The following is a 43,963-nucleotide window of genomic DNA, read 5'->3' as shown; positions in this document are numbered from 1 at the left end:
GACGATTCACTCTGGATCATACTGGATAATCAACCCCCTTGTGTTTTTTATGAAAAGAGAAAGCTAAAGGAGCCTGGAGAAAATGGCACAATCGTGCAAAAATAGGATGGAAGCAATCATTAGCGAAGCATATATTAAATTTTTGCGGGAAATTCTTGGTAGGGGGCCAAAAGAGACGAAGACGTACATCATTCATGATATGGTGATTATTCGTCTAAAAGAAGTGCTGACCCAGGAAGAGAAAACGCTTGTGCAAATAGAGAGAGGAAGGCCGCTTGTGAAAGAAATGCGGCGAATTTTGCGTGAGTCACACAGTGAAAAAACCGAAGCGATTATATCTGGCATTACAGGATGTAGAGTTCTCTCCAGCCATAGTGATATAAGCACCAAGTTAGGGGAACAAGTAGAAGTATTTATTCTTGACTGCGATTTGGAAAAGGAATTGAAAATGAAAACGATCGTATAAGCGACCGGGAGGCCCGGGCATTCAGGTGAATGAAGAATACGTATGTAAGATGGCGCAGGAAGGTCATAGCTGGAGAAATTCCGTATGGCGTCATAAGGACGGAACGGTTGCAGAATGGTAGAAGTAAGAACAAGGTCAGGTAGGGGATAGTGCCTGGCTGTTTTTTTCTTTATAAAAATGAAACCTGACCAATTGATATTTCGTATGGAATAATCAGTGGTAAAGCTAGTAATCTTGTATTCGTTTATCAGGCAGACATTTGGAGAAGAATGAATAAAAACCAAACAATGTGGAGGTGTCCCCTCGGGGAAGTAGATGGAAAGTATCATCAATTTAATTTTGGTCGCAGTTTTAATTGTCGCTACGGCGTTTTTTGTCGCTGCTGAATTTGCGATGATTAAGGTGCGGCCGACCCGGATTGACCAATTGGCGATGGAAGGAAACAAATCAGCTATCGCCGTACAGCGTATTATTGATAACTTGGACGGTTATTTATCGGCGTGTCAGCTAGGCATTACCATTACAGCACTGGGACTTGGCTGGTTGGGGGAGCCGACCGTTCACCATCTGCTGCACCCGCTGTTCCTTGAGTATAATGTGCCGGAACAGCTGGCCAATACACTTTCCTTTATTCTTGCATTTTCTTTCATTACGTTTCTGCATGTGGTACTTGGAGAACTGGCACCAAAAACGTTGGCGATTCAAAAAGCGGAAGCTATTAGTCTGGGGTTGTCCCGTCCTCTAATCTGGTTTTATAAGGTAATGTATCCGTTCATCTGGCTGCTTAATGGATCAGCCGGATTATTTATCCGAATGTTTGGTATGAAGCCAGCTAATGAACACGAACATGCCCATTCAGAAGAGGAGCTTCGACTTATTCTGGCGCAGAGTCTGGAGAGCGGGGAGATTAATACGGCAGAATTTACGTATATGAACAATATTTTTAAGTTTGACGAGCGGGTAGCGCGTGAGATTATGATCCCGCGTACGGAGATAACGTGTTTGTACGTGGAAGATGGTCTAGAGGAGCATCTTCAAACGATTCGCCGGGAAGGTCTGACCCGTTATCCCGTGGTCGAGAAAGACAAGGACCATGTTCTGGGCGTTGTTCATACAAAAGAGTTGTTCATGAGATATTTAGATAATCCGCAATTAGATATTACAGCTGTCATGCGCCCGGTTTTATTCGTGAATGAAGCAACACCATTAGAGACGCTTCTGAAAAAGATGCAAAAACAGCGCAATTCACTGGCCATTCTCGTTGACGAATACGGAGGGACGTCCGGGCTGGTGACAATGGAGGATATTCTTGAAGAAATCGTAGGCGAAATCCGTGACGAGTTCGATGTGAATGAGCGTCCTCCGATAGAAGAGGTTGGCAAAAATCATTATATTGTAGACAATAAAGTGTTGCTGACAGAAGTAGAAGAGTTAACCGGGGCAAAAGCTGACCCGGAATTTGACACTGTCGGCGGGTGGCTGTCCGCGCACGTTGCCAACGTTGAAGAAGGACAGAAGCTAAAAATTGGAGCGTGGCAGTTTACTGTTATGGAAACGGACGGCCTTCAAATTAAACGCGTTGAAATTAAGCGTGTGGCTGTCCCTGAACAGGAAAATGGCAGCAGTATGGAGTAGGTAGAGAGCAAATATATTTTGAAAAAGCATATAAGGAAAGGGAGAGGTCATGTTTAAACGAATTGGTTTGTTTTTGTTAGTTAACGGACTGGTTATTGTCACCATCGGCATTGTTACTAGTTTGCTGGGTGTCCGGGGGTACATTACTTCTAACGGAATCGATTTCAGTACCTTGCTGAAATTTAGTGCTGTTGTAGGCTTCTCGGGAGCGTTAATATCGCTTGGCTTATCAAGAATAATGGCCAAATGGGCAATGGGTGTGCGTGTAATTGATCCGAATGGGCCGATGCACCCTGCTGAGAAGGCATTGCTTGATGAAGTGTATAGTCTATCACGCAAAGCAGGGCTGAAGGTAATGCCGGAAGTAGGAATATACGATTCACCAGAGGTTAATGCTTTTGCAACTGGACCATCCAAAAATCGCTCCTTGGTGGCCGTATCCAGCGGCTTGCTTGAGCGGATGGATGGTAATGCGGTATCTGGTGTGCTGGCGCATGAAGTGGCGCATATTGCCAACGGCGACATGGTTACGATGACGCTGCTACAAGGTGTTATTAATACATTTGTCGTATTCTTGTCCCGTATTTGTGCGTATATTGCTTCCCGTTTTGTTAAGGAAGAAGTGGCACCGCTCGTTCATTTTATTGCAGTTATTATATTTGATATTTTGTTCTCGATACTGGGCAGCATGGTGACTATGGCCTTCTCCCGTTATCGTGAATACCGTGCGGATGCAGGCGGTGCGCAATTGGCAGGTAAGGACAAGATGATTCATGCCCTGCAATCGTTGCAGCATACAGTACAGTTAGTAGACACAGAGCAGAAGTCGGTAGCTGCCTTTAAAATTAGTGGGAAAAAAAGCGGTCTCCTCGGCTTGTTTTCCAGCCATCCGGATTTAGATGATCGGATTGCGCGGTTACAGGCCGGAAGAGAATGATAGAAATAGCAATTACATGACCAGCCTATTTAATAGGCTGGTTTTTATCGTTTCCCCCAGATAATCTGACCGAATATTCTACAAAAAGTGCAACTGCTATGGCTTAGTAGCGTATACAATAAATAATATAAAGTGAAATTTCATGCAGTGGGGGAATGCTGCCCAGTAAGGCGGGGTAAACCGTAACGTTCCACTGAATGGTTGAGATACATAAAAGAAAGGAAGATAAAAGATGTTTAAAAAATTGATGGCAAAGATAGGTATTGGTTCAGCCAAGGTCGACTTGGTGCTGCATGGAAATGAATATACCCTGGGAGATACAGTAGAGGGTGAGTTGGTGCTTCAGGGTGGAGCGGTAGAACAATACATCAACAAAGTTGATGTGCAGTTTATGCTGGCGCTACGCACAAAGAAAAGTGAACACCGGCAGGCAATGGCCACCATTCCTTTCGACTGCCGTTTTACGCTTGGTGCGGGTGAAAGAAAAGCATTTCCATTTATGTATCGGTTACCGCAGGATTTGCTTATTTCCAGTCATGCTGTAGCCTACTATTTCACGACGAATTTGGATATCGCGGCAGGAGTGGATAGCCAGGATAAAGATTATATTCGTGTTAATCCGCCAGTACGTTTTACAAACATTATTACAGCGTTTGAAGAATTGGGCATGCGGGAAAAACACGACTCTCGTGCATTTGATGGATATGCGCAAACGTTCGAGTTTTTCCCGGCGCCATTCCTGCAGGACAGTGTAAGGGAAGTAGAATTCATTGCCGCCATTGAAGAAGAACAAGTTCGCCTGTTACTTGTGTTAGATATGCCATCCTTTAGCAGGGAAATGGAAGTGAAAAGAGAAGTTATTTTATCCGATGAATTGTTAGTTGATGTTGGACGCTTACGAGCCTACTTACAGCAAATGCTGGAGGAAATGATCGGAAATCCGAATGCCTACCTTGAGCAGCGTCATATGATGGGAGCTGAGAATGGCCACCAGCACCGTCATAGCGGCTTCGGCGGAGCGATGGGGGGATTTGCGGCCGGTATACTGGGGGGACTTGTATTGTCGGAGTTGATGGATGGAATGATGGGGAATACAGAAGAAACTGAGAGTGCATTTAACGGCGGTGAAGAAGATGGGGGTGGATTTGGTGATTTCTTTGGTGATATGTTTGGCGGCGGAGACGAATAATTCCTAAAAGCAAAATTGCTTGACGGAGGTGGCCCTTCGGGGAACGGATGGACGGTGTCATAAGTTGGTTGCTTGTCGCTTTGCTTTTTGTTGCCACCGTGGGACTGATTATTCGTCTGTTTAGTATAAAATCTGCAAGCAGACATGCCTGTTCGGAGGAAGAGCTTCGCCTTATGCTGGCGCAAAGCCTGGATAATGGCGAGATTAATCCTACGAAATATGCGTATGTGAACAATATTTTTAAATTTGGTGCCCGGGTGGCACGAGAGATTATGGTACCGCGTACAGAGATGGTATGTTTGTATGCGGACAGAAGTCTTGAAGAAAGCTTGCTTACAATCCGGACAGAAGGCTTTACACGTTACCCGGTTGCGGGCGAAGACAAAGATCGTATTCTCGGCGTAGTGCATGCGAAGGAGTTATTTATTAAATACCTTGAAGACAGCAACCTCATGCTTACGGATGTGATGCGTCCAGCCTTGTTCATGAATGAAGCGGCTCCACTGGAGAAGCTATTGGAAGAGATGCGGGAGAGACGAACATCGATGGCCATTCTGATCGATGAGTACGGCGGAACGGCGGGCGTGGTTACGATGGAGGATATTCTAGAAGAAATTGTGGGCGAAATTCATGATGAATTCGATTCACATGAGCGTTCACCTGTGGAAGAAATCGGACCCTATCATTATTTGTTGGACAATAAGGTGTTGCTTTCGGAAGTGGCGGAGTTGACGGGAGTTGTGCCCGAGGAAGGCTTCGATACGATAGGAGGATGGGCCGCCGCTCGTATACGTGAAGTCCGGGAAGGCATGTATATTGAATATGCTCAATGGCGATTCACGATTAAGAAGATGGAAGGGCTACAGATCAGGTGGCTTGAAGCGAAAAGGATCGGAATGACAGAAGATAGGACAGAAGGGGCATAATAAAGCCTCCTGCGTATGACGCAGGGGGCTTTTACTATTACTTCACGATTTAAGTAACACGTAAGGTTCGATAAAAAAATTCAAACAATTGCCTGCCGTCCACTCCTGAAGCGTTTGGTACGATCATTCGCTGAACGCGAAGTCCGTAGACATAGAGCAGGAAAGAAGAAGCGACTGTATGTGCGTCTAGATGCTCGGGAATGACATGATACTGTTGTCCGATTTGTATCCATTTTACAGCCAACTCTAATGAATATTGATGATTTCGTTGCAATATTTCTTGAATGCGCGGATCATCCCGCCTGCTTAACAAATAAACGAAGATAATATTGGAAACATCTTTTTCGTCGGTAATTTGTGGGATAATGCCTTCGGTGATGACCTGCAGGGGTCCTATCAGCTCCCCTGGTTTCGCCTGATTCACGGCTGCATGAAATTTTTCGTTTACACTTTGCATCCTGGCTTCCAGGATGAGGCTGAAAAGCTCATCCTTGCTCTTAACATAGTGATAAATGGCTCCTTTGGAAAGTCCGGTACGATTCATAATCTCTTGAAGCGTTGCTTTATTGCATCCAAGTTCCAGAATCGTTTGCTCGGTAACTGTGAGAAGAAGCTGGAAGCTCGGATTTGTGTTTGTAGATTGTGTCATAGCTATCCTTCCCCTATTACTGTACTTACTTCATCCTACAATCCGACCGGCGGTTTGTCAAAGTCATTTACAAACCGTCGGTCGGTATGTTAAGATTTAAGCAGATAATAACAAGAAAGCGAAGGCGAAAAGTATGAAAACATTAGGATTGATTTTGCTTGATTTTATTCCGCTGGCTGTAGCGCTGCTTGTGAATCCTCGTTGGCTTGGCTGTACTGCGGCTTTGGTTATTGCAATGCTTTTACTGATAATGCAGATACGGCGTAAGAGGGTTAAGACATTGGCCGTTATCAATACGCTTTATTTTTTAACTGCTGCGGTTGTTATCCTTCTGGTTCCGGGCACACCTGTATTGGAATACGGTCAGGTCACCATTTATCTTATTCTAACCATTTCTACAGCACTGTCTCTGCTTTCCTCGCAGCCTTTTACATTACAATACGCCAAGGAGACTACTCCGGAAGCTGTGTGGAACCATCCGCTGTTTCTCACAATTAATCGTGTTCTTACTGGTGTATGGGCGCTGCTTTTTTCGCTATCGACTCTGTTTGCGGTTCTCACTGCCCTGAGAGTATTGCCCCTGGAAATCGGTATGATAACAGCGAATATATGGTCGATTATCGGTGTAGTTGCTAACATGATTCTACCAAGGTATATGCAACAGAGGTACGCTGTGAAAATGCAGCAGCCGGAAGCACCAGAATTGACATGGGAACCTTTCGTTGCTCCGCTAGCGCCTGTGGGGCAAACTGAGTATGATGTAATTATCGTCGGTTCAGGCATTGGTGGACTAACGGCGGCAGTTGAATTAGCAGGAAAAGGAGCGAAGGTACTCGTATTGGAGCAACATTACCTAATTGGCGGTGCATGTACTACGTATACCCGCAGGGGAGGATTCAAGTTCGAAGCAGGTGTGGAGTCAATTAGTGGACTGGGAGAGGCTGGCCCGTTACGTCATCTGTTGCAGCGGCACGGATTGGAAGAAGAAATAACATGGTTGAGAAATACGTATGAATTTCGGGAAGGGGATGAGCGTTTTATCATTCCGCATGATTATACCGGTTGGCGTGATCGACTGGCTGAGCGTTTTCCAGAGGAGAAGGAAGGCATTTATGCTTTATTTGCGGAATTGAAAGCCTGCTTTGAAGAGATGTACACCGTTTTTATGCCGGATCGGCTCGTTCCACATATTCCACAAACAGTAGAGGAAATGAACGCATACGCCGAACAGAATCCGCACTACTTGCGCTGGAAGGACAGGGAGTGGCGTGAGCTGCTCGATGCGTTTGTTCAAAATCAAGCAGTACGTCAGCAAGTATCAATACTGACAGGATATGTTGGTGATAAGGGAGAGAGAACATCCGCGAATAGTATGATCGCATTGATGGGGTATTTCATCGTAGGAGGCTATCGACCTGCAGGCGGCTCAGGAAAGCTGGCGATGAAGCTTGCAGAGAAGCTGAAGCAGTATGGGGGAGACATACGGATTTCCACGGATGTAACAGCGATTACAGTGAAAGAAAATCGGGTTACTGGTGTTCAAACGGATAAAGGGGTCTATAAAGCTCCTGTAGTGATTTCGAATGCTGACCCGCGTGTAACGTATGAGCAGCTTGTCGGTTTGTCGCGTTTGCCTCAGGCTTATAGGGAGAAGGTAAGAAAGCTCGAACCTTCGATGTCTTTATTCGTATGGAACGCGGCGGTAGATACGGTGTTCTGTACTGATAGACTGATTCACTATACATTTCCAAAGCCAATGCGCCTGTCAAGCCTGGATATTGCTTTTGAGGGAGCAGGTGTTCAATCCGCCTCATCGCTGGATCCCTCACTGGCGCCTCAAGGAAAAAGCACGATAACGATTAATCTTGTTACGAAAGCGGAGGCCGGTGTGTATGCGGCAATGACGGAGGATGAATATCAGGCGCTAAAAAACGAGATTGATGCGATATGTCGCCAAATTCTTGAGCAAATTGATAAAAAGGCGGCATCCCATATTTTATTTTCGGAAGTTGCTACCCCAAAAACAATGGAAAGGTATATGCGCACATATGAAGGTTCTGTTTATAGCATAAAACGTCAAATGATGGACAGTGAATTCCCTTACGTAAAATCTCCGATTGAAGGACTATATCTGGTTGGAGCAGGGGTTGGATATGGGCCTGGCATCGAAGCGGTGGTTATTAGCGGCGGAGATGCAGCGGAGCGGCTTGGCCCATACTTTGAAGCCCGGAGTGCAGGGCAGAATACGGCATAAGGGTAACTATTTTAGAAACCGGTCTCGAATTGCGATCGTTGGCATTATGCATTGTTCGCAACAAAAATTATATCACAGATTATGCTTAGCATCGTCTATGTGGGAGAGGGCAAGGGGGCTATCCTTCTCCCGCATAGGCTCTGTTATTGCTATGTATGAATCAGGCAGCTACATCCCGTTTCTTGAAAACAAACCATGAGATAAAGGTAAACCCAAGAAAGTAACCGGCTAGTACGATAAGTGAAAACGTGAGTGTCATTCCAGGAATCAGTGGAGTTCCTTCAAGATACACAGAAAGATTCGTGTTTGCAAAAAGATAATATTTCACCCAGCTGAATTTGCTTAAAAATTGAATCAATGGTTGGCTGATAAACATGATAAATAATGATAGCCCGATGGCCAAAGCACTGCTTCGAAAAACAACAGACATCATAAAAGCGAATGTAACAACCATAATCATTTCAACTGAGGAAAGGCCATACGTTTGTAGAATGTTAACAAGCATGTTTCCTTCCTGAACGGTACCATTCTGCGCTACATAAAGATAGGGCTGTCCCATTTCTTGAAATCCGAACAAGAGGCCATTCGTTATAAAAGATACGGAAAGTAAAATAATAATCATAAGTAGGGCGTAACCCATTGTTGCTATATATTTTGATAATAAAATTTTTGTTCGGTTTTGCGGCCGAATTAACAAGAGTTTAATCGTACCCCAATTGTATTCACTAGCTACAATTCCTCCGGCAATGACAACGGCAGAAAGAGTGACGAATGACATAAGGGAAGATGTTGCCTTTACCCCATTCCATACACTGGGACCGAAATTATGATCCAGGCGATATTGATAGATTTTCATTTCTTTTTCCATCTGTGTTCTTTGAAATTGTGGTATGTTTTGTTCTTTTTGCAACACCTCCTGTATTTCCTTACTTTTTGAAGCAAGCCCGTTTCTCCATTGTTCATTGTTGTCGGATGAACTATCGTATCGTAGAAGTAGGCCTACACCAATTGTTAAAAGAATAAGAACAGCAATTAATATCCAGGAACTGATACGTCGATACATCTTCATGTTTTCGTTTCGAACGAGGCGAATTAGGCTAGACAATTTTTTCACCCTCAGTCATTTCCAGAAATTTGTCTTCTAACGTTTTTGTTATATGTTTGACTTCATAAATACGTACACAATTATCAGCAAGAAGAGTGATGATGTCCGGTATTCTTTCTCTCTCAATTGTTATTTGGAATCCGGTTTCTGTCATGCTAATGTGAGCGTCAGCCATATATTTTTTCACCTGCTCGATTGCTATTTGCGATTGAGCAACCGTAAACATCACCGTTATTTCTTCTTCGTTATTTTGAACAAGTTCTGTGATTCGTTTGACATCTATGAGTTTTCCGTTTTGGATAATGGCAATTCGATCACACATAAGTTCCATCTCGGACAGTAAGTGGCTCGATACGATAACAGAGACACCTTCATTTTGTGCCAGACTACGTAAATAATCCCGCAGCTCACGAATACCTGAGGGATCTAGTCCGTTTGTCGGCTCGTCCAAAATAAGAACGGAAGGCTTATGAAGCAAAGCTTGGGCTACTCCAAGGCGCTGTCGCATGCCCAGGGAGTATGTTTTTACTTTATCGTGAATCCGGCTTTCCAAGCCTACCAGCTTTATGACTTCTTTAATTCTTTCTTTTTTTATACCGCCTGGAACCATGTTGGCAAAGTGAACAAGATTTTGATAACCTGTAAGAAATTTGTACATCTCTGGATTTTCTACAATGGCTCCTACATGCTGAATCGCTTGTTCGAACTCGTGCGCAATGCTCTTACCTTCTATGATAACTTCGCCCTTTGTGATGGACATAAGCCCGACTATCATCCGAATTGTTGTTGTTTTGCCTGCTCCATTCGGACCTAAAAAACCGAATACTTCCCCTTTTTTAATATCAAATGTTAATGAATCTACCAGTTTTTTTCTCCCTATCTTTTTGGTCAGGTTTCGAATTTGAATGATTGTTTGTTCGGAAACCATATAATTTCCTCCTGTTCTAAATTTTACCTTGTTATTGTATCAATCCTCTTTCATTTATCCCTCCGTCATAAGACGGACACGATATCCATTTCTAGTATGAAAAACCATAGATATTCTCAAGGGTGTTGATAGTGCCACACAAACGTATACTCGTTGCCATTTGCTTTGACTTTGATTTCAGCTATGTAAGTTGCACTTGATATTTCAACAGGGGCGTATGGTTGGAAGTAGAGGATTCAGAAAAAGAAGAGGTTGGATGTGTCCCGTGCCCCGACAGAAGAAAGGCCAGTGGGACTGTTTCCAACCTCTGATTTTCTCTATCTGTTCCGTGCCTCTTACCAGGGAGTACTAGCGGAGCTGACATCAGAGGCAAAGTGATTAAGAATGTAGTATTAGCACGTTCATACAATAAATATTATAATGTAAGGGATCTGATATGAATAATCCTGTTGAAGTTCATCAATTATCATGAAAAATGGGGAACGTTTGATGATGCTAGTCATGGAAGCGAGTAGAAGCATTCAGTATGTATTCAGATCTACTGATTTGTAATTGCACGTTTTAAAATTTTTAAATCGAGTGCCAAATCATCGACTTGTTTTTGAACATCACCTATAGGGGATTGTAGTTCACTAGCGCATGCCGTCTGTTCCTTTACAAGTTGAAGGGTATTTTTAATTTCCTGTTGGCCATGTTCGAGCGTGTCCAATCGTTTTTCAATTTCCTGTTGGCCGTGTTCCAACGTGTTCAATCGTTTTTCAATTTCTTGTTGACCATGTTCCAACGTGTTCAATCGTTTTTCAATTTCCCGTTGGCCATGTTCGAGCGTACCTAATCGTTTTTCAATTTCCTGTTGGCCGTGTTCGAGCGTGCCTAGTCGTTTTTCAATCCCGCTCAAGCGCTCATTTATTGGTTGCAAAGCTATTTGAAATAAGTCTAAGAGATTTTTCTCGTCCATCATTTTGCCCCCCTTTCATTATTCGACTGCTTGTATTGTATCACACTCTTTAAGCGCTCGGTAATACTATATAGCATTCACGTGACGCAGTAACAAAAGTTCAGGTGGCTGGAAGGAGGGAATTCGAAAAAAGAAGAGGTTGGATGCGTTCCGTGATCCGACAGAAGAAAGGCCAGCGTGTCTTTTTTATTATACTAAAAATATAGGTTTTGATATTGATAGAAAAAAGGGGCAAAATGCCCCTTTTTTATCGGTTTAAAAACTATTTTATTCTATAATGTGAAGAATGTCTTCCACAGGTTTGCGTGGCAGACGAGGTGGTGTCTCGGACGGATGGCCCAGCGCGATAACCATGTTGATTTGTTTTTCGGGCGAGATTTGAAGATACTCACGCATACGATGCTGGGCAAGCAGTACAGGGCCTGTCATAGCGCATGTCGCCAATCCTTTAGCATGTGCAGCCAGCATGAGGTTCTGTGATGCTAGGCAGCTGCTTTTAATCCCTTCTTCGTCCCAGAAAGAAGGCTCACTAATCATAATTGGATCAAAGATTTTTTCCCGGAATTTCGATGTGTATGGAGGCGCCAGGCATACGATGAGCGCTGGCGCACCCGTGAATGCTGTCGCGTATGGACCGAAAGAGCGTGTCAGAAGACGAGCTTCTTTTTCTAAACCCCGCTCTTTTGCACCATCAGCAATTTTGTGCAATTCTTCCCATGTCATTTCAGAGATTTTGTTAATCTTCTCTTTATTCAAAATCACGATAAATTCCCATGTTTGTGAGTTTGTATCGCTGGGTGCATAGCGGGCACAATCGATGATTTCCTTTATATCTTCCATATCGACTGGCTGGTCCGTGAATTTTCGTACGCTTCGGCGTCCCAGAATAATTTCCTTAAAATCGGGATAATGCATATACAATGTCACCTGCTTTTCGAATACTATACAATCAGCATCATTATAACACAAAGTATTAGCACCACGTACTAAAATATTGAAAGCTTCAGATTGGATAGTTCCTTGATTTGTAGTATCATCCAAGTGAGAAGAAAAGCCAGCAAGCTATTTTTATGCGAATATCAAGCTTATGAAGTTTTCCATGTAAGATACTGCGTAAGTACCTGAATCGCTACCTCGATTGCCTCTTCATTCGGTTCAATTTTAGCATGGTGAAGTCCATACGGTGTATTGACTCCAAGCCAGAATAGAAAGCCTGGAATTTCCGATAAGAAATAACCAAAATCTTCGCCTGTCATCGCTGTCTTGCACTCAATGAGGGTGACAGTATTATGTTCCTGTACCCAATTCATAAACTCGCGGGTCAGGTCTTCATTATTATATACCTGACAGTAATTGGAACCGTAATCAATAGTCGCGTTGCATTCAAAACCGGCCTCTGTACCCCGGACTAATGCTTCGATGCGTGATTTGATTTTTTGCATTGATTCCATGGATAGCGTACGGATGGTTCCTTCTAGTCGTGCTTTTTCAGCGATAATGTTCTGTTTGGTACCACCTTCAATTTTACCGATAGTGATTACTGCTGAATCAAGTGGATCGATATTGCGCGAGACGATGCTTTGTAGCTGTGTCGCTAGATGAGCTGCCGCGATAACCATATCGTTTGCCGTATGGGGGAAAGCGGCATGGCCTCCTTTGCCGATGAGATCAATAAACAACTCCGATGTATTGGCAAAGAGAATGCCCGGCTTCAGTGCGACCGTGCCAACTGGATATTCCGGTGCAATATGCAAGGCAAATATCGCATCCGGACGCCATTCCTGGAATTCTTCGCTTGCAAGCAACGGCTGTGCACCGCCCGGTCCTTCTTCCGCAGGCTGAAAAATGAAAATCAAGTCATCTTTTACTTGATTATGGGCGAAGTAGGTTAGCACGCCAAGACCGATTGCCATATGCATGTCATGACCGCAGGCATGCATAAAACCAGGATGGGTTGAGCGGAACTCATAGGAAGTTTCTTCTGATATAGGAAGTCCATCCATGTCAGCACGGTATCCTAGGCGCTTGCTCGGATTTGAGCCTTTTATTTTCACCAGTATACCGGTTCGCCATGTTTTGATTTTTATCCGTTCCTGTGGCAATGTTGCTAGATAATCTAGCAGAAAGCGTTGTGTCTTGAATTCAGCGAATCCGGGTTCAGGAATTTTATGAAGCTCCCGCCGGATTTCAACAAATGGCTTTGCGTTTATACGCATGAATCTTCACCTCTCATCTATATAAGAAAAAATTGCGGGCATTGTTGCTCATTAATTGACAAAACATACGGGTATTTATTAAGAAAAAACGGCGCTGAAGACGGCCGATGTTTGTCCTGGCCGAGCGCCGGTTTTGTGCTGTCATTACAGCTGACGAAGTTCTTGCTTGATTTCCGTTTTGGACTTTGTTTTCTCGTCGATTGTTTTGATAACGCGAGCAGGCGTTCCCGCCACTACGCTGTTCGACGGAACATCTTCAATGACTACTGCGCCGGCAGCGACAACAGAGCCTTTGCCCACGCGCACGCCTTCTAGGATGACCGCATTCGCACCAACCACTACATCATCTTCGATGATAACTGGCTGTGCAGAAGGCGGTTCGATAACACCTGCGATAACCGAGCCTGCACCGATATGGCAGTTTTTTCCGATTGTGCCGCGACCGCCTACGACTACATTCATGTCGATCATTGTACCTTCGCCGATAACTGCTCCAATATTAATGGATGCACCCATCATAATTACGGCGTTGTTACCGATTTCGACCTGGTCGCGGATAATAGCACCTGGCTCGATGCGTGCCTGGATGTTTTTCATGTCCAGCAGCGGAATAGCAGAGTTGCGACGGTCATTCTCTACCACATAATCTTCGACTTTTGATTTATTTTCTTCAAGGGCAGCCTGAATTTCTTTCCAATCACCGAACAGTACCCCTACATTTCCTGTAATAAACGATTTGGTATTGGCTCCAAAATCGATGCCCTCAATATCTCCCTTAATATGTACTTTAACCGGTGTCTTTTTCTCGCTTTTTTGGATAAATTCGATAATTTCTTGTGCGTTCATTTCTTTCATGAATCCTTTATCTCCTTTCCTACCTGTTTCCATGCATCCAAAATGCAATGGGAGTGTCATCTCCTCATTGCATTCCATTATAACATCTTGTTTTAGGGAGTTAAACGGGTAAAGGAAAAAAGCTCTGCGTCTGGATGTAGTCATAGTATGCCAAGGGTGTTGATTATCCAGTATAATCCAGAGGAGATCGCCACCACACTGTGCCCCAAACGGGCGTCGGTTCGTCTCCCTCACGGAAGCGGCCGTGTCTCTTCCTCGTGAGAAAGACGAGGGAACACGCCGACGCGTGCACCTTCTTTCTTCCACCTTATGGATAATCAACAGGCGTGATAGTATGCTTTTGATTATTTCTCCCATACTATAAAAAACATCATTATGAGGTGAAGAAGATGCATCAACCGTTTGATATTACACTTACACATAGGCTCGCTGACCAATTAGTGGAATGCGCTACAAGTATGAAAGAAAAGGCACAATCTCCCGGTCAGGTACAACAGCATGTTGTTCGTTTGACTTCCATTATAGATAGCCTACACTCACTCGCAAAAGAAGCGGAAGAAGCCGGTATGAATCCGATTAATGATCATGGAGATATAAGGTAGCGAAAAGCATTTTGTTGTGGTATTGCAATAAATTATCCGTCTTTGCTTATAAGATAAGATGGGAAATTTTACAAAAGGGCTGCTAGGGCTTCACTTTTTTCTATTATTACAGTTAAAATAAAAAGTTGTACATATGTCTACGATTCTGATGCTTTTACAGAGGTTTTCAGGAAAAAGGAGGAGACTATGAAGCCATTTACATCTTTAGGGACAAGTATCGTTTTGCGTCTGGAATTAGACGTACACAAAGTAAATTTTGTTGATATAGCGACAGCGGTAGGTAAAGCGAACGGTGATATCGTAGCAATGGACGTTGTACAGTCATCCCATGAAGCTACGGTACGTGATTATACAATCAATACAAAAAGCAGACCACAAATTGATGAGGTAATCAACAACATCGAGGCGTTAGAGGGTGCAGAAATTATTACGGTATCAGACCGCACCTTCCTGAGTCATATCGGAGGAAAAATCGAAGTGCGCGCCAAGCGCCCGATTCAAAACCGGGAAGATTTGTCCCGTGTCTACACACCGGGTGTAGCTAACGTATGTGAAGCGATTGCGAAGGACCAGTCTAAAGCATACAAGCTGACCATTAAACGAAATACAGTTGCTATCGTAAGCGATGGTACGGCAGTGCTCGGTCTCGGTGATATCGGTCCGTATGCGGCGATGCCAGTTATGGAAGGAAAAGCGATGTTGTTTAAGCAGTTAGCAAAGGTAGATGGGTTTCCGATATGTCTGGATACGAAGGATACGGAAGAAATTATCGAAACGATTGTGCGTATGGCACCTGCGTTTGGCGGCATTAATCTGGAAGATATCTCGGCTCCGCGTTGCTTTGAAATTGAAAAAGCGCTACGCGAGCGTTTAGATATTCCGGTATTCCATGACGATCAGCATGGTACAGCGGTCGTTATTCTGGCGGGTTTGTTGAATGCGCTGAAAATTGTCGGCAAGGATATTAAAGACAGCAAAATTGTTGTAACCGGCATGGGTGCCGCAGGTATATCCTGCACCAAAATCCTGTTGAGTGCCGGCGCCAAACAGGTCATTGGTGTAGATCGCGATGGTATACTGTCTCGTTCTGATACGTATGAAAACCCGATGTGGGAAGAAATTGCGAACATTACCAACCCTAATAATATTCAGGGTGAATTAAAGGATGCTCTAGTAGATGCTGATGTATTTATTGGCGTATCACGCGGTAATATTCTATCCAAAGAAATGGTGAAATCGATGGCAAAGGAGCCGATCGTATTCGCTATGGCTAACCCGAATCCGGAAATTGATCCGGAAGAGGCGGCTGATGTCGTGCGTGTTCTTGCTACCGGCCGTTCAGATTATCCAAACCAGATTAATAACGTGCTATGCTTCCCGGGTATTTTCCGCGGTGCGTTCGATTGTCGTGCGACGGATATTAATGAAGAGATGAAAGTCGCTGCAGCACACGCTATTGCTTCCATTATTAGTGAGGAAGAACTGAATGAACAGTACATAATTCCGAGTGTCTTCAATGATCGGGTTGTGAAGAATGTACGGGATGCTGTTGTTGATGCGGCAATCAAAACCGGTGTTGCCCGTAAAGTGCCACGTGACAAACGTAAGAAGGAAATCGTAGACTGATAAACAATTACAGAAAAACGCTTCGCTTCTTTAGAACGAGGCGTTTCTTATTTGGTTCTCTGTTTATGTATAGGATATAGAGGACAACTTTCTGTATTACAGAAGCGGCATCCGGGAACAAAAGGTATTTTTTTGAGCCATATACCCATATCGTTATACAATTTAGTGAATAATGAATGAGTAAATTCATCATGAAGAAGCTGGACGCCATATTCATAAGTGAAAGGCTTTAATGGAGAAGAGGTACGCCAAACAATTTTTCCTGTCAAAGTAATAAGATTATCCATAATTCTGGTCTGAAATTTTAACAAGAGGTTTTCGCTTACTGGAAAGCGGAGAGAAGAGGCGAAGCGCAATCCATGAATCGACACGTCCTTGACGCAAATTTCTATCCTGCCGGAAGAAACAGTCTTTTGGTTGATAGAGCTAATCGTTAATTCAGTACAAAGAGGGATTTCGAATCGTTGTCTTTCTTCCTTTCTTCGGTTGAAATGACGCACACTTATCACCGTTTCCCCATTTTTTATAAAATAAATGTCTTTGGGACTGGTAATAGTATATCTTTTTTTTAGGATAAAAGAAATGGTTTGAATGAATATACGACAAAATTCTTTTTATACAGTTTTTTAGTTTGTTTTATAAACTCAACCCGAAGGTGTCCCAAAAGTGATGGGACACCCTTCTTCGATACCGCATATACGCATGGGAAACAGTAAGAAACCTATATATTGTATCTTGTTTGAGGCTAAATAACCTTCTGGGTCAGCCTCAGGGGAGAAACTATTTTTGAATTTGCAGTATGATTTTCCCTGTGTTTTTGTTATTTTCCATATAGGTATGAGCCTCTTGTACTTGTTCTAAATCCCATACAGAATCAATGATTGGCTTCAGTCGTCCGTCTGCAAAGCGTGGCATAGCGAACTTGACAAATTCTTTCGTTAGTGCAATCTTATCTTTCACGGAACGAGAACGTAATGCTGTACCGATAACTTGTAGCCGTCGGCTCAGAAGCTGACCTAGATTAAGCTCAGGGGCTTTGCTGCCGCCCATTGTACCGATAATAATAAGTCTTCCATCCATAGCCAGGCAGGAAAGGTTTTGTTCCCAGTATGCGGCACCGATAAAATCAAGAATGATGTTTACACCTTGTCCATTAGTCGCTTCCTTGACTTTCGGTTCAAATGGGCCCTCCTTATAGTCGATAGCCAGGCTGGCCCCTAAATTCAGGCATGTTCTACGTTTCTCGTCACTTCCGGCTGTTACAATCGATGTGCCTCCCGCTTCCCGTACCAGCTGGATGGCAGCTGTGCCTACCCCGCTGGCACCTGCATGAATAAGTACAGTATGATCCTTTCTTAGGCCACCGAGCCAGAACAGGTTCAAATATGCCGTTAAGAATACCTCCGGAATTGCCGCTGCTTCTATGAATGAAAAGTGATCTGGAATCCGAATGGCCATATCAGCTGGAATGGTCACTTTCTCTGCATATCCACCGCCTGGCAGAAGGGCGCAGACGCGATCACCGGGTTTGAAGCCTGTTGTATGTTTACCCGTTCTTTCGACGATGCCTGCCATCTCAAGGCCCATGATGTTAGATGCGCCCTTGGGTGGGGGATAAAGACCGCGTTTCTGGAGAAGATCTGCACGGTTCAGGGCAGTTGTTTGAATACGAACAAGCAATTCATCATCACCCATAATAGGTTCGTCTGTTTCCCCAATATATAGGTGGTGAGTATTTTCTTCTACGAGTATAGCTTTCATGCCATTTCCTCCTTGCAAAAAGTGTATTTCAAATGACAAGCCTGCTATTACTTATGATATCGTATGAGAGAAGATAAAGGAAAGGACGGAGAAATAATGGATACATCTCTGAAGAACTCGCAAATCGTCTTGCATGAAGAATTGGAAAAGAGACTGGAAGAAGTCCGACCTTTACGCAAAGAAGAGCACGAGCATTATGCGTTATGGAAAGATACTGTTACAGGTGAGCACTATGTCCGGTATGTCCAGCATCACCTCAATTTAATGGAAGGGGGAATTGAAGAAGTATTCGATCACCTCCTCCCGGTCGATACAGATGATGTCCTTGCTATTGTTCTGGACGGGCAGGATTATACGTATCCGGAGATGTGGACGAAAACATATCTACGCGGCAGTGATAAGGATGCGTATGTGTGGTTTGATCCGTCCGGCCTGTCGAAGGATTTGGATGATGATACAAAAGGAAGGGAAATCTCGGAAATGCTTGACGCGTTTAAACAGGGGAAAAAATTCGATGATGAATCGATTCGTAAGCTGCTTAACCAGATCGATAATATGCTAGACGATAAAGAGTAAGTAAAATTTCCTTCTGGGGGAATACTATCATTAAGGCGAAGCCGTATGATTGTTATTTATGTGACTGACCAATCGAGAGAGCAAGGCAGAATTCCAGCAAAATAAAAAGGAGGGCTTTTCCATAAGGAAGCCCTCCTTTTTTGTTCGATTATACGCTTGCTTTTGCTTCCGCGGCGATTTGACGCAGAACAGTTTGCAGGATACCGCCATTGCGGTAGTACTTAATGTCAACCGCACTGTCCAGACGAACGCATACATCGAATTCGAATGTTGTGCCGTCTTGGCGAGTTGCTGTTACTTTAATTGTTTGACCTGGTTTGATATTGTCATTCAACTCAGGGATATCAAAGGTTTCATTACCTGTAATACCCAGGCTGTCAGCGCTGGTACCATCAGCGAATTGCAATGGCAGCACGCCCATGCCTACCAGATTGCTGCGGTGAATACGCTCGAAGCTCTCGGCGATAACCGCTTTGACGCCCAGAAGGAATGTTCCTTTGGCAGCCCAGTCACGGGAGCTTCCTGTACCGTACTCTTTGCCGGCAATAACGACCAGCGGAGTGCCGGATTCTTGATATTTCATGGCTGCATCGTAGATTGGCATTACTTCGCCAGTTGGTAGGTAAGTAGTTACTCCACCTTCTGTACCTGGAGCCATTTTGTTGCGGATACGAATGTTTGCAAATGTACCGCGCATCATAATTTCATGGTTACCACGACGAGAACCATAAGAGTTAAAGTCTTTGCGTTCTACGCCATGCTCAGCCAGATATACGCCAGCCGGGCTAGCAGGAGCGATGTTACCCGCAGGTGAGATGTGATCCGTTGTTACGGAATCGCCAAGCAGAGCCAGAGTCTTCGCACCCATGATTTCTTCGATTTTTCCAGCTTCGGCACCGAGACCGGAGAAGAATGGCGGATGTGCGATATAAGTGGATTTTGCATCCCACTCATACAGCTGTCCTTCTGGGAAGTCGATTTCGTTCCAGCGCGGATTAGCTGTAAATACATTTCCGTATTCTTCTTCGAACATTTCCGGCTTCACTGCTGCATTGATAGCTTCACGGATTTCTTCGTTCGTCGGCCAGATGTCTTTCAGATATACAGGTTGACCGTCTTTGCCTGTACCGATTGGTTCGGTTGTCAAATCGATATCTACTGTACCTGCTAGTGCATATGCGACAACAAGCGGAGGAGAAGCAAGGTAGTTTGCTTTCACCTGTGCATGTACACGACCTTCGAAGTTCCGGTTACCGGACAGAACAGATGTTACCGTTAAATCGTTTTCTGCGATCGCATTACCCACTTCTTCCGGCAGTGGACCGCTGTTACCGATACAAGTCGCACAGCCATAGCCCGCGATATAGAAGCCAAGCTTCTCAAGCGATGTTAATAAGTTGGCCTTTTCCAGATATTGTGCAACAACACGGGAACCTGGAGTTAAGCTGGATTTTACATACTCAGGCTTTACTAATCCTTTTTCAACGGCTTTCTTTGCCACAAGGCCCGCACCCAGCATTACGCTTGGGTTGGAAGTGTTCGTACAGCTAGTAATTGCTGCAATAACAACCGCACCAGTACCAAACTCAGATGTTTTGCCGTTTTTATGTGTAACGGAAACTTTTTTGCCGATTTGCGCATCATCAAGACCGAAACCGCCTTTATCGATCGGGGTGCGCAGCGCATCGTTGAATGCTTCCTTCATAGCAGTCAGTTCGATACGGTCTTGCGGACGTTTTGGACCTGCGAGAGTAGGAACGATAGAGCCGAGGTCGAGTTCCAGTGTTTCAGAGAACACAGGGTCCGGAGTATCGTCTGTACGGAAGATACCTTGTTCTTGGTAGTATGCTTTAACAAGTGCCACTTGCTCTTCGCTACGGCCTGTTGCACGCAGGAAGGTCAGAGTTTCTTCATCAACCGGGAAGAAGCCGATTGTTGCACCGTATTCAGGGGCCATGTTAGCAACAGTTGCGCGGTCCGCCAGGCTGATATTGCTCAGGCCAGGGCCATAGAATTCGACAAATTTGCCAACTACGCCTTTCTTACGGAGAATGTTGGTTACTGTTAGTGCAAGGTCAGTCGCTGTTGCGCCTTCTGGCAGTGTACCTGTCAGTTTAAAGCCGACAACTTCAGGTGTTACGAAATACAAAGGTTGACCAAGCATACCTGCTTCCGCTTCGATACCGCCAACACCCCAGCCGACAACGCCCAAGCCGTTAATCATGGTAGTGTGAGAGTCGGTACCAACAAGGGAATCCGGGAATACTTCAAGCTGACCGTCTACTTCTTTTGTAGCCGCAACAGATGCCAGGTACTCCAGGTTTACCTGGTGAACGATACCAGTTGCCGGAGGAACGGCACGGAAGTTATTGAACGCTGTCTGTGCCCAACGCAGGAAACGATAACGTTCTGCATTGCGCTCGAATTCGAGGTCCATATTATTTTGCAGGGCGTTCGGGTTACCGAAGTCATCTACCATAACAGAGTGGTCGATAACGAGGTCAACCGGAACGAGCGGGTTGATGCGCTCAGGATTACCGCCCATTTCTTTCATTGCCAGACGCATAGCAGCAAGGTCAACAACCGCCGGTACGCCGGTGAAGTCTTGTAATACGATACGGGCAGGTGTAAACGGAATTTCTTGATTCGGATCACGCTCTTCCGTCCAAGTGGCAATTTTTTTCACATGGTCTTCCGTAATTGCTACGCCATCGAATTGACGTACTGCCGCTTCAAGCAGAACTTTAATGGAGAAAGGAAGTTTAGAAATCGGACCAAGTCCTTTATCTTCCAAAGCTTTAAGGGAATAGTAGGCATAGTTTTTGTCGCCCACTTGCAAAGATGAACGTACAGAGAAGTTATCTTTCTTTGCCAAGTTGAAGACCTCCTTCGTGTTTCATTAACGGTTTCATCAAGTGAAACTGCGTTTCTGTTTTCGATAACATTATATCGCTTTTTTTGTATAACGTACATACATTTTTACAATTTTTTTCGAATGAGTGATGATAGTTTACGAAATAAATGGTAATACGTTATAATGTCACATATTGCAACACAGTTTCGCTAAATGAAACTTATCGTAAATAGGAAGGTGAACAGAAGAATGGAGTCTTCCGATAATAAAATGACCGTTCGGGCAGTCGATCGTGCCATGGATATTCTGTTGTGTTTTATTGATGAAAAAGAGCTAACGCTTACTGAAATTTCCCATAAAGTAGGATTGAACAAAAGCACCGTGTATCGGCTGCTGGGATCGCTGGAGAACAAGGGGTTTCTTGCTCGTAATCCGGATACAGAAAAATATCAGCTCGGGTTTCGGGTCTGGCAGCTATCGGCAAATCTTCCTCAAGGGGGCGATCCGGGAACGATTCTATTGCCGGAGATGGTCCGGCTCAGGGATCTGGTAGGAGAGACGATTAGCTTATACGTCCGCAATGAGAACGAACGCATCCGCATACAAGCAGTAGAGAGCAATGAAACCATTCGCAGGGTAGCTCCGATTGGAGCGCATCTGCCACTTTCAGTAGGTGCTTCGAGTAAAGTGCTAGTAGCATATGCGCCACCGGAAATTCAAAAAGAAATTCTGTCCGATCCATCCTGGCCTTCTTTTGTTGATAAACAGATGTATATGGAACAACTAGAAGAAATTCGCAGACATGGGTATGCAACCAGCTCGGAGGAACGTGAGCAGGGAGCTGCAGCGGTGGCTGTTCCGTTATTTAATCGCAGGGGACATTTGGTAGCCGCTTTATCAGTGTCGGGACCGTCTAATCGGCTCACGCTGGAGAGGATGAAGGATAATCTTCCCTATGTCATGGTAGCAGCGAAACGTATGGGAAGCATGTTAAAATAAAAAAGGACACAGGAAAGGAGGCTGTTTATGGAAAAGACATATGAACTTTCCCTAACACCTTTGCAGATAGAAGTATTGCTGGATTCGGTTCGCGGGTTTGTGGATAATAAGAAATTGCTTCATGTGCCGGTAGCTGGCGGAGAAATTGTTGGTTTGCCGCTTACGGAAGAAGCTTTAGCATGGTTGCTTAACGTGTGTGGTCAGGTAGATGAAAAGCAGAGCATTGTGGTGCAGCTTGCGTCTGTGGATGATGAGCGAACCAAAGTAAATGTTCGCTGTCCGGCAGGCGGCGAGATATGTACATATGAAGTTTTGTTGGCGGAATTTGATGAACAATAGGATAGGACAACAAGAATTATTTTACGCGTAAAGAAGGTAACGTATCATGTGGCTTTTAGCGGCATTAATCACGGCGGGATGTTTTGGACTCAATAATACGATTTTTAAGTGGGGCACCTCCCGGGGACTGTCGAAAATTAACATTCAATTTTTCTTTTATTTTGCGGCTTTCTTGATTATTATGAGCGCAGGAATAATGTCTCATTCGCTTCATCCCAATTTTACCTCTATTGTGCTTGGAGGCATCATCGGTGTATTAAATGCGAACGGCAATATCCAGATGTCGCGTGCTTTTGAAAAAGGGCCAGCCAGTTTAACATCTCCGCTGATTGCGGCAAATGCGATTTTTCCTGTCTTGGCTGCTGGTGTCATTTTCCATGAGCAGATTCCTTTTCTACACTGGCTTGGAATTTTATGCATGATGGGTTCTGCTGTAGTCATACAATATACACCGGGAACGAAGAGCAATACGGAATATTTGCCTTGGCTTGGCCGTGTGGTGTTTGCGTTCTTCTCCTTTGGTTTACTCGGTGTACTCATGAAGCAGTCTTCCTACTTACAGATTAGCTCGATGGATATGCTCGCGGCAATGTATGGAGGAGGTAGCCTGTATCTGGCTATCTGGATGGGTCGGGAACGGGTCCGATTGCAGGAAGCTAAAATTGGCGCGCTGGTAGGTATCCTGAGCACGGTTGGCTTCAGTTGTTACTTCTATGCGCTTAAGACCGGTGTGGCCAGTATTGTTTTCCCGGTTGTCAGCTTGAATTGTTTGGTTGTCGTATTGGCCGGGTGTTATTTATTTAAAGAGAGACTAAAGCTGTACCAAATATGTGGCATATGCACAGCCTTGCTCGGTTTGGTTCTGACAAAGATATAGCATGATCGATGAGTCAAAAGTCACCCTTGTTAGGCAGGGGTGACTTTTTTAAACAAACTATATATAAAATGCATAGTATAAGAGTAACTAATCATCAAAAAAAATCAGGTTTTACTGCCAAAGAAAGAATTTTTTTTATGTTTTTAGTAATGAATCTGATGTCCTGTGCTACAATTTAAAGGGGGGCAATTATCCCGGTCCAATGGGCAGCAAGCTCCCCGCTGATGGAAGTTTTAATTGATAAAGAAAAGACCAGGAAAGTAGGGTTCACTTGTGAAAAAGATGCACATCGGCTCTGTAAAGCCAGGAGATAAAATAGCAAGGACAATTCTTTCGGAAACAGGTCATATTCTTTTAGGTATAGGTCTTGAATTGAACCAGCGTTATATCGATCGTCTAAAAAGTATGGGAATTGATACTGTTTATATTGAGGATAAAAATACGGATGATATTGTACCGGAGGATGTTATTAATGATATAACGCGGCGCAAAGCGGTAGAGACCGTATATAAGACAATGACCGGCCTTATGGACCAGCCAAAGGTAAAAGGGAGGATGGCTGTGCCGGATATGGGAAAAGAGTTTCGAAATGTATTCGGCGATATTATCGGGGATTTAAGCGGTAGAAAAGAGGTGCTTGTCAACCTGGTTAACCTTCATTCGCTTGATGGGTATTTGTTCCATCACTCGGTTAACGTAGCTGTACTTGCGGGAATTATAGGCTTGGCTAAGGGGTATAATCGCAATCAATTGCTCGAGCTGGGAGTGGGCGCGTTGTTGTTCGATATCGGCATGACCATGATGCCTAAGGATCTGTGGAACAAGAAGGGAGCCCTTAATCCAGAGGAGCGTGCGAGGATTGAGAACCATACGCAAGATGGTTTTAATCTTCTGCGCTATCAATATGATATCTCGTTGTTGTCTGCGCATTGTGCGTTGCAGCATCACGAACGGTATAACGGGACAGGGTACCCTCGCAAATTGGAGAATAAGCAAATTCATGAATATGCTCAGATTGTCAGTATAGCCGATGTATATGACGCCCTCACATCGCATCGCTCCTATCGCCAGCATTATACGCCGAATGAAGCGACGGAATATTTATTTGCCTCCGGAAATGCATTATTTGATCTGGACCTGGTACGTCTTTTCGTTAAGTATGTTGCTGTATATCCAGTGGCGTCTACCGTTGTGCTAAATACCGGACAAGTTGGGGTCGTTTCCCATGTTGATCCGAAGGCTGTTCACAGGCCGATAGTACGCATCATTCAGGAGCGTGACGGCACCGCCCTAAGTTCTCCGTATGAGATAGATTTACAAAATCATAATAATATTGTTATTACAAAAACGATTTAATCCTTGTAAATTAACTATTGACTCTTTTTCTGCATTGTTTAATAATGAGAAAAATGAAAACTATATTTGTTTCTTATCAAGAGCAGGCTGAGGGACTGGCCCGATGACGCCCGGCAACCGGTATGTATTCATATACGGTGCCAATTCCAGCAGGATTTCTATCCTGAAAGATAAGGATGCCCGTTCTTTGACCGAACTCAGAGACCTCCTTCTTTCAGGAGGTCTTTTTTAATGGATAAGAAAGTGGTATGTATTTTCTTTTAAATTGGGAAATGGAAAGGGGACGCTTGCAATGAATGAAACAGCGATAAAAAAGCTGCCGATAGAAAATCAGCTAAAAAATAAGATCCTGATTATTGACGGAGCGATGGGAACGATGTTGCAGCAAGAAAACCTTGGTCCGGTTGACTTCGGCGGTGAGCAGTATGAAGGCTGCAACGAGATATTGAATCTGACACGGCCTGACGTAATTCGCGGTATTCATGAGACGTACCTGGAGGCAGGTGCCGATATTATAGAAACAAATACGTTCGGCGCGACATCGATTGTGCTGGCTGAGTATGATATACCGGAGCGGGCGAGGGAGATTAATCTGATTGCCGCCAAGCTGGCACGCGAAGCAGTCGACAAATATTCAACATCAGAATGGCCTCGCTATGCAGCGGGTGCCATTGGTCCGACCACCAAAACGTTGTCAGTAACCGGCGGTGTCACATTTGAGGAATTGGTTGAATCGTATTATGAACAGGCGCTGGCGTTAATTGAAGGGGGCGTAGATGTTCTATTGCTTGAAACGGTACAGGATACGTTGAATGTTAAAGCGGGTGGCATCGGTATCCAACGTGCTTTTGAAAAGCTTGGCTATAAAGTTCCGGTTATGATTTCCGGTACGATTGAACCAATGGGAACAACGCTTGCAGGCCAAAATATTGAAGCTTTTTATATATCGCTTGAACATTTGCAGCCAATTTCTATGGGCCTGAACTGTGCAACGGGCCCGGAGTTTATGCGCGATCATATTCGCACGCTATCCGGTATGGCTGGCTGTGCGGTCAGTTGCTATCCGAATGCGGGGCTGCCGGATGAGGATGGACATTACCATGAATCGCCTCAGGCGCTGGCAACAAAGCTGGCTGGCTTCGCTGAGCAAGGATGGATTAATGTAGCGGGCGGCTGCTGTGGAACAACACCTGATCATATTAGAGCCATTGCAGAGAAGCTGAAAGAATATAAGCCGCGTCAGGCACAAGGACTGCATACGCATGCTGTATCAGGTATTGAACCCGTATATCTTGAGCAGGATAATAGGCCGCTTATGGTAGGCGAACGTACGAACGTTATCGGATCAAAAAAATTCCGTGACCTTATTAAATCAGGAAAGTATGAAGAAGCATCAGAAATTGCACGTGCTCAGGTAAAGCGTGGAGCCCATATCATCGATGTTTGTCTTGCCGATCCTGACCGTGATGAAATGCAGGATATGGAAGCCTTCTTGCAGTTTGTCGTGCGCAAGGTGAAGGTGCCGCTTATGATTGATTCCACTGATCCGAAGGTTATTGCACTGGCTTTAAAATATTCACAGGGGAAGGCGATTATTAACTCTATTAACCTCGAAGATGGTGAGGAGCGTTTTGCGGAAGTAGCTCCATTGCTCCGAAAATTTGGCGGTGCGGTTGTTGTTGGTACGATTGATGAACAAGGAATGGCTGTTACAAGAGAGAGGAAGCTTGAAGTTGCGGAGCGTTCGTATGAGCTGCTTGTAGGCAAGTATGGCCTTTCTCCACGGGATTTAATTTTTGACCCGCTAGTATTCCCGGTAGGTACAGGGGATGAAGCGTATATCGGATCAGCAAAAGAAACGGTAGAAGGCATTCGGTTAATTAAAGAAAAGCTCCCTGAATGCCAGACGATTCTCGGCGTGAGTAACGTATCGTTCGGCCTGCCTGCAACCGGTCGGGAAGTGCTGAACGCGGTGTATTTATATCACTGTACGAAAGCTGGCCTTGATTATGCCATTGTCAATACGGAAAAATTGCAACGTTTTGCTTCTATTCCAGAGCAGGAGCGCAAGATGGCAGAGGCTCTGTTGTTCGATACAACTGACGAAACGTTGGCGGAATTTACAGCATTTTATCGTGAGAAAAAAGTAGAGAACGTTGAAGAGGCTTCTAGCCTGACTTTAGAAGAACGGCTAGCCCATTATGTAGTTGAGGGAACGAAGGAAGGACTTATCCCGGATTTGGAAGAAGCGCTTGCAAAATATGCTCCGCTTGATATTATCAACGGACCGCTTATGACAGGGATGGATAAGGTCGGAAAACTGTTTAATGACAACCAGCTTATCGTTGCCGAGGTGCTGCAGAGCGCGGAAGTGATGAAAGCTGCGGTCGCCTATCTAGAGCCGCGTATGGAGAAATCGGAGACAGCTGCCAAAGGCACGGTGATGCTAGCTACGGTGAAAGGGGATGTGCATGATATCGGAAAAAACCTTGTGGAAATTATCCTTGGTAACAATGGCTACAAAATCGTCAATCTGGGCATCAAGGTTCCTCCAGAGCAGTTGATTGACGCTTGTCGCAAGGAAATGCCCGATATTATTGGCCTGTCCGGTCTGCTTGTCAAATCTGCACAGCAGATGGTAACGACGGCCCAGGACCTAAAAGCCGTCGGTATTGATGTGCCCATACTGGTCGGTGGGGCAGCGCTGACTCGTAAATTTACTGATAACCGTATTGCACCGGAATATGACGGTCTTGTGCTTTATTCTAAAGACGCAATGAACGGATTAGACATGGCTAACAAACTAATGAATCCGAAGTTGAGGGATGAGCTGGAAAAAACGGCTGTCCAGGCAAAAGAGGAGCGGCAGGTTGCTGTAGCTACAGAGATAGTGGATGCATCGAAGGATTCGACTGTACCGGAACGCTCCTCTGTAAGTATAAATGCTCCGGTGTTTATGCCGCCGGATTTCGAACGACATATTCTGCGCGATTATCCACTTGCACATTTGCAGCCATACTTGAACTTGCGTATGTTGCTTGGCAAACACCTAGGCATACGTGGAAATGTGGATGCGCTACTGGCTGCGGGTGACTCCAAGACGGTCGAATTAAAACAAATTGTCGATGAATTGCTGGTGGAAGCGAAGGAGAATGGACTGCTAAAAGCACATGGGATGTATCGCTTTTTCCCGGCACAATCCAAAGGAAATGAGATGTATATCTACGATCCGGATGATCATAGTAAGATTCTTAAAACATTCTCATTCCCGCGTCAGAAAAAAGAACCGTACCTTTGCCTTTCTGATTTCGTGAAGCCAGCAGAAAGCGGTGTGATGGATTATGTAGCATTTCTGGTTGTGACCGCAGGCCAAGGTGTCCGCGAAAAAGCAGAGGAATGGAAAGTGCGGGGCGATTACCTGCGTTCACACGTATTACAGGCACTGGCGCTTGAATTGGCAGAAGCGTTTGCGGAGCGTGTACACCATATTTTGCGGGATACATGGGGCTTTCCTGATCCAGCTGAGATGACAATGCTGGAACGTTTTGGTGCTCGTTATCAGGGGATTCGTGTATCGTTTGGCTATCCGGCCTGTCCGGATTTAGAAGATCAAAAGCCGCTATTTGATTTATTGGGACCGGAAGACATCGGCATACATTTGACCGAAGGTTGTATGATGGAGCCGGAAGCTTCTGTTTCAGCCTTGGTGTTCTCCCATCCGGAAGCCCGCTACTTCAACGTCGGGGAATGAACGAAGGAAGGAGAGAATGGTCATGCCACAAAAAAATCTAAAAACATATCTAAAGGATAATTTGTTGATTGGCGATGGGGCAATGGCAACATGGCTTTATCGTTTGGGTGTTCCGATAGGTGTTTGTTATGAAGAATTGAATTTATCGAATCCCGAGATTATTAGTACGGTTCATCGTTCGTATTATGAAGCTGGAGCGCGATTTATACAAACTAACACATACGGAGCGCATCGGGATGCATTGTCACGACATGGTCTGCAAACGCAAGTCCAGCAGATTAACCGATCGGCGGTGCAGGTAGCCCGCCAGGCAGTTGGAAGCGATGCGTATGTAGTTGGCGGTATAGGTTCGATTAATGCGGGGCGGGTGCGAAATACCGAACAGATGGCCACGTATGGAGATCAGTACGAGGAACAGGCTTCAGCTCTGCTATTGGAAAATGTTGATGCGATTCTTCTGGAGACGTTCCTTGATGTAGATGAGTTGCTGTTGGCGCTTGATGTCATTCGTCCGCTAACCGATTTGCCGATTATCGCCCAGCTTGCGACGATTGAAGTCGGGCGGACACGTGACGGTCATACGCTGACCCGGGCATTCGCAGAGCTTGTAAAAGCTGGAGCCGATATAGTTGGTCTGAACTGCCGGATGGGTCCAGCGGAAGTTCTGCGTTCGATTGAGGGTGCGGTTGTGCCGGGAGATACCCCGTTATCGGTCTTTCCGAATGCAGGTCGGCTTGCGATGTCAGATGGCGAATATTCATATGCTTCAGTCCCGCAATATTTTGGGGATAGTGCGCTGCGTTTCCGTGCTCAAGGCGCGCGTCTTATCGGTGGCTGCTGCGGAACAACGCCTGAACATATTCGCATGATGGCACAGGTGCTTGCAGAGCGTGAGCCGCTTCCACGGGTAAACCCTGAAGTACAAATGGAAGAAGAGCCGATCCCGATCCGTGTTGTTCCTCCAGTGCGACCGAAGGGAATTGTAGATACGGTAACACAGCGTCATACTGTAATTGTTGAACTGGATCCGCCGCGCGACCTGGACACGGAGAAGTTCCTGCAGGGAACGGCAGAGCTACGGAATGCAGGTGCTGATGCGATTACGCTAGCGGATAACTCTTTGGCGACGACACGCATGAGCAATCTGGCACTTGGTTCGATTATGAAGGCAAAACTTAGTGCCGAACCTTTGCTGCATATCGCCTGCCGCGACCGTAACCTAATCGGACAGCAATCACACTTGATGGGGCTACATGCACTTGGGATTAATCAGGTGCTGGTTATTACAGGTGATCCGGCGAGGTTCGGAGATTTGCCGGGTGCAAGCTCTGTATTCGACGTTTCTTCTTTTGATTTAATTCGTATGATTAAGCAGCTGAACGAAGGTTACTCATTCTCTGGAAAGCCGCTTAAGCAGCGAGCGAATTTCGTGGTAGGTGCGGCATTTAATCCGCATGTACGCCAATTTGATGCAGCGCTGCGTCGTTTGGAGAAGAAGGTAGAGGCCGGTGCCGACTATATTATGACGCAACCGGTATATGATCGGGAGATAATAGAACAGATTTATGAAGGAACGAAGCATCTGAATATCCCGATTTTTATTGGAATTATGCCATTGACCAGTTCACGAAATGCAGAATTTCTGCATAATGAAGTGCCGGGTATTAAGCTTTCTGATGAAGCGCGGGAGCGGATGCGTCAATATGAGCCTGGGGAGGAAGCTCGTCACGAAGGTGTATCGATTGCCCGGGAGTTAGTTGATATGGCGATGGAGCGCTTCAAAGGCATTTATTTAATTACACCGTTCTTCTATTATCAGATGACAGCGGAATTAACGAGATATATACGCAAGCAATCTGATGTTAAATTATCGATTCAAAAGTAAAAAAAGCGGAGAGCGGCCCGGTCCGTATCTCCGCTTTTTTAGCAGGGAAAACAAGCTATCCGAAATGCTAGCGGAAGGAATGATGTATCAAAAGTCAGCACGTGCTGCGTACTGACTTTTTTGCTGATGTTTATTTTCATTTAGTTTGTGCGAGTTCTTTTAAGTATTCGCAAATGGTCAAGAGTCCTTTGTCGAAGTTTTCAAGATGGAAGTGTTCATTTGGCGCATGAAAATTCTCACCCGGCAGACCGAAGCCCATTAATACGACCGGCACATTCAGCAGACGGCCGAAGCCTTCCACGATAGGAATAGATCCGCCCATTCTCGTTAGTGCAGGCGTTGCTTCGTATGCTTTCTCATACGCGCGCATGGCGGCCTGAATGAAAGGATGGTCGTACGGGGTTTGGAACGGGCGGCCAGTATCCATACGGGTAATGTTGACTTTGACGCCCGGTGGTGTATGTTCCTGTATGTGCTTCTCAATTATATCCTGGATTTCTTTCGGGTCCTGATCGGCGACCAGGCGGCAGGATAGCTTGGCATGTGCCTTAGAAGGCAATACCGTTTTGATGCCCTCACCCTGGAAGCCACCGTACATGCCGTTAATCTCCAGTGTAGGTCGGCACCAGGTGCGCTCTAAAAAGCTATAGCCAGCTTCGCCATACAGCTCGTTTACATTCAACGCTTTTTTAAGCGCCTCCTCATCGTAGTGCAAGTCCTGAAATGCCTGCCTTTCCTCATCCGTGAGCGGTTGCACCTTGTCATAGAATCCTTCGACTGCTACTCTTCCTTTTTCGTCATGCATGGAAGTAAGAATGGCTGCAAGAGCGTGTAAAGGATTGGCGACCCCGCCGCCGTAAATGCCGGAGTGTAAATCTCCGTTTGCTGCTTTTACATCAATCTGCATTGCACATAATCCCCGTAGGCCGTAGCAAATCGCCGGTTTACCTTTTTCCAGCATAGGTGTATCGGAGATGACAAGCACATCTGCCGCCAGCAGATCCTTATGTTGTTCCACGAATGGCTCCAGTGATGGACTGCCTACCTCTTCTTCCCCTTCAATACAGAATTTTATATTGACTGGTAGCTTGCCCTCTGTTTTCAGCAGCGCTTCCACGGCTTTAATATGCATGAAAATTTGACCTTTGTCATCAGTCGCACCGCGAGCGTATATTTTTTCATCTCGAATATTAGGTTCAAACGGCGGTGTCTGCCATAATTCAAGCGGATCGACAGGCTGTACATCATAATGTCCGTATACGAGTGCCGTAATATCGTTATCTGCATGCAGCCAGTCAGCGTATACGATTGGATTGCCTTCGGTTGGCATCATTTTTACGTTTTCCAGTCCAGCTGCTTGTAAAGCATCCACAAGCCATTTTGCCGCACGCTTAATATCCGGCTTATTGGCGGAAAGTGCACTAATGCTTGGAATGCTCAATAATTCCTTCATTTCTTTCAGATGGGTATCGCGGTGATTTTTCAAGTGGGTACGATAGGCGTTATCCATGCCTGCTCATCCTTCCCTTTATCATTATTTTTTGCGAACTGTCATGTATTTAGCTTAGTACATGCTTGCCGATTTTTCAAAGCATGCAAAAGGAAGCGAAGTGGAATCCTAATAGAAAAAGGGAGGTGTCCCCATGGACGTGTGTCTCGGCTATGCTGCCATGAGCGTACATGTACCCAACGCTTCGCCTTCTAAAACAATGACCGCCAGACAATTTGCAGGCATTATGGACCGGGAAGCTGCGCTTCGAAAACTGGAGCGAATCGCGCAGGAAAATCTGCGGAATTGTGTGCGTTTGATTTATCACAATAGGGCGTATGATATTACATTCTTCCGTCTTTCATCCAGATTGATTCCACTTGTTGGCCATGAACTCACCGAGGGATGGGAGTATCGAAGTCATCTCGAAGCTGCATTCCGCATGTTTGGTAATGTGGCTACCAAAGATGGAGTGCGTCTTGATTTTCACCCGGATCACTTTGTCGTGCTCAATACACCGCGCAAGAACGTGCTTAAGGTGTCACTGGATACGCTTGAGCATCATATATGGATGCTTAAGATGCTCGGCGTTCAGCCGGATCATCGCTGTGTTCTGCATGTAGGAGGAGCATACAAGGACAAAGGAAAAGCGATTCGGCAATTCATTAAAAATTGGGAACTTGTTCCGGAAGAAGTGAAGAAAAGTCTGCTGCTGGAAAATGACGATAAAGTGTTTACAGCAAAGGAGACGCTGGAATTATGTGAAACATTGGGAATACCGATGGTGCTTGATATTCATCATCATCGTTGCAATTACGAAGAGAGTGAAGAAGAAATTGACGCGCTTTTGCCACGTATTATTGATACCTGGAAAGATTCGCTACTTTCCGTTAAGATGCATATTTCCAGTCCGCGCAGCGAGAAGGATAGACGAAGCCATGCTGATTATGTCGCACCAGAAGATATGTTTCCTTTTTTGCGTAAGGTTGCCAATTATACAGAGCGGCTTGATATGATGGTGGAAGCGAAGAAGAAGGATGATGCACTTTTTCACCTGATGGAATGGATAAATAAAGAGGGGGAGAAAGAAAAAATCAGGGCAATAAACAGATCGAGTTTTCATATTGAATAAAAAATGCGTTTTCTTTTTACTAAAATGATAAAGCACCATATAATAAAGGTAGGAATAGAACAAAATGATACGGTTTTAACCGTACTTCTATGTTTTCCAGGGTAAGCAGGAAGATTCGCTGCGAGGTGATAGGCCAATGATTATCGGTAAGGTCATTATCGTAGAAGGAAAAACAGATAAGAAGCGTCTGGAGAAAGTTATCGCGGAACCCGTAGAAATTATTTGTACGCATGGAACATTGAGCACGGGAAAGCTGGAGGACATCTATCACCGTACCGGTGATTGTGATGTATATATTTTTGTTGATGAAGATGCATCCGGCAAAAAATTGCGTTCCCAGCTAAAGCACGAATTCCCGAATGCATATCATCTGTATACACGAAGGAGCTATACGGAGATTGCACGTACACCATACGAATATTTGATGAAAATTTTGCGTGACGCCCATATTGAAGTGAATGAGGCGGTTATTTTATAAGCAGTAAAGGAGTGGTGGAAACATCAATGATGGAACAGATTCAGAGTCGGATAAGCCAGCGGTCCTTTAATTTGTTTGGATTTGCCCCGCTCATGCGCGCAGCGGTTATGATTCCTCTGGTGGAGAAAGAGGGCAAGTTATATGTACTCTTTGAAGTAAGAGCCCAGACGTTGAAGCGGCAGCCCGGGGAGATATGCTTCCCGGGCGGAAAAATCGATGAGACAGATGAAAGCGAACAAGCGGCGGCCATTCGTGAAACATGCGAAGAATTAGGGCTGGAGGAAAAAAATATTCAGATTATCGAAAGCTTGGGGATTTTGATACCTCCCTATTCATCCTCCATTTATTCCTTTGTAGGTAAAATACATGACTATGAAAAAATCACTCCAAATCAGGATGAGGTAGATGAGGTATTTTATGTACCGCTTGATTTCTTTTTGAAAAAAGAGCCGGATGTTCACTACATTCATCTTGCAGTGAAACCTGAAGAAAACTTTCCGTTTGAACTCATTCCTCAGGGAAAGGAGTACAAATGGCGCAGTACAAGACTCCCGGAATTCTTCTATCAGTATGACGGCAAGATTATATGGGGGCTAACAGCACGTATTCTCTATGAATTTATTTCACTAGTAAAATAATAGTGAACAAAAGTAGAAGAAAGTGTGTCAAATATATGAAATTTGGGTATGGGTAAAGATAGTCAGGCGTCTGTACTTTTTTCATTTCTATCAAGCATTCTCAGCGCTTCCATACATAATTTTACCGAGCGCTGCATATGCTCAAAACACTATACAAACGAGATGAAAATTGATAACATTTATATGGTATTTACCATGTAGATGTTATTTCTTATATCTAAAATTTTTTCGTTTGTTCTGCTGACCTCTAGAACAAATGATAGAAGAAAGGAGTGTATTGTGTGGATTTTAGTTGGTTGTTTCCCCCGGCCATTAATGATATGGCGAAGCAGGTTGATTCCTTGTTCTGGTTTATCGCATCTATTGCCGTCTTCATCTTTGTCCTGGTTGAAATGCTTTTGTTTATCTTCCTTGTTCGTTACAGAAGAAAAAGACCGGACAAACAAGGAATTGCGTTGCACGGGAATACGAAAATGGAAATCATTTGGACGCTTATCCCAGCGCTCATTTTGGTTGCCATTGGAGTGTTTGGTTCGCAAATGACATACGCAATTCAGACCCCTCCGAAAGACGTGTACACGATTAATGTTACCGGTTACAAGTGGCGTTGGGATTTTGACTATCCGGAAGGTTTCAAGACGACGAATAAGCTTGTTATTCCGGAGGACAAAAGCGTCCTATTCAAGATTACATCCGGTGATATTATTCACAGTTTCTGGATCCCTTCGATGCGACTTAAGCAGGACGCGGTACCTGGGCGCCAAACGCAGTTTTGGACCGGCCCGTCCGAAAAGGGCGAATACCCAATTGTATGCGCCGAATATTGCGGGACAATGCACTCAATGATGTTAGCAAAACTTAACGTGGTAAGTACAGAGGAATTTGATAAATTTGTGCAATCCGGTGGTAAAGCCGGCGGTAGTGCAACAGATAGCGCAGGCGGCGAAGGTCAGGCGCTCGTCGAACAGAAAGGCTGTTTAAGCTGTCATGCTACCGATCAGAGTAAGCTTGTCGGCCCAGGATGGGGCGGCATGTTTGGAAAAGATGTAAAGTTGTCTGATGGCAGTACAGTAAAATACGATGAAGAATACATCATAGAATCCATCATAGATCCTGCAGCGAAAACTCCTGAAGGATATTCACCAATGCCGCCGCAGCAGGTAACAAAAGAAGAAGCCAAGGCCATTGCTGAATACATCAAAACCTTGAAATAGGGAGGGGTAGATCGCATGGGGACTGTTGCCACTGCCGATGTGAAAAAGCCGTCTTTTGTTAAAGACTGGCTGCTGACTGTTGACCATAAAAAAATCGGGATTATGTACGGCGTTGTCTGTTTGCTTTTCTTCTTCCTTGGAGGAGCAGCAGCACTGGTTATCCGTACTGAACTGTTGACACCCGGAATGCCGGATGTAGTACCACAGCCTGATATGTTTAACCAGATGTTCACGATGCATGGCTCCATCATGATTTTTCTGTTTATGATTCCGATGCTTACTGCAGCATTCGGGAACTATCTTGTTCCGATTATGATTGGAGCGCATGACATGGCATTTCCGCGGATGAATAATCTGGCTTTCTGGCTTTTTGTGCTCGGTGGCCTTGTTTTTCTAAGCAGTCTTTATTTCGGAATGCCTGACATCGGCTGGACCGCGTATCCGCCTTACAGTATCGAGTCACCAGGATTGGGCCTTGATATTTGGGTATTAGGCGTTCATATTCTAGGTCTTTCCTCAATTCTTGGTGCAATAAACATTATCGTAACAGTATTTAATATGCGTGCACCGGGGATGACGTTCAACCGTCTGCCGCTGTATGTATGGTCTTCCCTTATTACGGCGTTTATTCAGTTATTCGGTACGCCTGCACTGGCAGGTGCGATTACTACGTTGTTATTCGACCGGCATTTCGGAACGCATTTCTATGATGCTTCCGCAGGTGGCGATCCGATGCTTTACCAGCATCTATTCTGGTTTTATTCCCATCCGGCAGTATATATTATGGTGCTTCCGGCGATGGGAATCGTGTCAGAGATTATTCCGGTATTTGCAAGAAAGCCGATTTTCGGTTATCATGCGATTGCCTACTCATCTATAGCGATTGGCTTCCTCGGCTTCCTCGTTTGGGCTCACCATATGTTTGTGGCGGGTATGCCACTTGCAACAGGGATTCCTTTTATGGTGACTTCGATGATTATCGCGGTGCCGTCAGCCATTAAAATTTTTAACTGGCTTGCCACGTTATGGAGGGGCTCGAACTGGTTCACCACGCCGATGCTATTCGTGACCGTTGGATTTATTGGGATGTTCACAATTGGCGGTCTCGGTGGGATTTTCCTTGGCACAGTACCAGTTGACATTCATATGCATGACACGTACTTTGTTGTCGCTCATTTCCACTATGTACTGTTTGGTGGGAGCATGATGGCAGTCCTTGGAGGTCTCTTCTATTGGTTCCCGAAGATGACTGGCCGTATGTACAGTGAGAAGCTTGGTAAAACCGTGTTTTGGATGTATTTCATCGGTACGAATCTGACGTTCTTCCCGATGCATTACATCGGTATGATGGGGATGCCGCGCCGCGTATTCCAGTACGACCCGGCAAACGGCATGCAAATTGCCAACCAGATTGCGACATTCGGTTCGTATCTTGTTGGCGCAGCAGCAATCATGATGGTGGTTACAATTATTGTTTCTTTAAGAAGTGGAGCTAAAGCTCCCGCAAATCCGTGGGGCGCACAAACGCTTGAGTGGACGGTGTCCTCACCGCCACCTGAACACAATTTTATTGAAATGCCATATGTAACCGCTCCGCCGTATGAATTCGGCGAAGCAGAAGAACAATATACGCCCAAAAAATCATTTGGAGCGTAAAGAAGAGGTGTAACAATGGGATATCGCTTACCTTTCGTAACGACTATCGCCACCTTCCTGTTGCTGATTGCCGGAGCTCTCGTTGTAGGATTTGACGCCGGATTGGCATGCTCTGACTGGCCGCTGTGTAATGGGCATATTATCCCGCCTATGGAAGGGAAAATCATCATAGAGTATACGCATCGCATGTTATCCACTGGAGTGGGGTTCCTTATGCTGGCCAATCTATATTTCGCGTGGCGTAAACGAAAGGAAAGCCCCATTGTGCTGAAACTGGTTGTGCTCTCATTCGTTTTGCTTTTATTCGTAGCCGTTCTTGGTGGAATAAACGTACTGAAAAAGCTTCCGCCTGGCTTTACAGCGATGGATACGAGCTTTGCGATTCTCCTGTTCTCTACATTTGTCATATTGACGGGGGTAACGCTGGCAAATGTTCGCAAAAAGCAAGGTGAATTTAGAGAAGACAGACAGGTTCGCTCCATGTTCAAACCTGCTCTGATCGTTGCGATTGCGATATATGCAGACTATGTGCTGGGTGCCTTTATTAAACACAGCGATGCCGGTCAGGTATGGGTCAACGGTAAAACCTCGTTGTTGAATAACATTATTTCCACACCTGCTATCGCGACAACACTGATGTATGTACATGTACTTGCTACTTTACTTATCGTATTTTCATCTTTATGGCTTTTCTTCTACGCCCGCTTACGTAAGGTGCTGGAAGGTCAGGCAATTGTTATGCTAATCCTGTTGGCATTACAGCCAGTTACAGGGTTCGCTACAATTGTAACAGGGCTTGCTGTCTTTACGAATGTTATCCATATGGCTATTGCCGCCTTGATGATGGCTCTTGCGGCATTTATATCGGTAGAAGCAAGGCTTGGGGCAAATCTGCTTCATGCGAAAGGTAAGGAAGGCGACACTGTATCCAGCAAGGAGCAATCTATCGTAAATCTTGGCTAACGCTATTATAAATGCAGGGGGGTTTTGAAATGGGTACGCCTATTTCTGAAAAAAATGTGTACGAAAATCCAGCCAGCCGCGTAATGGAACCGGGTCCGCTTTCTGAAGCGAAACCGAAGGGTGACTGGCGTGACTATGTGTCAGTAACAAAGCTTGGTATTGTAGTATCTAACTTAATGTCATTGTTTGCAGGCGTCTGGCTTGCTGCCGATGGCCCGCTTCCAGTACCGACAGTTCTTATGGCCATGTTAGGTTCCGCACTTGTAATTATGTCAGGAACGTGCTTGAATAATTATATTGACCGTGACCTTGATAAGTTAATGGCACGCACGAAGAGCAGAGCGTTGCCGGAAGGAAGAGTAAATCCGCAAACTGTCATGATTATGGGCTTTGTTTTTGGGATTGCAGGTACTATCACACTACTGCTTATCAACACGCTGACGGCTGTTCTTGGACTGGTAGGCCTGGTTTTCTACGTTGTTGTTTATACGATGTGGACCAAGCGCACAACGACGCTAAATACGCTTGTAGGTGGCATATCCGGTGCGATGCCTCCGATGATGGGCTATGCTGCGATTTCAGGTACAATTGATATGACTGCATGGGTACTGTTCGGTATTCTATTCATCTGGCAATGCCCTCATTTCCTGGCGCTTGCAATGCGTCGTGCCGATGATTATCGAGCTGCTGGATTCCAGATGCTTCCGGCTGTTCGTGGCTTTGCGGTAACAAAGCGCCACATTCTTCGCTATACTGCAGCTCTGGTGCTTGTCTCCATTATGCTGTATGCACTTGGAAAAGTCGGTATGGTATATCTAATCGGAATGTCTATACTAGGCATTGGCTATGTGATTATTAATATGACAGGATTTTTTGCTAAAGATGATATTAAGTTTGCACGCAAATCGTTTGTTTATTCGCTTGTATACTTGATGCTATTTACGATACTAGTCTTGATTGACCGTGTGTAATTCCGCTTTATTAAAACGGGATTGAGGGGGTAGAGGCATGGCTGTGCATGCAGGAGAAGAGCACGTCCCTAAGAAAGGCATCAAAGACAACGGCTTGCTGGGCGTATGGCTCGGATTGATTTCCTTTACGTTTACATTCGCCGTATTTATTGTATCGAACGTCTACCTGCGCGGATGGTCGCCGGATGTATTTAATGTTACGCTTCCGGCGAACGTGCAGGATTTGGTCAATTACAACGTTTTGCTGCTAGTAGCGCTTGGCGTGCTGACAATGGCAGGCGGTATCAGCTATAAGAAACGCAGGGAAGGAATTGCATTCAGTCTACTTGCATTAGCAATGATTGCAGCTGTTGGCTACGTTGTGATTGACTGGTCTCTTATCCAGAGCTACAGGGCGCTTGGCCCAGCGGCCTGGACCGCCTATGTGATTGTGCAAGCGATTATGGAAATTCTCGTTCTTATTTGCATCGTGCTCTACCTCCGTGCCTTCTACTTCAAGATGCGGAAGAACGAAAAATCGCTTAATCGCTTCATTCCCGGAGCAACAGCAGTCTGGATGTATACGATGATTATGGGTCTGTTTGTATTTATCCAATGCGACTTAATCGAAGTTGGAGAATTTGCCGAATGGTGCGGAATTAAGCTTGCGCAGCTCGGCAATCTATAACAGGGAGGGATAGACATGGGTATTATTTTATATGCGCTAGGATATGTCGTATTTCCCTTCGTCCTATTTTTCATCTTCATGTATGTTTCCAAGCTGACGACGAGGGAGTAGGATTGCACAGGAGGAGCTGGAGGAGCCGTGGCTTCGTTTATGAAACGCTATTGGTTTATCGGTGTAGCCGGCACATTAATTACGGTGGTTATCCTTACGATTGTCTATCAGTTGTGGTGGGGGTCTAATAAGCTTCCGACGCTTGATCGGGCCCCTTCCTTTACAATGTCAGATATGTATGGAAAGCCTGTTTCGTTACGTGATTCCGATGGCAAAGTGCGTATTGTTTCTTTTCACTACACACATTGCCCAGACATATGTCAGGCCACCAACTTTAACTTAATCCGGGTTCAGCAGAAGCTGAAGGAGCAGGGGGTTCTCGGCGATAAGGTATTGCTTATGACGATTACATTTGATCCAAAACGGGACACGGAGCAAATGCTGCAGAAATATACGTCATCCCAGGGGATTAAGTCTGAGGGCTGGAGTTTTTTGCGTGGCACGCAAGAACAGACGGATCAGGTCCTGCAAGGATTTAAAGTGCTTGCCGAAGATCAAGGAAATGGCATTTTCATGCATTCAAACAATTTGTTCCTCGTGGACGGAAATGAGAATATCCGTGCGATATATAAGATGGGAAGTAGTATGGATAACGAACAGATTGTCAAAGATATTCATAATTTGCTTAATGATTAATAAGAAAAACTCGCGGGCATTGTGGTCCATCCTTGTTCGCCCGCCGAACCACACGCCTCGCGAGCTTTTCAAGTGATATGATTGGAAGAAAGAACCTCTTGTCTCGTGATAAGAGGTTTTTTATATGTAAAGCGGAGAGTATACTAGTATAGAAGGAAGGAGGCATGTGCCTATGCAATGGATTGAATATCAACTTGTATTTCCATCTGAGACAGACACTGAATCTGTTATGTACTTGCTCGGGGAAAAGGGGTTTGCAAATAGTTGGGTGGACGAATCCGTGGAGATTCTTAGAATACCGGATGGCTATGATTACAAAGTGAAAGATACGGACGTTACGATTATTACATATGAATCGATTGAAGACGAAGCGAATATGGAGGAAGAGGCGGTAAGCTCGCTTGCAACGCTGCAGCGTGAATTAGCTCCATTCGGTATGCGAGAGGGTAGTTGGAAAGAGCCAGATTTACAGCATGCGGATGATTGGAAAGCGCACTTTGACATTGAGGAAATCTCGAACGAATTAGTATTAATACCGATCTGGAAGCAGCAAGAAGCTGAAGGGAAGTATGGACAAAAGCACCGGATGATATTTGAACCGGGTGGCGCATTTGGTACGGGTAAGCATGGAACAACCCAGAGTTGCCTTCGTTTTATCGAACAGATTGATGTAGCAGGGAAAAATGTATTGGACATTGGTGCAGGTTCGGGTATCCTATCTATTTATTGTGAGATGCGGGGAGCTGCATCCGTTCTGGCTGTGGATATTAACCCATCTTCACCATCTGAAATTGAATACCTTGCTTCATTGAATGGGGTAAAAGCCCCAGAAGTGTATGTGGGAGATGGCAACATGCTGCTCGGGGAGTCGCTGTATGATGTAATCTTAATCAACATCGGCGGAGAGGAAGCTATTCGCCAGGCTGGTACATGTGTGCATCTTGTTAAGGAGGGCGGAAAGTTAATTGTCTCCGGTATCGTAGAATGGGCTGAAGAAGATGTACGCCATGCTTATGAAGAGAGAGGGTGTATGCTTGAGCGGCGGCAAGTGGATGAGGAGTGGATTACTCTTATGTTCACAGCGGCCAAATGACACACCTGTTGCCGTCTGATCAGCAAAAAAGGAGGCTTTTCTTGGCAGAAGTCTCCTTTCCATAAAAGCTTGAGAAAAATGGTTATGATGACTTGCTGCTTCGATTTAATTGTTCCAGCTCCTCGTTTGTAGCAAACCGACACCCGCCAACAAGCGGGGTACGACGCAAGCGAATGGACAGTAACTGTAGCAACGGAATTAATTCCGCATGCACATTGTTTTCGAGCGTGAATTTAACGCCGTATTCATACATGTCTTTATCCCTAGGGACTTTGCGGACGATATAGCCGGGGAGCTGTAGGTTGTTGTTTAGAATTTCCGTTTCAAACTCGAGGATGACCTGAGGCGTCGCTGGCAGCTTTACATTAGAGATGAAGCGTAGCCCTCCAGGACTGATGTCTTCAATTAGTACCTTTGCTTTTCCGGTCTCGATGGCATTATTTTTGATTTGAATAATCGTAACGTTGGAGCTAAGGGGATGGGGGAGGGGCAAGCGGAAAAATTGTCGGCGATTCTGTCCTGCCAAGCTGTTCACATCCTTTCAATCTTTTCTTGACCAAGCAAGCTACCCCATGATATATTATTTCTACATTGGCTTTATATGTTAACCGATTCTATTTTATCATCAAAATAGGCCCAATGTTTAATGTTTTTGTTGCGGATGTGGCGGAATCGGCAGACGCGCTAGATTCAGGTTCTAGTGGTAGCAATACCGTGGGGGTTCAAGTCCCTTCATCCGCACCATTGAATGTACGTGTGATCTTTATACATATTGTCATTGAAGTCGCTGTGTAAGCGGCTTTTTTTCGTAAATAACGATACTGGTTATTCGTTATATCCCTGTCCTACGCTTACTTTGCTGTTATGTATACGCTTAGATTGAGGGGTGAAGATGGGTATGGAGCCGTTTGAGGAATTCTCTGATTTAATGGAGCTGGCTGATATGATTACGGAACGGGTCGGCAATCCAATTACGATTGAAGATATGAATCATCATGTAATCGCTTACAGTACACATGGTGACATGACAGATCCTGTGCGTATTCAGACGATTATGAATCGCAAGGTGCCGGAGGAGGTGCTCATCCGTTTTTGGAAAGATGGAATTATTCAGGCACTTATGCATAGCGATGAACCTGTGCGCATTCCGGCAGTAAAAGAAGTAGGGCTTAACAATCGTATTGCGGTCTCGATTCGCCGTGGTCATGAGGTATTTGGTTATATATGGGTTCAGGAGGCGGTGCGTCCGCTCGATGAGAAAGATTTCGAAGTATTAAAACGGGCGGCCCGTCTTGCGCTCCCGCGCCTGCTACACCGCAAAGACCGTCATACAAAACAGGAGGAGAAGCGGAAACAATTCTTCTGGCAACTGTTATCACGAAGTGCCAACGAGTCCGTGGATATTGAGAAGATGGCGCTTCAGCTGCGTCTTCATCTGCCACCCGTGATGGTCGTGCTTATTCTGGAAGCGCATTGTCCAGATACGAAATGGAATAGCATGCAGAAGGAACTTGCTTATCTATTAGGCAATCTAGGCGAATTTTTTCCGTTCAGGCATCTTACACTTTGGACTTTTGATGATCGTCAACTGCTCGTATTGGCTGGATTGGACCAGTGGGAGCAGAAGAAGGCAGAAGAGGCAAGCAGAACATTCATCCATCAGCTTCGCAGGCGGCTGACGCGCCAATTTGGCAGCGAGACAATGGTAGCGGCCTACGGTGAGCCAGTCACCTCCCCCTCTGAAATCTGGCTTAGCTATCAGCAGGCTCTAGAAGTTATGCAAATTAAAAAGGCACTTCCGGATGAAATGAAGATGATCGAAGGATATCAGGAGTTAGGTGTATATCGCCTGTTGCCAAAGCTCAAGCAATGGAACCAGCAAATGAAATACCGGAATTTGAAGTTGGAGCGCTTATTGACGTATGACAAAGAAAATCAAGGGAATCTGCTTGAAACATTGGAAGCTTTCCTAGATAACACAGGAAAGGCTAATCAAACTGCCCAACAGTTGCATATTCATCCCAATACGCTTGGATACCGTTTAAAGCGTATCTGCGAAGTCGGTGATATTGATTTGAATAATCCGAATGAACGCATTATGCTTTTTTTAGATATTAAGCTGCGAAAATATAATGTATAAAATCACGCCTGTTGATTATCCATAAGGTGGA

38 protein-coding genes, 1 tRNA gene and 1 riboswitch are annotated in these 43,963 nt (G+C 45.0%); of the genes, 27 read left to right on the top strand and 12 right to left on the bottom strand.

What is annotated here, in order from left to right; genetic code table 11:
* Nucleotides 1-82: 82 nt before the first annotated feature.
* The 5 genes from HMPREF0083_RS17150 (at nt 83) to HMPREF0083_RS17130 (ending at nt 5,153) form a co-directional block, all read left to right on the top strand.
* A complete protein-coding gene (locus HMPREF0083_RS17150; protein ID WP_040303350.1) occupies nt 83-466 on the top strand; it encodes a Na-translocating system protein MpsC family protein in 384 nt (127 codons plus the stop codon).
* A gap of 315 nt (nt 467-781) precedes the next feature.
* Nucleotides 782-2,101 carry a hemolysin family protein gene (locus tag HMPREF0083_RS17145; RefSeq protein ID WP_021622880.1) on the top strand — a complete coding sequence of 440 codons (1,320 nt, stop codon included), beginning with the start codon at nt 782-784 and terminating at the stop codon, nt 2,099-2,101.
* A 49-nt stretch (nt 2,102-2,150) separates the two neighbouring features.
* Nucleotides 2,151-3,038, top strand: a complete 888-nt coding sequence (htpX, locus tag HMPREF0083_RS17140) for a protease HtpX (RefSeq protein WP_021622879.1) — start codon at nt 2,151-2,153, stop codon at nt 3,036-3,038.
* A 232-nt stretch (nt 3,039-3,270) separates the two neighbouring features.
* On the top strand, nt 3,271-4,227 hold the full coding sequence (locus HMPREF0083_RS17135; protein WP_021622878.1) for a sporulation protein: 957 nt from the start codon (nt 3,271-3,273) through the stop codon (nt 4,225-4,227).
* 47 nt (nt 4,228-4,274) lie between these two features.
* Nucleotides 4,275-5,153 carry a hemolysin family protein gene (locus HMPREF0083_RS17130; RefSeq protein ID WP_021622877.1) on the top strand — a complete coding sequence of 293 codons (879 nt, stop codon included), beginning with the start codon at nt 4,275-4,277 and terminating at the stop codon, nt 5,151-5,153.
* Between the two features lie 49 nt (nt 5,154-5,202).
* Here HMPREF0083_RS17130 and HMPREF0083_RS17125 read toward each other — a convergent pair whose 3' ends face one another.
* Nucleotides 5,203-5,802, bottom strand: coding sequence for a TetR/AcrR family transcriptional regulator (locus HMPREF0083_RS17125; protein WP_021622876.1), 600 nt, complete (start codon nt 5,800-5,802; stop codon nt 5,203-5,205).
* Nucleotides 5,803-5,935: 133 nt separating this feature from the next.
* Here HMPREF0083_RS17125 and HMPREF0083_RS17120 point away from each other — a divergent pair, with 133 nt between their 5' ends.
* The gene (locus HMPREF0083_RS17120; RefSeq protein ID WP_021622875.1) at nt 5,936-8,056 is read left to right on the top strand and encodes a phytoene desaturase family protein; all 2,121 of its coding nucleotides are present in this window, start codon (nt 5,936-5,938) and stop codon (nt 8,054-8,056) included.
* Between the two features lie 160 nt (nt 8,057-8,216).
* Here HMPREF0083_RS17120 and HMPREF0083_RS17115 read toward each other — a convergent pair whose 3' ends face one another.
* The 6 genes from HMPREF0083_RS17115 to dapD form a co-directional block, all read right to left on the bottom strand.
* Nucleotides 8,217-9,161 (bottom strand): ABC transporter permease, encoded by a 945-nt coding sequence (locus HMPREF0083_RS17115; protein WP_040303377.1) that lies wholly within the window; start codon nt 9,159-9,161, stop codon nt 8,217-8,219.
* Nucleotides 9,154-10,089: an ABC transporter ATP-binding protein gene (locus HMPREF0083_RS17110; RefSeq protein WP_021622873.1), complete on the bottom strand. Its 936-nt coding sequence runs from the start codon at nt 10,087-10,089 to the stop codon at nt 9,154-9,156. Before HMPREF0083_RS17110 ends, HMPREF0083_RS17115 begins: the two co-directional genes overlap by 8 nt.
* Before the next feature lie 538 nt (nt 10,090-10,627).
* On the bottom strand, nt 10,628-11,050 hold the full coding sequence (locus tag HMPREF0083_RS26500; protein WP_021622871.1) for a hypothetical protein: 423 nt from the start codon (nt 11,048-11,050) through the stop codon (nt 10,628-10,630).
* A gap of 264 nt (nt 11,051-11,314) precedes the next feature.
* Nucleotides 11,315-11,962, bottom strand: a complete 648-nt coding sequence (locus HMPREF0083_RS17100) for a nitroreductase family protein (protein ID WP_040303348.1) — start codon at nt 11,960-11,962, stop codon at nt 11,315-11,317.
* Between the two features lie 170 nt (nt 11,963-12,132).
* Complete coding sequence (locus tag HMPREF0083_RS17095; protein ID WP_370951501.1) at nt 12,133-13,257, bottom strand: N-acetyldiaminopimelate deacetylase; 1,125 nt, start codon at nt 13,255-13,257, stop codon at nt 12,133-12,135.
* A 150-nt stretch (nt 13,258-13,407) separates the two neighbouring features.
* Entirely contained in the window at nt 13,408-14,118 is a 711-nt protein-coding gene (dapD, locus tag HMPREF0083_RS17090) for a 2,3,4,5-tetrahydropyridine-2,6-dicarboxylate N-acetyltransferase (RefSeq protein WP_040303371.1), read from the bottom strand.
* Nucleotides 14,119-14,507: 389 nt separating this feature from the next.
* On the opposite strand from dapD, the gene HMPREF0083_RS17085 reads away from it, so the two are divergent.
* Nucleotides 14,508-14,720: a hypothetical protein gene (locus HMPREF0083_RS17085; RefSeq protein WP_021622866.1), complete on the top strand. Its 213-nt coding sequence runs from the start codon at nt 14,508-14,510 to the stop codon at nt 14,718-14,720.
* Nucleotides 14,721-14,906: 186 nt separating this feature from the next.
* Nucleotides 14,907-16,346, top strand: coding sequence for an NAD-dependent malic enzyme (locus HMPREF0083_RS17080; protein WP_021622865.1), 1,440 nt, complete (start codon nt 14,907-14,909; stop codon nt 16,344-16,346).
* A gap of 47 nt (nt 16,347-16,393) precedes the next feature.
* Here the strand turns inward: HMPREF0083_RS17080 and HMPREF0083_RS30185 are convergent, their stop codons facing one another.
* Nucleotides 16,394-16,846: a PilZ domain-containing protein gene (locus tag HMPREF0083_RS30185; RefSeq protein WP_021622864.1), complete on the bottom strand. Its 453-nt coding sequence runs from the start codon at nt 16,844-16,846 to the stop codon at nt 16,394-16,396.
* A gap of 280 nt (nt 16,847-17,126) precedes the next feature.
* A complete protein-coding gene (locus tag HMPREF0083_RS17075; RefSeq protein ID WP_021622863.1) occupies nt 17,127-18,107 on the bottom strand; it encodes an NAD(P)H-quinone oxidoreductase in 981 nt (326 codons plus the stop codon).
* Nucleotides 18,108-18,203: 96 nt separating this feature from the next.
* Between HMPREF0083_RS17075 and HMPREF0083_RS17070 the strand changes: the two genes are divergently transcribed.
* The gene (locus HMPREF0083_RS17070) at nt 18,204-18,683 is read left to right on the top strand and encodes a hypothetical protein (protein ID WP_051354699.1); all 480 of its coding nucleotides are present in this window, start codon (nt 18,204-18,206) and stop codon (nt 18,681-18,683) included.
* A gap of 148 nt (nt 18,684-18,831) precedes the next feature.
* Here the strand turns inward: HMPREF0083_RS17070 and acnA are convergent, their stop codons facing one another.
* Complete coding sequence (gene acnA / locus HMPREF0083_RS17065; protein WP_040303345.1) at nt 18,832-21,558, bottom strand: aconitate hydratase AcnA; 2,727 nt, start codon at nt 21,556-21,558, stop codon at nt 18,832-18,834.
* Nucleotides 21,559-21,786: 228 nt separating this feature from the next.
* Here acnA and HMPREF0083_RS17060 point away from each other — a divergent pair, with 228 nt between their 5' ends.
* From HMPREF0083_RS17060 to HMPREF0083_RS17035, 6 genes are all read left to right on the top strand, one after another.
* Nucleotides 21,787-22,536 carry an IclR family transcriptional regulator gene (locus HMPREF0083_RS17060; protein ID WP_040303342.1) on the top strand — a complete coding sequence of 250 codons (750 nt, stop codon included), beginning with the start codon at nt 21,787-21,789 and terminating at the stop codon, nt 22,534-22,536.
* A 27-nt stretch (nt 22,537-22,563) separates the two neighbouring features.
* Nucleotides 22,564-22,875, top strand: coding sequence for a hypothetical protein (locus HMPREF0083_RS17055; protein WP_021622859.1), 312 nt, complete (start codon nt 22,564-22,566; stop codon nt 22,873-22,875).
* 46 nt (nt 22,876-22,921) lie between these two features.
* Nucleotides 22,922-23,752, top strand: a complete 831-nt coding sequence (locus HMPREF0083_RS17050) for an EamA family transporter (RefSeq protein ID WP_021622858.1) — start codon at nt 22,922-22,924, stop codon at nt 23,750-23,752.
* Nucleotides 23,753-24,025: 273 nt separating this feature from the next.
* Nucleotides 24,026-25,108, top strand: a complete 1,083-nt coding sequence (locus HMPREF0083_RS17045; protein WP_040303339.1) for an HD-GYP domain-containing protein — start codon at nt 24,026-24,028, stop codon at nt 25,106-25,108.
* Between the two features lie 70 nt (nt 25,109-25,178).
* Nucleotides 25,179-25,285: riboswitch (SAM riboswitch) on the top strand.
* A gap of 115 nt (nt 25,286-25,400) precedes the next feature.
* Nucleotides 25,401-28,859 (top strand): methionine synthase, encoded by a 3,459-nt coding sequence (metH, locus tag HMPREF0083_RS17040; protein WP_021622856.1) that lies wholly within the window; start codon nt 25,401-25,403, stop codon nt 28,857-28,859.
* Nucleotides 28,860-28,875: 16 nt separating this feature from the next.
* Complete coding sequence (locus HMPREF0083_RS17035; RefSeq protein WP_021622855.1) at nt 28,876-30,744, top strand: bifunctional homocysteine S-methyltransferase/methylenetetrahydrofolate reductase; 1,869 nt, start codon at nt 28,876-28,878, stop codon at nt 30,742-30,744.
* Nucleotides 30,745-30,880: 136 nt separating this feature from the next.
* Here HMPREF0083_RS17035 and HMPREF0083_RS17030 read toward each other — a convergent pair whose 3' ends face one another.
* On the bottom strand, nt 30,881-32,254 hold the full coding sequence (locus HMPREF0083_RS17030) for a dipeptidase (RefSeq protein ID WP_021622853.1): 1,374 nt from the start codon (nt 32,252-32,254) through the stop codon (nt 30,881-30,883).
* A 133-nt stretch (nt 32,255-32,387) separates the two neighbouring features.
* Between HMPREF0083_RS17030 and uvsE the strand changes: the two genes are divergently transcribed.
* The 10 genes from uvsE (at nt 32,388) to HMPREF0083_RS26495 (ending at nt 41,792) form a co-directional block, all read left to right on the top strand.
* A complete protein-coding gene (uvsE, locus tag HMPREF0083_RS17025) occupies nt 32,388-33,365 on the top strand; it encodes a UV DNA damage repair endonuclease UvsE (RefSeq protein ID WP_021622852.1) in 978 nt (325 codons plus the stop codon).
* A 136-nt stretch (nt 33,366-33,501) separates the two neighbouring features.
* Nucleotides 33,502-33,843: a toprim domain-containing protein gene (locus HMPREF0083_RS17020; protein WP_021622851.1), complete on the top strand. Its 342-nt coding sequence runs from the start codon at nt 33,502-33,504 to the stop codon at nt 33,841-33,843.
* Between the two features lie 26 nt (nt 33,844-33,869).
* The gene (locus HMPREF0083_RS17015; RefSeq protein ID WP_021622850.1) at nt 33,870-34,481 is read left to right on the top strand and encodes an NUDIX hydrolase; all 612 of its coding nucleotides are present in this window, start codon (nt 33,870-33,872) and stop codon (nt 34,479-34,481) included.
* Between the two features lie 281 nt (nt 34,482-34,762).
* On the top strand, nt 34,763-35,695 hold the full coding sequence (coxB, locus tag HMPREF0083_RS17010; protein WP_021622848.1) for a cytochrome c oxidase subunit II: 933 nt from the start codon (nt 34,763-34,765) through the stop codon (nt 35,693-35,695).
* A 15-nt stretch (nt 35,696-35,710) separates the two neighbouring features.
* On the top strand, nt 35,711-37,351 hold the full coding sequence (gene ctaD, locus HMPREF0083_RS17005; protein ID WP_021622847.1) for a cytochrome c oxidase subunit I: 1,641 nt from the start codon (nt 35,711-35,713) through the stop codon (nt 37,349-37,351).
* A 15-nt stretch (nt 37,352-37,366) separates the two neighbouring features.
* Complete coding sequence (locus HMPREF0083_RS17000) at nt 37,367-38,314, top strand: COX15/CtaA family protein (protein ID WP_021622846.1); 948 nt, start codon at nt 37,367-37,369, stop codon at nt 38,312-38,314.
* A 29-nt stretch (nt 38,315-38,343) separates the two neighbouring features.
* Nucleotides 38,344-39,285, top strand: coding sequence for a heme o synthase (gene cyoE, locus HMPREF0083_RS16995; RefSeq protein ID WP_051354698.1), 942 nt, complete (start codon nt 38,344-38,346; stop codon nt 39,283-39,285).
* A gap of 37 nt (nt 39,286-39,322) precedes the next feature.
* Nucleotides 39,323-39,952, top strand: a complete 630-nt coding sequence (locus tag HMPREF0083_RS16990) for a hypothetical protein (protein ID WP_021622844.1) — start codon at nt 39,323-39,325, stop codon at nt 39,950-39,952.
* 138 nt (nt 39,953-40,090) lie between these two features.
* A complete protein-coding gene (locus HMPREF0083_RS16985) occupies nt 40,091-40,699 on the top strand; it encodes an SCO family protein (protein ID WP_051354697.1) in 609 nt (202 codons plus the stop codon).
* Between the two features lie 172 nt (nt 40,700-40,871).
* The gene (locus tag HMPREF0083_RS26495) at nt 40,872-41,792 is read left to right on the top strand and encodes a 50S ribosomal protein L11 methyltransferase (protein WP_021622842.1); all 921 of its coding nucleotides are present in this window, start codon (nt 40,872-40,874) and stop codon (nt 41,790-41,792) included.
* Between the two features lie 82 nt (nt 41,793-41,874).
* On the opposite strand, the gene HMPREF0083_RS16975 is transcribed toward HMPREF0083_RS26495, so the two are convergent.
* On the bottom strand, nt 41,875-42,318 hold the full coding sequence (locus HMPREF0083_RS16975) for a PilZ domain-containing protein (protein ID WP_051354696.1): 444 nt from the start codon (nt 42,316-42,318) through the stop codon (nt 41,875-41,877).
* 131 nt (nt 42,319-42,449) lie between these two features.
* On the opposite strand from HMPREF0083_RS16975, the gene HMPREF0083_RS16970 reads away from it, so the two are divergent.
* Both HMPREF0083_RS16970 and HMPREF0083_RS16965 read left to right on the top strand, forming a co-directional pair.
* Nucleotides 42,450-42,536 (top strand) — tRNA-Leu (locus HMPREF0083_RS16970).
* A 154-nt stretch (nt 42,537-42,690) separates the two neighbouring features.
* Nucleotides 42,691-43,932 carry a PucR family transcriptional regulator gene (locus HMPREF0083_RS16965; protein WP_167331578.1) on the top strand — a complete coding sequence of 414 codons (1,242 nt, stop codon included), beginning with the start codon at nt 42,691-42,693 and terminating at the stop codon, nt 43,930-43,932.
* Nucleotides 43,933-43,963: the final 31 nt, after the last annotated feature.

Source organism: Aneurinibacillus aneurinilyticus ATCC 12856, from assembly GCF_000466385.1.
In the GTDB taxonomy this organism is placed as follows: domain Bacteria; phylum Bacillota; class Bacilli; order Aneurinibacillales; family Aneurinibacillaceae; genus Aneurinibacillus; species Aneurinibacillus aneurinilyticus.
The sequence above is the reverse complement of the archived record's forward strand: the minus strand, read 5'-3'. Positions and strand labels throughout refer to the sequence as shown.

What these genes read in the sequence shown, in the direction of transcription:
- HMPREF0083_RS17150 (WP_040303350.1), top strand. Translation starts at nt 83, where the DNA reads ATGGCACAATCGTGCAAAAATAGGATGGAAGCAATCATTAGCGAAGCA.
- HMPREF0083_RS17145 (WP_021622880.1), top strand. Translation starts at nt 782, where the DNA reads ATGGAAAGTATCATCAATTTAATTTTGGTCGCAGTTTTAATTGTCGCT.
- htpX (WP_021622879.1), top strand. Translation starts at nt 2,151, where the DNA reads ATGTTTAAACGAATTGGTTTGTTTTTGTTAGTTAACGGACTGGTTATT.
- HMPREF0083_RS17135 (WP_021622878.1), top strand. Translation starts at nt 3,271, where the DNA reads ATGTTTAAAAAATTGATGGCAAAGATAGGTATTGGTTCAGCCAAGGTC.
- HMPREF0083_RS17130 (WP_021622877.1), top strand. Translation starts at nt 4,275, where the DNA reads ATGGACGGTGTCATAAGTTGGTTGCTTGTCGCTTTGCTTTTTGTTGCC.
- HMPREF0083_RS17125 (WP_021622876.1), bottom strand. Translation starts at nt 5,802, where the DNA reads ATGACACAATCTACAAACACAAATCCGAGCTTCCAGCTTCTTCTCACA.
- HMPREF0083_RS17120 (WP_021622875.1), top strand. Translation starts at nt 5,936, where the DNA reads ATGAAAACATTAGGATTGATTTTGCTTGATTTTATTCCGCTGGCTGTA.
- HMPREF0083_RS17110 (WP_021622873.1), bottom strand. Translation starts at nt 10,089, where the DNA reads ATGGTTTCCGAACAAACAATCATTCAAATTCGAAACCTGACCAAAAAG.
- HMPREF0083_RS26500 (WP_021622871.1), bottom strand. Translation starts at nt 11,050, where the DNA reads ATGATGGACGAGAAAAATCTCTTAGACTTATTTCAAATAGCTTTGCAA.
- HMPREF0083_RS17100 (WP_040303348.1), bottom strand. Translation starts at nt 11,962, where the DNA reads ATGCATTATCCCGATTTTAAGGAAATTATTCTGGGACGCCGAAGCGTA.
- dapD (WP_040303371.1), bottom strand. Translation starts at nt 14,118, where the DNA reads ATGAAAGAAATGAACGCACAAGAAATTATCGAATTTATCCAAAAAAGC.
- HMPREF0083_RS17085 (WP_021622866.1), top strand. Translation starts at nt 14,508, where the DNA reads ATGCATCAACCGTTTGATATTACACTTACACATAGGCTCGCTGACCAA.
- HMPREF0083_RS17080 (WP_021622865.1), top strand. Translation starts at nt 14,907, where the DNA reads ATGAAGCCATTTACATCTTTAGGGACAAGTATCGTTTTGCGTCTGGAA.
- HMPREF0083_RS17075 (WP_021622863.1), bottom strand. Translation starts at nt 18,107, where the DNA reads ATGAAAGCTATACTCGTAGAAGAAAATACTCACCACCTATATATTGGG.
- HMPREF0083_RS17070 (WP_051354699.1), top strand. Translation starts at nt 18,204, where the DNA reads ATGGATACATCTCTGAAGAACTCGCAAATCGTCTTGCATGAAGAATTG.
- HMPREF0083_RS17060 (WP_040303342.1), top strand. Translation starts at nt 21,787, where the DNA reads ATGGAGTCTTCCGATAATAAAATGACCGTTCGGGCAGTCGATCGTGCC.
- HMPREF0083_RS17055 (WP_021622859.1), top strand. Translation starts at nt 22,564, where the DNA reads ATGGAAAAGACATATGAACTTTCCCTAACACCTTTGCAGATAGAAGTA.
- HMPREF0083_RS17050 (WP_021622858.1), top strand. Translation starts at nt 22,922, where the DNA reads ATGTGGCTTTTAGCGGCATTAATCACGGCGGGATGTTTTGGACTCAAT.
- metH (WP_021622856.1), top strand. Translation starts at nt 25,401, where the DNA reads ATGAATGAAACAGCGATAAAAAAGCTGCCGATAGAAAATCAGCTAAAA.
- HMPREF0083_RS17035 (WP_021622855.1), top strand. Translation starts at nt 28,876, where the DNA reads ATGGTCATGCCACAAAAAAATCTAAAAACATATCTAAAGGATAATTTG.
- HMPREF0083_RS17030 (WP_021622853.1), bottom strand. Translation starts at nt 32,254, where the DNA reads ATGGATAACGCCTATCGTACCCACTTGAAAAATCACCGCGATACCCAT.
- uvsE (WP_021622852.1), top strand. Translation starts at nt 32,388, where the DNA reads ATGGACGTGTGTCTCGGCTATGCTGCCATGAGCGTACATGTACCCAAC.
- HMPREF0083_RS17020 (WP_021622851.1), top strand. Translation starts at nt 33,502, where the DNA reads ATGATTATCGGTAAGGTCATTATCGTAGAAGGAAAAACAGATAAGAAG.
- HMPREF0083_RS17015 (WP_021622850.1), top strand. Translation starts at nt 33,870, where the DNA reads ATGATGGAACAGATTCAGAGTCGGATAAGCCAGCGGTCCTTTAATTTG.
- ctaD (WP_021622847.1), top strand. Translation starts at nt 35,711, where the DNA reads ATGGGGACTGTTGCCACTGCCGATGTGAAAAAGCCGTCTTTTGTTAAA.
- HMPREF0083_RS17000 (WP_021622846.1), top strand. Translation starts at nt 37,367, where the DNA reads ATGGGATATCGCTTACCTTTCGTAACGACTATCGCCACCTTCCTGTTG.
- cyoE (WP_051354698.1), top strand. Translation starts at nt 38,344, where the DNA reads ATGGGTACGCCTATTTCTGAAAAAAATGTGTACGAAAATCCAGCCAGC.
- HMPREF0083_RS16990 (WP_021622844.1), top strand. Translation starts at nt 39,323, where the DNA reads ATGGCTGTGCATGCAGGAGAAGAGCACGTCCCTAAGAAAGGCATCAAA.
- HMPREF0083_RS26495 (WP_021622842.1), top strand. Translation starts at nt 40,872, where the DNA reads ATGCAATGGATTGAATATCAACTTGTATTTCCATCTGAGACAGACACT.
- HMPREF0083_RS16965 (WP_167331578.1), top strand. Translation starts at nt 42,691, where the DNA reads ATGGAGCCGTTTGAGGAATTCTCTGATTTAATGGAGCTGGCTGATATG.